Raw genomic sequence first — 56,450 nt, 5'->3', positions numbered from 1 at the left:
TGCCAGGGTCTTGAGCACTTCGGCGATGCCGCCGGGCGGGGTGCTGCCGCTGGCCGCCTCGCTGAGCACCAGGGTCGAGGGCCACAGGCTGCTGGCGAGCACCGCGACGATGGCGGCGGCCAGGGTGCCGACCAGGTACAGCAGCAGGATCGGGCGGATATGGGTGGGCTGGCCCGGCTTGTGGTTGGCGATGGCCGAGGCCACCAGGATGAACACCAGCACCGGCGCCACGGCCTTCAGGGCGGAGATGAACAGGGTGCCGAGGAAGCCGACTTCATCGGTGGCCTGCGGCAGGAGCAGGGCCAGCAGGATGCCGGCGACCAGGCCGATGGCGATCTGCAGGACCAGGCTGGTGCGATTGAGCAGTGCTAGGAGGGGGCGAAGGAGCATGGGTGGAGGTTCCTGTGATTCGACGGGCGGGCCTATGGGCGAGATCCCGTTGGGCGGCAGGCCGGGTTGGCGGCTACCGGTTTTCGTGGGCCGGTCGGGTCGCGACAGGCGCAGGAGAAAAACAAGGCGGCGATTCTAATGGCTCGTGGCGGTGGCTGTCCGCCTTCCGTCAGTTGGGCAAATGAAAACGGCCCGCGAGGGGCCGTTTTCATTCGAGCCACGAACATCAGCCGCCGAGGTAGGCGTCGCGCACCTTGGGGTCGACCAGCAGGTCGGCGCCGGTGCCCTGCATGACGATGCGCCCGTTTTCCAGCACATAGGCGCGATCGGCCAGCTTGAGCGCCTGGTTGGCGTTCTGCTCGACCAGGAACACGGTCACGCCATCCTTGCGCAGCTGTTCGATGATGTCGAAGATCTGCTGGATGATGATCGGCGCCAGGCCCAGGGACGGCTCGTCGAGCAGCAGCAGCTTGGGCTTGCTCATCAGCGCGCGGCCGATGGCGAGCATTTGCTGTTCGCCGCCGGACATGGTGCCGGCGCGCTGCTCGAAGCGCTCTTTCAGGCGTGGGAACAGGTGCAGGACCTTGTCCAGCTGCTCCTGGTTGTCTGCCTTGCTGCCGAAGAAGCCGCCCATGGCCAGGTTTTCCTCGACGGTCAGGCGGGCGAACACGCGACGGCCTTCCGGCACCACGGCGATGCTCTTGCGCATGATGTCGCAGGATTCCTGGCCGACCAGTTCCTCGCCCATGTAGCGGATGCTGCCGCTGGACGCGCGCGGGTTGCCGCACAGGGTCATCAGCAGGGTCGACTTGCCGGCGCCGTTGGCACCGATCAGGGTGACGATTTCACCTTTCTCGACTTCGATGCTTACGTCGTGCAGGGCCTGGATCTTGCCGTAGAAGGTGGAGACGTTGTTGAAACTCAGCATGCTTACGCCTCCCCCAGATAGGCTTTGATCACGTCCGGATTGTTGCGGATCTGCTCCGGCGTGCCGTCCGCCAGGGGGGTACCCTGGTTGATCACGTAGATGTGGTCGGAAATGCTCATGACCAGGTGCATGTCGTGTTCGATCAGCAGCACGGTGACGTCGTGGTCGTCGCGCAGCATGCCGATCAGTGCCTTGAGGTCCTCGGTTTCCTTGGGGTTGAGGCCGGCCGCCGGCTCGTCGAGCATCAGGATGCGCGGGCGCGTCATCATGCAGCGGGCGATCTCCAGGCGGCGCTGCTGGCCGTAGGCCAGGGTGCCGGCCGGGCGGTTGGCCACGTCGGTGAGGTTGACCTCTTCCAGCCAGTGCGCCGCATACTCCATGGCCGCCTTCTCGCTGCGGCGGAAGCTCGGGGTCTTGAGCAGGCCGGCGAGGAAGTTGGTGTTGAGGTGGCGGTGCTGGGCCACCAGCAGGTTCTCCACCGCGGTCATTTCCTTGAACAGGCGAACGTTCTGGAAAGTGCGCACCACGCCCTTGTGGGCGATCTTGTGGCCCGGCAGGTGCTGGATCGGCTCGTCGTCGAGCAGGATCACGCCGCCGGTGGGCTGGTAGAAGCCGGTCAGGCAGTTGAACACGGTGGTCTTGCCGGCGCCGTTCGGGCCGATCATCGACACCACCTGCTTGGGTTGCACGGTCAGGGCGACATTGTTGACGGCCAGCAGGCCGCCGAAGCGCATGGTCAGCCCGCTGACTTCGAGAATCGGGCGGCTCATGGTTTCAACTCCAGGTGCGGGCGTTGCATGGGCAGCAGGCCCTGCGGACGCCAGATCATCATCAGCACCATCAGGGCGCCGAACATCAGCATGCGGTACTCGTTGAACTCGCGGGCGAGTTCCGGCAGCAGGATCATCACCACGGCGGCGAGGATGATGCCGAGCTGCGAGCCCATGCCACCCAGTACGACGATGGCGAGGATGATCGCCGACTCGATGAAGGTGAAGGACTCGGGGGTGACCAGGCCCTGGCGCGCGGCGAAGAAGCTGCCGGCGAAACCGGCGAAGGTGGCACCCAGGGTGAAGGCGGACAGCTTGATCACGGTGGGGTTCATGCCCAGCGCGCGGCAGGCGATCTCGTCTTCGCGCAGCGCTTCCCAGGCGCGGCCGATCGGCATGCGCAGCAGGCGGTTGATCACGAACAGGGTCAGCAGCACCAGCAGCAGGGCGATCAGGTAGAGGAAGATCACCTTGTTGATCGAGTTGTAGGCGACGCCGAAGAACTCGTGGAAGGTCTGCATGCCCTCGGCGGCACGGCGTTCGAACGACAGGCCGAACAGGGTCGGCTTCTCGATGTTGCTGATGCCGTTGGGGCCACCGGTGACCTCGGTCATGTTGCGCAGCAGGATGCGGATGATCTCGCCGAAGCCGAGGGTGACGATGGCCAGGTAGTCGCCGCGCAGGCGCAGCACCGGGAAGCCGAGGATGAAGCCGAAGAAGGCGGCCATCAGGCCGGCGATCGGCAGGCATTCCCAGAAGCCCAGGCCGTAGTAGTGCGACAGCAGCGCATAGCTGTAGGCGCCCACGGCATAGAAGCCGACGTAACCCAGGTCGAGCAGGCCGGCCAGGCCGACCACGATGTTCAGGCCGAGGCCGAGCATCACGTAGATCAGGATCAGGGTGGCGATGTCCACGGCGCCGCGGCTGCCAAAGAACGGCCAGGCCAGGGCGACCACGATCAGGCCGAGGATGATCCAGCGCTGGGTCGAGGGCAGGGTGAGGAAGTTGCTCGTACTGGCCGGCACCTTCGGCATGCTGGGTACGCTGGCCCAGGCGCTGCCGATGCGGTCACGGAACAGTTGCCAGAAGAACATGGCCACGGCCGCCGCGGCGATGGTCCAGAGCACGGCCGGGCTGGCGCCGTGCACTTCCAGCTTGATGCCGACGGTGGTCAGCTTCAGGCCGAGCACCGGATAGGCCACGGCCAGCACCAGCAGGGCGCTGAAGAAGGCGGTCTTGAGGTTTTTGGTCATCATACTTTCTCGACCTCCGGACGGCCGAGGATGCCGGTCGGACGGAACAGCAGCACCAGCACCAGCAGGCTGAAGGCCACCACGTCCTTGTACTGGTCACCGAAGATGTCGGCACCGAAGGCCTCGGCCACGCCCAGCACCAGGCCGCCGAGCATGGCGCCCGGGATACTGCCGATGCCACCGAGCACGGCGGCGGTGAACGCCTTGATGCCGGCGAGGAAGCCGATGTGCGGGTTGATCACGCCGTACTGCATGCCCAGCAGCACCGCGGCCACGGCGGCCAGGGTGGCACCGATGACGAAGGTCAGGGCGATGATGTTGTTGGTGTTGATGCCCAGCAGGTTGGCCATCTTGATGTCCTCGGCGCAGGCGCGGCAGGCGCGACCGAGGCGGGACTTGGAGATGAACATGGTCAGGCCGTACATCACCAGGAAGGTGACGACGAAGATCAGGATCTGCATGTAGGAGATCACCACGCCATTCATGGTGCTCTCGCCGAACACGATGTTGCCGGGGATCAGGTTGGGAATGGCCTTGTCTTTCGAATCCTGCGCGAGGAGCACTTCGTTCTGCAGGAAGATCGACATACCGATGGCCGAGATCAACGGGATCAGGCGGTTGCTGCCGCGCAGCGGCCGGTAGGCCACCCGTTCGATGCTGTAGCCGTAGGCGCTGGCGACTATGATGCTGGCGGCGAAGGCGCCGATGATCAGCAGGGGGAGGCTGTCCAGCCCCATCATGGTCAGCCCGGCGATGACGATGAAGGCCACGTACGAGCCAATCATGTACACCTCGCCGTGGGCGAAGTTGATCATGCCGATGATGCCGTAGACCATGGTGTAGCCGATGGCGATCAGGGCATAGGTGCTGCCAACGGTCAGACCGTTAACCAGCTGTTGCAGGTAGTGATAGAGCTCAGGCATTACCTAACTCCTCGGCGCGGTCCGTAAAGCGGCGCTTGTGACGCGACGGATGGCCGGAAAACTCGATAAAACAAAGCCCACTGCTCGCGCAGTGGGCTTTGGGTTCAGGCGGGAAGCTTACTTGGCTTCGGTTTTGGTACCGTCCTGGTGCCACTCGTAGACCACGAAGCTGAAGTCCTTCAGGTCACCCTTCTCGTCGAAGGCCAGGGTGCCGGTCGGGGTCTCGAAGCTGTTGGCGCGCAGCGCGGCAGCGACCTTGTCGGTGTCGGTGCTGCCGGCCTTCTTCATGCCTTCGGCCATGACCTGCACGGCGGCGTAGGCCGGGAACACGAACGGACCGCTCGGGTCCTGGTTCTTGGCCTTGAAGGCCTCGACCAGTGCCTGGTTCTTCGGATCCTGGTCGAAGGACTTCGGCAGGGTCACCAGCAGGCCTTCGGAGGCCGGACCGGCGATGGCGGAGATTTCCTTGTTACCCACGCCTTCCGGACCCATGAACTTGGCTTTCAGGCCTTTCTCGGCGGCCTGGCGCAGCAGCAGGCCCAGCTCCGGGTGGTAGCCGCCGTAGTAGACGAAGTCGACGTTGGCCTGCTTGAGCTTGGAGATCAGCGAGGAGAAGTCCTTGTCGCCGGCGTTGATGCCTTCGAACACGGCAACCTTGGTGCCTTTGCCTTCCAAGGTCTGCTTGACCGCGGTGGCGATGCCTTCACCGTACTGCTGCTTGTCGTGCACGACGGCAACGGTCTGCGGCTTGACGTGGTCGGCAATGAAGTTGCCGGCGGTCGGGCCTTGCAGGCTGTCCAGGCCGATGGTGCGGAACACCAGCTGGTAGCCGCGGGCGGTGATGTCCGGGCTGGTGGAGGCCGCGGTGATCATCAGGATGCCTTCGTCTTCGTAGATGTCGGACGCCGGCTGAGTGGAGCTGGAGCACAGGTGGCCAACGACGTATTTCACTTCGTCGTTGACGATCTTGTTGGCCACGGCCACGGCCTGCTTCGGATCGCAGGCGTCGTCGTACTTGACGCCTTCGAGCATCGCGCCGTTCACCCCGCCGGCCTTGTTGATCTGCTCGATGGCCATTTCGGCACCGATGAACTGCATTTCGCCGTACTGGGCAACGGCACCGGTCACCGGACCGGCCAGAGCGATCTTGATGGTGTCAGCGGCCATCGAATAGCTGGCGGCGCCAGCCAGGGCCATGGCGGCGAACAGCTTGGTCACTTGCTTGGTAGCCTGTTTCATAGTGCTCCACTCTTATTTGTGTTGTTCGTTCTTGTAATCCATGCGGCCAAAGCTGCAGGACCGGCTAAAACTCCCCCGGCCACACGCCCGGCAACTGTACCGGCACAGTGTAGAACCCTGTTTTGCGGCTTGAAAAGCACACAGTTGGAGGCATGCGGGGGCGGTGTCGCTTAATTGAAATAAACGTACAGAATAACGGCGCGTTTTTTTGTGACTGGAAGGTCCTTCTGCCGGTGTGAGGTTAAGGGCTCGACTTGCCAGTCGTAGGGCGGGCGCTATCATGGCGCCCGCTGACCCATTCGGGTGATTTCTACACAGGGCAAGTCATGACAGATCAAGCAAGCACCCTTTATGCCAAGCTTCTTGGCGAAACGGCCAAGATTGCCTGGCAGGAGCTGCAGCCCTTCTTCGCCCGCGGCCAGTTGCTGTGGGTCAGTCCCGCGCTGGATCTGGTCGAGGTCGCGCAGGCCGTGGCCGAGGATCAGGGTGACAAGGTCGCCGCCTGGCTGCAGGCGGGGCAGGTGGCCAAGGTCGATGAACCCCAGGCGCAGGATTACCTGGAGCGGGACCCGGAGCTATGGGCCGTGGTGGTGGCGCCCTGGGTGCTGATCCAGGAGCGTGGTGCTGGTGCAGCGTTGCACTGATCGAGGTCATTTGCGCGCGGCAATGCTGGACTAGAATGAGCTTTCCGACCAGCAAGGAGAGCCGCCATGTTCGAACCGGGGCATTTGCACAGGGCCAGCCTGCCAGGCCAGATCGATTACGCCGTGGACCTCTTCTATGAAGTGCGCCACGATCCCCAAGAGGGGCAGATGGTCCACTTCCGCATGGAGGGGCAGATACTCGGCCGGGCGTTCAAGGACGAGTTCTCCCTGCATCGCGACACCGCCTTCAACTTTGCCAGCGTGGCCAGCCGGGTCGCCGCCAAGCACGGTCTGCCGACCAATCACTCGTTGATCATGCGCGGCCACGACGAGTTCGATCGGATGTTCGTGGACATTCGCAACAAGCTGGGTGCCAAGCCGGGTGAAGCGGTGAACTTCGATCATCTGGAAAAAGATGGGCTCTGACCCAGGCATCGCAACAGAACAAGCCCCGCACCTGCGGGGCTTGTTCTGTTGTGGGGGAAGCCGGGCCGGTAACACCGTGTGGAAACAAGGGGGGGCCGGTTTTCACCCGGGATTTTGGATTTGGCTCCGCGACCTGGACTCGACGGCGCCAGCCGAACGCGCTTCAGCGCGGCCCCGAAGGGGTGAGGCCCTTGGGCCGAATAACCGGGGACGCAGTCCCTGGTGAGAGTCCGGCAGGCAATAAAAAAGCCCCAGGCTTTCACCTGAGGCTTTTGAATTTGGCTCCGCGACCTGGACTCGAACCAGGGACCCAATGATTAACAGTCATTTGCTCTACCGACTGAGCTATCGCGGAACAGCGGTGCGTATCCTACTGATTAAAAAGGGGAAGTCAACACCCGGAGGGCGACTTCCCCGATTTGTCTCAGAGCACCTGGACGATGGCGCGGGTCACCGCATCCAGATTGTTGCGGTTCAGCGCGGCGACGCAGATGCGACCGGTGCCGACGGCGTAGATGCCGAACTCGGTCTTCAGGCGCTCGACTTGCTCGGCGGTCAGGCCGGAGTAGGAGAACATGCCGCGCTGGCGGGCAACGAAGCTGAAGTCGCGCTTGGCGCCGAGGGCGGCCAGTTGCTCGACCATGGCCAGGCGCATGTCGCGGATGCGCTGGCGCATCTCGCCCAGTTCCTGCTCCCACAGCGCGCGCAGCTCGGGGCTGTTGAGCACGCTGGCGACCACGGTGGCGCCGTGGGTCGGCGGGTTGGAGTAGTTGGTGCGGATCACGCGCTTGGCCTGCGACAGCACGCGGCCGGCTTCGTCCTTGTTGGCGGTGACGATGGACAGCGCGCCGACGCGCTCGCCATACAGCGAGAAGGACTTGGAGAACGAGCTGGACACGAAGAAGGGCAGGCCGGATTCGGCGAACAGGCGCACGGCGAAGGCGTCCTGGTCGATACCCTCGCCGAAGCCCTGGTAGGCGATGTCGAGGAAGGGCACGTGCTCGCGCTCGCGCAGCACTTCCAGCACGGCTTTCCAGTCGTCCAGGCTTAGGTCGACGCCGGTCGGGTTGTGGCAGCAGGCATGCAGCACGACGATGGAGCGTGCCGGCAGGTTCTGCAGGTCTTCCAGCAGGCCGGCGCGGTTCACGCCGTTGGTCGCGGCGTCGTAGTAGCGGTAGTTCTGTACCGGGAAGCCGGCGGACTCGAACAGCGCGCGGTGGTTTTCCCAGCTCGGGTCGCTGATGGCGACCACGGCGTTCGGCAGCAGGCGCTTGAGGAAGTCGGCGCCGGTCTTCAGTGCGCCGGTGCCGCCGACGGCCTGGGTGGTGACCACGCGGCCTTCGGCCAGCAGGGCGGAGTCGGCGCCGAACAGCAGCTTCTGCACGGCGCTGTCGTAGGCGGCGATGCCTTCGATCGGCAGGTAGCCGCGTGGCGCGTGGGCCTCGATGCGTGCCTTCTCGGCCTCGGCCACGGCGCGCAGCAACGGAATTCGCCCCTCCTCGGTGAAGTAAACGCCCACGCCCAGGTTGACCTTGTTCGGACGGGGGTCGGCGTTGAAGGCTTCATTCAGGCCCAGTATCGGGTCGCGCGGCGCCATTTCGACGGCGGAGAACAGACTCATGATTGCGGCGGTCTCGGAGAGGAGAAGGTTGGGATGCGGCAACGCCCGCTAGGGGTTGCATAAAGGGGCCGCTATTATAGCCACCCCGGTTGTGCGCGGCGACAGCGCCAGCGCGCAATTCCAAGCTTTGACGCTCGCCGCGGCGGCGCGTCACAGAGGATCGATCATGTCGCAGTTTCAGCTCGTCACCCGCTTCAAGCCTGCCGGCGATCAGCCCGAGGCGATCCGCCAGATGGTCGAGGGCCTGGAGGCCGGCCTGTCGCACCAGACCCTGCTGGGCGTGACCGGCTCGGGCAAGACCTTCAGCATCGCCAACGTGATCGCCCAGGTGCAGCGGCCGACCCTGGTGCTGGCGCCAAACAAGACCCTGGCGGCGCAGCTGTACGGCGAGTTCAAGAGCTTCTTCCCGAACAACTCGGTGGAGTATTTCGTCTCCTATTACGACTACTACCAGCCGGAGGCCTATGTACCGGCCTCGGACACCTTCATCGAGAAGGACGCCTCGATCAACGACCACATCGAGCAGATGCGCCTGTCGGCGACCAAGGCGCTGATCGAACGGCCGGACGCCATAGTCGTCGCCACCGTCTCCTCCATCTACGGCCTGGGCAGCCCGGAGGAGTACCTGAAGATGGTGCTGCACATCGACCGCGGCGACAAAATGGACCAGCGCGCGCTGCTGCGCCGCCTGGCCGAGCTGCAGTACACCCGCAACGACATGGACTTCGCCCGCGCCACCTTCCGTGTGCGCGGCGACGTGATCGATATCTTCCCGGCCGAATCGGACCTGGAGGCGATCCGTGTCGAGCTGTTCGACGACGAGGTGGAGAGCCTGGCGGCCTTCGATCCGCTGACCGGCGAGGTGATCCAGAAGCTGCCGCGCTTCACCTTCTACCCCAAGAGCCACTACGTGACCCCGCGCGAGACCCTGCTGGAGGCGGTGGAGCACATCAAGGTCGAGCTCAAGGAGCGCCTGGACTACCTGCGCACCAACAACAAGCTGGTGGAGGCGCAGCGCCTGGAGCAGCGTACCCGCTTCGACCTGGAGATGATCCTCGAACTGGGCTATTGCAACGGCATCGAGAACTACTCGCGCTACCTCTCCGGCCGCGCGCCGGGCGAGCCGCCGCCCACCTTGTACGACTATCTGCCGGCCGAGTCGCTGCTGGTGATCGACGAATCGCACGTCACCGTTCCGCAGATCGGCGCCATGTACAAGGGCGACCGCTCGCGCAAGGAAACCCTGGTCGAGTACGGCTTCCGCCTGCCGTCGGCGCTGGACAACCGGCCGATGCGCTTCGAGGAATGGGAGGCGGCCAGCCCGCAGACCATCTTCGTCTCCGCCACGCCCGGCCCCTACGAGGCCGAGCACGCCGGTCGGGTGATCGAGCAGGTGGTGCGCCCCACCGGCCTGGTCGACCCGCAGATCGAGGTGCGCCCGGCGCGTACCCAGGTCGACGACCTGCTGTCGGAAATCCGCAAGCGCGTGGCGGTCGAGGAGCGGGTGCTGGTCACCACCCTGACCAAGCGCATGGCCGAGGACCTCACCGACTACCTGGCCGACCACGACGTCAAGGTGCGCTACCTGCACTCGGACATCGACACGGTGGAGCGGGTGGAGATCATCCGCGACCTGCGTACCGGCGCATTCGACGTGCTGGTGGGTATCAACCTGCTGCGCGAAGGCCTGGACATGCCCGAGGTGTCGCTGGTGGCCATCCTCGACGCCGACAAGGAAGGCTTCCTGCGCAGCGAGCGCTCGCTGATCCAGACCATCGGCCGCGCCGCGCGCAACCTCAACGGCAAGGCCATCCTCTATGCCGACAACATGACCGGCTCGATGGAGCGCGCCATCGGCGAGACCGAGCGGCGGCGCAACAAGCAGCTGGCCTTCAACGAGGCCAACGGCATCGTGCCCAAGGGGGTCAAGAAGGATATCCGCGACATCCTCGAAGGCGCCGTGGTGCCGGGGGCGCGCAGCAACAAGCGCAAGGCCGCGGCCAAGGCGGCCGAGGAGAGCGCCCGTTATGAAGCCGAGTTGCGCTCGCCGAGCGAGATCAGCAAGCGCATCCGCCAGCTGGAAGAGAAGATGTACCAGTTGGCCCGCGACCTGGAATTCGAGGCCGCTGCACAGCTGCGCGACGAGATCCAGAAGCTGCGTGACCGCCTGCTGCAGGTCTGAGCTCCTGTAGCCCGGATGCAATCCGGGAAGCGTCCTCGGATTGCATCCGGGCTACAGGGAAGGCGTAGCGTAGCGGTCGAGGCTCGCGGGTTTTACCCGCCCTACGGGGGCTTAGCGCCGTCCGAAGATGATCATCGACACCCCGACCAGCACCGCCGCGCAGGCCATGCCGGCGGACAGGCTCAGGCGTTCGTCGAGGATCAGGTAGCCGAGCAGCAGCGCCACCACCGGGTTGACGAAGGCGAAGGTCGACACCAGGCTCGGCTTCACTTCGCGCAGCAGCCAGAAATAGGCCGGGTACACGCCGAGGCTGACCGGCAGCACCAGGTAGATCAGCCACAGCCAGCCCTGCATGGACAGCGCGCCGAGCTGCACGGCCTGCCAGTCGCCATGCCAGAGTCCCAGGCCGCCCAGCACCAGTGCGCCGATCAGCATCTGCAGGCCCAGCCCGGTGGCCGGCGAGGCAAAGGGCGCGCGCTGGCGCAGCCACCAGGCGCCGACGGCCCAGAGCAGGGTGGCCAGCAGCACCAGGGCGCCGGACAGCCATTGCATGGGGCCGGCCGCTGCGCTCAGGCCGCCGCCCATCAGCAGCACTATGCCGGCGCTGGCGATGGCCAGGCCAAGCACCGCCCAGAGTGGCGGGCGGTCCTGCAGCAGCCACTCCAGCAGCACGCTCCACAGCGGCAGCGAGGCATAGAGGATGGCCAGCATGCCGGTCGGCAGGTGCTGGTTGGCATAGATCAGCGCGCCCTGGCCGACTGCGATCAGCAGCAGGCCACCGATCAGCGCACCGCCCCAGTCGCTGACTTGCACCCGCAGCGCGCCACGCGCCGCCACCCAGAGCAGCGCCAACAGCCCCGCCAGGCAGAAGCGCAGGGTGCCGATGACGAAGGGCGGCAGCTCGCGCAGGAGGAAGTGGTTGGCCAGGTAGGTGGTGCCCCAGCCGATATAGATGACGAGAAAGGCGCCGATCAGCAGGAACGAGCGGTAACGCGAGGCAGGCATGGTGCAACCAGAAGCAGGGTGGCGGGCTCAGTGCGCCGCGCCACCGGTGGCGCCGGCGGGCAGCCTGCGGGTCAGCAGCACGGCGAGCATGCTGATGGCCAGGGCCAGGCCGACGAAATGGAAGGCGTCATTGTAGGCCATGATGCTGGCCTGCTGGTGGGTGATCTCGCTGAGCTTGCCCAGCGCCGCCTGCGGGCTGCCGAGCTGCTCGGTGAGCAGGGCCAGGCGCTCGTCGACCTGCGGGTTGCCCGGTACCAGGGCCTCGCGCAGGTAGTCGAAGTAGGTCTTGGCGCGGCTGTCGAGCAGGGTGGCGAGCAGGGCTATGCCGATGGCGCCACCGAGGTTGCGCAGGATGTTGAACAGGCTCGACGCGGAGCCGGCGTCCTGTGCCTGGATGTAGGCGGTGGCGATCAGCGAGATGGTCACCATGATTAGCGGCTGGCCGAGGGCGCGGATGATCTGGATATGGTTGAACTGCTCGCCGGCGAAGTCCGGGTTGAGTGTGCCGGAGAAGAAGCTGGAGGCGCCGAACAGGGCGAAGCCGGCGGCGCACAGCCACTTCGGCGAGATCACCTTCATCAGCTTGGGCACCAGCGGGATGATGAGCAGCTGCGGCAGGCCCATCCACATGATCACCTCGCCGATCTGCAGGGCGTTGTAGCCCTGGATCTGCGCCAGGTACAGCGGCAGCAGGTAGATCGAGCCGTACAGTCCCAGACCCATGCCCAGGCTGGCGATGCTGGTGAGGCCGAAGTTGCGCTCGCGCAGGATGCGCAGGTTGATCAGCGGGTTGTCGCGCGACAGCTGCAGGATCACGAACAGCACCAGGCTGACCAGCGCCACGCTGCCCAGGCCGACGATCAGCTGCGACTCCAGCCAGTCCTTGCGATGGCCCTCCTCGAGGAATACCTGCAGGCAGCCCAGCCCGAGGCCCAGGGTGACGATGCCGGCGTAGTCGGTGCTCTTCAGCAGCTGCCAGTCCGGCGCCTTCTTTTCCAGACCGTACATCAGGCCGGCGATCATCAGCAGGCCGGGCGGCACATTGATATAGAAGATGTATTCCCAGCCCCAGTTCTCGGTGAGCCAACCGCCCAGGGTGGGGCCGATGGAGGGCGCGAAGGTGGCGGTGATGGCAAACAGCGCCATGCCCTTGGCCCGGTGGTGCTCGGGCAGCTTGATCAGGGTCAGGGTGAAGGCCAGGGGAATCAGCGCGCCGCCGGTGAAGCCCTGCAGGGCACGGAAGACGATCATGCTTTCCAGGTTCCAGGCCAGCGAGCAGAGCAGCGAGGAGGCGAGGAAGCCCAGCGACACCCATACCGCCAGGCGCCGCGCCGAGAGCAGCTGCACCAGCCAGGCGGTGAGCGGGATCATGATGATCTCGGCCACCAGGTAGGAGGTGGAGATCCACGAGCCTTCCTCCAAGGTGGCCGACAGCGCGCCCTGGATGTCCTTGAGCGAGGAGTTGGTGATCTGGATGTCCAGCACCGCCATGAAGGCGCCGAGCATGGCGCTCATCACCGCGATCCAGTCGCGCCGGCTCGGCTCGCCGACCGGGCGGATCAGCGCATCAGCCGCCATGACGGGCGTCGCTGGCGATATCCACGCTCACTTCCACGGACATGCCGGGGCGGATCTTGCCGGCCAGCGGGTTGTCGGCGGCGAAGGTCAGCTTGACCGGGATGCGCTGCACCACCTTGGTGAAGTTGCCGGTGGCGTTGTCCGGTGGCAGCAGGCTGAACTGCGCGCCGGAGGCGGCGAACAGGCTGTCGATGCGGCCCTCGATGGGCGTGTCCGGGTAGGCGTCGAAGACCAGCGCGGCGCTCTGGCCGACCTGCATGCGGCCGATCTGGGTTTCCTTGAAATTGGCCTGCACCCAGATGGCGTCGCTCGGCACGATCGACAGCAGATAGGCGCCGGCTTGCACCACCTGGCCGGTGCGGGCGGAGCGCTGGCCGATGGTGCCGCTGATCGGCGCGCGGATCTCGGTGCGCGCCAGGTTCAGCTCGGCCTGGGCGATCTCCGCGCGGGCGTTGGCGATCTGCGCTTCGAGGCGCTTGACCTCGGCCTGCAGGGCATCCACCTGCTGGCGCTGGGCGGCCAGGTCGGCCTCGGCCTTGGACAGCTGCGAGCGGGCCACGCGGCTGTCGGCGGACAGGGTGGTGACCCTTTCTTCGGAGACGTAGCCCGGCTTGCTCAGGGTCTGGGCGCGGGACAGGTCGATCTGGGTGCGTGCGAGCGTGGCCTGCCCGGCGGCGACATCGGCCTGGCTGGCGGCGATCAGGCTGGCCTGCTGGTCCAGGCGGCTCTGCGCCTGCGCCAGCTCCGCCTCGCGGGTGGCCAGGGCGGCGCGGGCGCGCTCCAGGGCCAGCTGGAAGTCGGCGGCCTCCAGGGTCAGCAGCAGCTGGCCTTTCTCCACCTGCTGGTTGTCGGCCACCAGCACCTGCTCGATGCGCGCGCCCAGCTGGCTGGAGACGCGGGTGATCTCGCCCTGTACGTAGGCGTTGTCGGTGCTTTCGTGGAAGCGTCCGACCAGCAGCCAGTGGCCGAACAGGCCGGCGGCGATCAGGGCGAGGAGGGCGACGAAGACGGACAGACGGCGTTGCAACTGGGCGGGCATGGCGAACTCGAAAGACTGGCAGAGTGTAAGCAAATTTAACAGTGTTGCTGTTAAGTAAGTAGCCGGTAGAATTCGCAAACTTTGTTGCTTATGGGGAACAATAATGGGGCTGGATGATGCCTTGATCTTCACCCGCGTGGTGGAGTGCCACAGCTTCACCCAGGCCGCTCAGAGCCTGGGCATGCAGAAGTCCACGGTGAGCCGGCGCATCGCCCTGCTGGAGGAGCGCCTCGGCGTGCGCCTGCTCAACCGCACCACGCGCAAGCTGCGCCTGACCGAGGTGGGGCAGGCCTATTACGAGCGCTGCCGGCAGATCATGCTCGACTTCGCCGAGGCCGAGCAGGCGGTGATGCAGCTGCAGCAGGCGCCCTCCGGATTGCTGCGGATCACCGCGCCCATCGAGTTCGGCCAGCTGTTTCTGGGCCGGGTGCTGGGCGAGTTCATGCGCCAGTACCCGCAGATCAGTGCCGAGGTGGAGCTGACCTCCCGTGATGTCGATCCGCTGGAGGAGGGGGTCGACATCGCCATCCAGGTCGGCCAGCCGCGCGACTCGACGCTGATCGCGCGCAAGCTGTTCGAGAGTCGCCGCCGCCTGTGCGCCAGCCCGGCCTATCTGGCCCAGCACGGCACGCCGCGCACCGTTCAGGAGCTGGCCGGGCATCGCGCCCTCCACCTGCCGGTGGATTCCCCGCGGCACTGGCCGCTGCTGGGCGAAAACATCGCCTGCCAGCGCGTGCTGGCCTGCAACAACATCACCCTGGCGCGCGAGGCGGCGCTGGCCGGTGCCGGGATTGCCGCATTGCCGGTGATGATCTCCGAGGCGGCCGTGCAGGACGGGGAGCTGATCGAGCTGCTGCCCGAAGCGCGCCTGCCGACTGGCGAGCTTTATGCGGTGTACCCGTCGCGGCGTTTCCAGGCGATGAAGGTCAAGGCCTTTCTCGATTTCCTCATCGCCAGCCTGCCGCAGGCCGGCCTGCTGGAGCCGGCGGGCGCCGGCCTGCTAACATCGCGCCCTTGAACCACTCCTTCGTTTCCGAGACTTGTCATGACCAAAGTCCGCACCCGCATTGCGCCGTCGCCGACCGGTGACCCGCACGTCGGCACTGCCTACATCGCCCTGTTCAACCTGTGCTTCGCCCGCCAGCACGGCGGCGAGTTCATCCTGCGCATCGAGGACACCGACCAGCTGCGCTCGACCCGCGAGTCCGAGCAGCAGATCTTCGATGCCCTGCGCTGGCTGGGCATCGAGTGGAACGAAGGTCCGGATGTCGGTGGCCCGCACGGCCCGTACCGGCAGAGCGAGCGCGGCGCGATCTACAAGAAGTACTCGGACGAGCTGGTCGCCAAGGGCCACGCGTTCCCCTGCTTCTGCTCCGCCGAGCGCCTGGACCAGGTCCGCGCCGAGCAGATGGCGAAGAAGGAAACCCCGCGCTACGACGGCCACTGCATGCACATCTCCCCGGAAGAGGCGCAGAAGCGCATTGCCGCCGGCGAATCCCATGTGGTGCGCATGAAGGTGCCGAGCGAGGGTGTCTGCGTGGTGCCAGACATGCTGCGCGGCGACGTGGAGATCCCGTGGGATCGCATGGACATGCAGGTGCTGATGAAGGCCGACGGCCTGCCCACCTACTTCCTGGCCAACGTGGTCGACGACCACCTGATGGAGATCACCCACGTCCTGCGCGGCGAGGAGTGGCTGCCGTCGGCGCCCAAGCTGATCAAGCTGTACGAGTACTTCGGCTGGGCGCAGCCCAAACTCTGCTACATGCCGCTGCTGCGCAATCCGGACAAGTCCAAGCTGTCCAAGCGCAAGAACCCCACCTGCATCACCTTTTACGAGCGCATGGGCTTCATGCCCGAGGCGCTGCTCAACTACCTGGGGCGCATGGGCTGGTCGATGCCGGACGAGCGCGAGAAGTTCAGTCTGGCCGAGATGATCGAGCACTTCGACCTGTCGCGCGTCTCCCTCGGCGGGCCGATCTTCGACATCGAGAAGCTGTCCTGGCTCAACGGTCAGTGGCTGCGCGAGCTGCCGGTGGAGGAGTTCGCCCGGCGCGTGCAGCAGTGGGCGTTCAATCCACAGTACCTGATGCAGATTGCCCCGCACGTGCAGCAGCGCGTCGAGACCTTCAGCGACATCGCGCCGCTGTCCAGCTTCTTCTTCAGCGGCGGCGTGCAGCTGGATGCCAAGCTGCTGGAGCACAAGAAGCTGACTCCGGACCAGGTGCGCCAGGCACTGCAGCTGGTGCTCTGGGAGCTGGAGGCGCTGCGCCAGTGGGACAAGGAGAAGATCACCGGCTGCATCCAGTTCGTCTGCGAGGGCCTCGGCCTCAAGCTGCGCGACCTGATGCCGCTGATCTTCCCGGCCATCACCGGCAAGGCCAGCTCGGTCTCGGTGCTGGATGCCATGGAAATCCTCGGCGCCGACCTGTCGCGCTTCCGCCTGCGCCAGGCCGTCGAGCTGCTCGGCGGCGTGAGCAATGGCGAGACCAAGGAGTGGAAGAAGCTGCTGGAGGGCTTTCGCGGCTGAGGAGGTTAGGGGTAAGTGATTGTTCTGCCTTCAGAATTTTTTCAGGTTCGATGAAAAATTGTGTTGACAGGCAAATACCTCGCCCCTAATATGCGCCCCGTCCAAGCGACGGGGCTATAGCTCAGCTGGGAGAGCGCTTGCATGGCATGCAAGAGGTCGACGGTTCGATCCCGTCTAGCTCCACCAAATTGCCACCGAACGAATTCCAGCGCGTTCGAGTGAATGAAGGTTTCGTCCCCTTCGTCTAGTGGCCTAGGACACCGCCCTTTCACGGCGGTAACAGGGGTTCGAGTCCCCTAGGGGACGCCACTTCACGCAGTGCCTGCACTGCACGTCGAGAGACGCAAAATCCGGGGCTATAGCTCAGCTGGGAGAGCGCTTGCATGGCATGCAAGAGGTCGACGGTTCGATCCCGTCTAGCTCCACCAATCACTGACAAGGCCAGCCTAGTGCTGGCCTTGTTCTTCGAAGGTTCTGTCCCCTTCGTCTAGTGGCCTAGGACACCGCCCTTTCACGGCGGTAACAGGGGTTCGAGTCCCCTAGGGGACGCCACTTTCTTTCCGCGTTTTGCGGACTTCAAGGGTCATTCTTCGGAATGGCCCTTTTGTTTTTCCGGCATCTGCATTGACGCGACGAGCGGTCCGGGTCGCGGCTTGCGCATTCTTATTATGGTTGTAATATTAAATCCATCATTTGATGGAGGCTGCCATGAGCGACAAGAAGGCCAGAACCCGCCAGCGCATTCTCGGCGCCGCCAGTGCCGCACTGGTTCGGCGTGGTCCGCTGCAGCCGGGCGTGGCCGAGGTGATGGAGTCCGCCGGCCTCACCGTCGGTGGCTTCTATGCCCACTTCGAGAGCAAGGAGGCGCTGATGCTGGAGGCCTTCCGTGACCTGCTCGGGCGGCGTCGGCAGTTGCTCCGGCAGCTCGACGACAGCCAGACGGCCGAGGAGCGGCGGGTGCTGGCCGCGGCCTTCTACCTGTCGCGCAAGCATCGCGATGCCGGCAGCGATGCCTGCCCGCTGCCCAGTTCGCTGGGGGAGGTCAGTCACCTGCCCGAGCCTTTCCGTCTGGTGCTGGTCGAGCATGTCGAGCTGATGGTGGCCGAACTGGCCGGCAGCCCGGAGGAGGCCGACAAGGTGCTGGCCGATCTGGCCCTGATGGTGGGTGGTCTGGCACTGGCTCGCGCACTGGGTGCGGGCGAGCTGTCGGATCGGGTTCTGCGTGCCGCCAAGTCGGCGGTGCTGTGAAAGCGTGCCCGCCTGGCGGGCCTTTGTGAGGAGAAGCGAGATGAGCAGCATGAGCTGGATTCGTGGCTTCAATGCCACTGTTGGTCGCCTGGCCCCGGATCTGGTGGCCAGCAAGATGCACCGGGCCTTCCTCACGCCGCGCGACCTGCCGCCACGCGACTGGGAGCTGCCGCTGCTGGCCGAGTCCGAGCGCATTACCCTGCGCTTCGGCCTGTCCGCCCTGCGCTGGGGCCAGGGCCCCGCGGTACTCCTGCTGCACGGCTGGGAAGGTCGGCCGACCCAGTTCGCCGAGCTGATTCGTGCCCTGGTGCGGGCCGGCTACGGCGTGGTGGCCCTGGACGCCCCGACCCATGGTCGCTCGCCGGGGCACGAGGCCAACGTGGTGCTGTTCGCCCGCGCCTTGCTGGAGGCGGCGGGTGAGCTGCCGCCGCTGAAGGCGGTGATCGGCCATTCCCTGGGTGGCGCCAGCGCCTTGCTGGCCACCCAGCTCGGCCTGCGCACCGAGGCGCTGGTGACCATCGCCGCGCCGGCGCGCATCCTCGGCGCCCTGCGCCGTTTCGCCCACTTCGTCGGCCTGCCGAAGCAGGCCAGGGCACGCTTCGTGCGCATGGTCGAGCAGAGCGCCGGCATGCCCGCCGCGCAACTCGACGTGGCGCGCTATCAGCTGGATTTCCCCGGCCTGGTGGTGCATGCCGAGGACGACCCCATGGTGCCCTACGGCGAGGCGCAGAGCATCCACGCGGCCTGGCCCGGCAGCCGCCTGCTGCCCCTGGAACGGGGCGGCCACAGCAAGCCGCTGGGCGATCCGCGGGTGGTCGAGGCGGTGCTGGAGCTGCTCGGCAGCGCCGACCTGCACAGCGCCGTCAGCCGCCGGGTGCTGGCTGCCACGGTGCTGGCTTCCTGAGCGCCAGGCGCTACGCGGGCGCTAAAACGTTACACTCCCTGCCATGTGCCCACTGTGCCGAAGTTGTGCTTCGCGGCCAGTGGGCGCCGTCACAGCAGCCAATGCCGTTCGCTGAAGGGGAGGTGACATGGGCCTGACGATGGATGTGGTGCTGCAACGCGCCCGCCCGGTGCTGCCGGTGCTGGTGATCGAGGATTGCGCGTTGGCGGTGGACCTGGCACGTGCCCTGTACGCCGGTGGCGTCGAGGTGCTGGAAGTGACCCTGCGCACGCCGCGCGCGCTGGATGCCCTGGCGGCCATTCGCCAGGCCCTGCCGCAGCTGCTGGTGGGCGCCGGCACGGTGATCCATGCCGAGCAGTTCCAGGAAGCGCGCGACGCCGGCGCCCAGTTCGCCGTCAGCCCGGGCTGCACCGAGCGCCTGGCGGCGGCGGCCGACGACTCCGGGCTGCCCTACCTGCCGGCGGTGATGACGCCGTCCGAGGTGCTGCTGGCGCTGGAGTACGGCTATCGCTCGCTCAAGCTGTTCCCGGCCAATGGCGCCGCCAGCGTGAAGATGCTGAAAAGCTTCAAGGGGCCCTTCACCGGCATCCGCTTCTGTCCCACCGGCGGCATCACCGCCGACAATTTGCTGAGCTTCCTGCGCCTGCCCAACGTGGCCTGTGTCGGCGGCACCTGGATCGCCCCGGACAACCTGATCCGCGCCCGTGCCTGGGACCAGATCACCCAGCTGGCCAGCGAGGCCCGGGCCCTGGCCGCCGGCGTGGAGGCCAAGCCATGAGCTGGGATCTGCCCGAGCCCTTCGTCATCGACCTGGTGGTGAATGCCGACGACATCGACGGTCTCGGCCATGCCAACAACGCGGTCTACGTCAGCTGGCTGGAGCGCTGCGCCTGGCGCCACTCGCAGCACCTTGGCCTGGACCTGGCCGAGTACCGCCGTCTGGATCGCGCCATGGCGGTGCTGCGCCACGAGATCGACTACCTGGCCAGCGCCTACGAGGGCGAGGAGCTGCAGATGGCCACCTGGATCGTCGAGTCCGACCACCGGCTGAAGATGACCCGCCGCTTCCAGCTGTGGCGCCCGGCCGACACCACCACCCTGTTGCGTGCGCAGACCACCTTCGTCTGCATCGAGCTGTCCAGCGGCAAGCCCAAGCGCATGCCGACGGAGTTCGTCGAGGGCTATGGGCGCGCGCTGTTGCAGCCCTATCCCCTGGAACTCTAGGCCAGCCATCGCGGCTCACTACTCGGCAGGCCCGGTGCTGGCTACAATCGCCACCCCGTTTTTCGAGACCTCTGCCGTGCAAATCGCCCTGGCCCCCATGGAGGGGCTGGTCGACGAGATCCTGCGCGATGTGCTGACCCGTGTCGGCGGCATCGACTGGTGCGTCACCGAGTTCATCCGCGTCAGCGACCGCCTGCTGCCCGAGGCCGCCTACCGCAAGCTGGCGCCCGAGTTGGCCGAGGGGGCGCGCACCCGCGCCGGCACGCCGCTGCGCGTGCAGCTGCTCGGCTCCGACCCCGCCTGCCTGGCGGACAATGCGGCCTTCGCCTGCAGCCTCGGTGCGCCGGTGATCGACCTCAACTTCGGCTGCCCGGCCAAGACGGTGAACAAGTCGCGTGGCGGCGCCGTGCTGCTCAAGGAGCCGGAGCTGCTGCACGCCATCGTGCGCGAGGTACGCCGCGCCGTGCCGGCCGAGATTCCGGTCACCGCCAAGATGCGCCTGGGCTTCGACAGCCCGGACGGCGCCCTGGACTGTGCCCGCGCCCTGGCCGAGGGCGGGGCGGCCAAGCTGGTGGTGCACGCGCGGACCAAGGTCGACGGCTACAAGCCGCCGGCTCACTGGGAATGGGTGGCGCGGGTGCAGGAAGTGGTCGCCGTGCCGGTCTACGCCAATGGCGAAATCTGGACGGTGGACGACTGGCAACGTTGCCGCGCGGTCAGCGGCGCCGAGCACATCATGCTCGGCCGTGGCCTTGTCTCGCGCCCCGACCTGGCCCGGCAGATCGCCGCGGCGCGTGCCGGCGAGGACGTCGTGCCGATGAGCTGGGACGAGCTGCTGCCACTGCTCCGGGACTTCTGGCGGCAGGCCCGGCGCAAGCTGGCGCCGCGCTACGCGCCGGGGCGTCTCAAGCAGTGGCTGGCCATGCTCACCCGCAGCTACCCGCAGGCGGTGGCGCTGTTCGCCGAGGTGCGCCGGGAAAACGACTGCGCGCGTCTCGATGCACTGCTCGGTGTGGCGCCGGTCGCCAGCGACTAGACCTGTGCCGTGTCGCCGGCCGCCATGCGACCTATTGAAATCCTGCCGACTGTCCACATCTAGGAAATGCGGGATGCCGCAGTCGGGTCCCGCGGTCCACCTACTCGCTGAACTTCAGGAGATACGTCATGAGCACTGCATTTTCCATGGCCCCGCTGCTGCGCCAGTCCATCGGTTTCGACCGTTTCAACGACCTGTTCGAGTCTGCCCTGCGCAATGACGCCGGGACGTCCTACCCGCCCTACAACGTGGAGAAGCATGGCGAGGACGAATACCGCATCGTCATCGCGGTCGCCGGCTTCCAGGAGGAGGATCTCGAGCTGCAGGTCGAGCGCGGCGTACTGACCGTGACGGGGGGCAAGCGCGAGCGCAATGCGGCCGAAGTGACCTATCTGCACCAGGGCATCGCCCAGCGTGGCTTCAAGCTGTCGTTTCGCCTGGCCGATCACATCGAGGTCAAGGCCGCCGACCTGGCCAACGGCCTGCTCAATATCGACCTGGTGCGCATCGTGCCGGAGGAAGCCAAGGTCAAGCGCATCCCCATCGGCGGTCAGCAGTCCGTGCTGCAGGGCTGAGGTTGTCTGATGCGACATGCGAAGGGCACCTGCGGGTGCCCTTCGCGCTTGTTCAGGGCTGCCGCCGGGCGTGCAGCAGCCGGTGGAACTCCTCGAGCGGCAGCGGCTTGCTGAACAGGTAGCCCTGGTACTGGTGGCAGCCCTGTTGCTGGAGGAATTCCAGCTGCTCGGGCTGCTCGACGCCCTCGGCGACCATCTCCAGATTGAGGCTGCGCGCCATGGCGACGATGGCGCGGATGATCTCGGCGTCATTGGGGTCGCTGGTGGCATCGCGGACGAAGGACTGGTCGATCTTCAGCACATCCACCGGCAGGCGCTTGAGGTAGGTCAGCGAGCTGTAGCCGGTGCCGAAGTCGTCCATCGCGAAGCTCAGGCCGAGGCGCTTGAGACGCAGCATCTTGGCGATGGTGTCGTCCAGGTTCTGGATCACGATGCTCTCGGTGATCTCCAGCTTGAGCATCCGGGCCGGCAGCTCGCTGAGCTGCAGGCAGCGCTCGACCCGCTCGACGAAGTCGCCCTGGCGGAACTGCCGGGGGCTGATGTTGACGCACAGCTGGAAGTTGTCGCGGCGCACCAGCTTCTGCTGCAGCAGGCTGGCCACCGCATGGCAGGCCTCGTCGAGGACCCAGGCGCCCACTTCGAGGATCAGCCCGCTTTCTTCCAGCACCTGGATGAACTGCCCCGGCGACTGCTGGCCGAGGGTCGGATGGCTCCAGCGCAGCAGGGCCTCGGCGCCGATCACACGGTCGTCGCGGGCATCCACCTGGGGCTGGAAGTACAGTTCGAACTCGCCGCGGGCCAGGGCCAGGCGCAGGTCGTTCTCCAGGCGCAGGCGCTCGCTGGCCGCTTCCTGCATGGATTTGCGGAACAGCTGGATGGTGTTGCGCCCGGAGTCCTTGGCCCGGTACAGGGCAATGTCGGCGCGCTTGAGCAGATCGGTCGGGTTGTCGCCGTGGTCCGGCAGCAGGGCGATGCCGATGCTCGGCGTCACCTGCAGGCGATGGCCGTCCAGCAGCATCGGCTCGGCCAGCAGGCGGCGCAGCTTTTCCGCCACCAGGCGGACCTGGCGGGTGACCTCGGAACGCTTGCCTTCCAGGCCGGAAATCAGCACCACGAACTCGTCGCCGCCCAGGCGCGCCACCGTGTCCTCCTGGCGCACGCTGGCCTCCAGGCGGGCGGTGACCATCTTCAGCACGGCATCGCCGACCGGGTGGCCGAGGCTGTCGTTGATGTGCTTGAAGTGGTCGAGGTCGAGGAACATCAGGGCGCCGTGCAGGTCGTGGCGCTTGAGCAGGGCGATCTGCTGAATCAGGCGGTCCATCAGCAGGGCGCGGTTGGGCAGGTTGGTCAGCGGGTCGTGGTAGGCCAGGTGCTGCACCTGGGCCTGGGCAGCCTTCAGTTCGCTGATGTCGCGGGCGGTCAGCAACAGGCAGGGCGTGCCATTCAGCTCGATGGGCTCGACCGAGACCTCCACCAGCTGCAGCGCGCCGTTGCGGTGCTGGCCGTGCATTTCCAGGTGATAGACGCGGCCATCGCGGATGATGGCCTCGACCATGCTCGCGCGCTCTTCCGGGTAGGCCCAGACGTTGAGCTCCAGGGCGCTGCGCCCGATCACTTCTTCCGGGCGGTAGCCGGTGAGGCGGCAGAAGCCTTCGTTGACCTCGATGAAGCGCCCGCTGTCACGCTCGGTGATGGTGATGGCGTCGGGGCTGGAATGGAAGGCCTTGGCGAACTTCTCCTGGCTGGCCTTGAGCGCGGCTTCGGCGGCCTGGCGCTCGGTGATGTCGCGGAAGGTGGTGGTGATGCACAGCTGGCGGTCGACGCGGATGAAGCGGCTGGACACCACGCAGGTCAGCTGGTGGCCGCCCTTGGTGCGGAAGCGCGCCACCTCGTTGTTGAGGCCCTGTTGCTGGTTCAGCTTGGCGAACAGTTGGTCACGTTGTCGCTCGTCGACCCAGAAACGCAGCTCCGGGGCGCTACGCCCGACTATCTGCTCGGGCTGCCAGCCGAACACCTGGCAGAAACTGGGGTTGACCTCGACGAACACGCCATCGCGGATGCGCGTCACGCAGATGGGCTCGGGGCTGGCCTGGAACAGGGTGACGAACTTCTCCTCGGAGGAGGCCAGGCGCTGCTCGCGCAGCACTCGCTCGGTGATGTCCATGAGGATTCCGGCCATGCGCAGCGGCTGCTCCTGGCTGTCGCGGTAGAGCTTGGCGGTGCTCTCCAGGTAGCGGGTGTCGCCGTTCTTCAGGCGGGTGCGGTAGGTCACCTGATATTCGCGCTGGATGCCGGCGCAGGCGTCGCGGTAGGCCTGGCGCATGAGCTTCTGGTCCGTCGTCGGGACGCGCTCGAAGAAGTCGGCGAAGGGGCCGTGGTAGGGCTCGGCGGGCAGGCCATGCAGGCTGGCGGCGCGTTCCGAGGCATAGAGCAGGCCGCTGGGAATGTGCCAGTCCCAGGTGCCCAGGTTGGCCGAGTCCAGGGCCAGGGTCAGGCGCTCCTGGCTGTCGCGCAGGGCCAGTTCCTGTTCCTGCTGCTGGGTGATGTCGCGGATCACCCCGAAAACCTGCTTGCGCCCGCTGGCGTCCAGCTGCGGTCGGCCGCTGATCTCCAGCCAGTGCAGGCTGCCGTCGGGCCAGCGGATGCGGTGGCGCAGGGGTTCGACAATCGGCTGGCCTTCCAGCACCTGCCGGAACAGCTGCTGCACCTTGGCGCGGTCCTCCTCGGGGATCAGCTCGATGTAGTCGACGCGCTGTTCCAGCGGATTCTTCGGGTCCAGGCCGAACAGTGCCTGGGCGCCGCGCGACCAGTTGACCTTGCCGCTCTCGATGTCCCAGTACCAGGCGCCCAGGTGCGCGCCGTTGAGGGCGGCGAGCAGGCGCGGCGCATCCTGCCAGGTCTTCTCGAACTCGGCGGGATCGAGGGCGGGGATGTAGGGGAAGGGCGGCTGCTTGGGCGGTCTGGACATCGCGTTCTCGTCCGGCGCTCGGCACGGCCTCGCCACCTGGTGGGAAGGGGCGCTGGAGCGGCATGCAGGCGTCTTTTTTATCGTTATGTCCTCACGTTAGCCGCAGTTTTGCCGTCAAGGCAAGCGGCGTTGCTGGTCGAGCAGGGCCATGAAGGCTTTGGCCGCGTTGGACAGGGTTCGTTCCCTATGCAGGATGTAGCCGAGGCGCCGCTGCAGCTGGATGCCCGGCAGCGGCAGGCGCACCACCTGGTCGTCGAGCATGGTGCGCGGCAGCACGCTCCAGGCCAGGCCGATGGAGACCATCATCTTGATCGTCTCCAGGTAGTTGGTGCTCATGCCGATGTTGGGCGCCAGCCCCTGGGCGGCGAACAGGTTGTTGACGATGTGATGGGTGAAGGTGTTGCCGCCGGGGAACACCGCCGGGTGCAGCGCCACGTCGGCCAGGGTCACCGCGCCGTTGCGCGCCAGCGGGTGCTCGGGGGCGGCGACGAAGTCCAGCGGGTCGTCCCACACCGGCACCGCGTGCACCGGCTCGCGGGTCTCCGGGGCCAGGGTGATCACCGCCAGCTCGGCGCGGCCGTGGAGAATCTCCTCGTAGGCCACCTCGGAGTCGAGGAACTGGATATCCAGGGCTACCTGCGGATGCTGGCGGGTGAAGGCCCGCAGCAGCGGCGGCAGGCGGTGCAGGCCGATATGGTGGCTGGTGGCCAGGGTCAGGCGGCCGCTGACTTCGCCATTGAGATTGGTCAGGGCGCGGCGGGTGTCGTCCAGCACATTGAGGATCTGGTAGGCCCGCGGCAGCAGGGCGCGTCCGGCCTCGGTCAGGTTCACCTCGCGGCCCAGGCGGTCGAACAGGCGCACGTCGAGCTGCTGCTCCAGGCCGGCGATGCGCTTGCTCACCGCTGGTTGGGTCAGGTGCAGGCGCTCGGCCGCCTCGGAGAAGCTGCCGGCTTCGGCGATGGCGATGAAGGCGTTGAGGTTGGCCAGGTCCATGGGTGTCTGCGCTCGGCTCGGTGATTGTCGGTCTTATAGCGCATTGCATTCCGATCAGGAATGCTTGGAATAAAAAATATGAATTGGAGTTATTCGAGCCGAATCCCTAGGATCGCCCCATCAGCAGAAGGGTTATCAGCCCTCGCTCCGCACATGACCTGATCGAGGACATAAGCAAATGGCCGGCAAGACGCTCTACGACAAGCTCTGGGACATGCACGAGGTGAAGCGCCGCGACGACGGTTCGTCGCTGATCTACATCGACCGGCAGATCCTCCACGAAGTGACCTCGCCGCAGGCCTTCGAGGGCCTGCGTCTGGCCGGGCGCAAGCCGTGGCGCGTGGACGCCAATATCGCCACTCCGGATCACAACGTGCCGACCACCAAGGCCGAGCGCCAGGGCGGCCTGGAGGCCATCGTCGACGAAGTCTCGCGTATCCAGGTGCAGACCCTGGACGAGAACTGCGACGACTTCGGCATCCTCGAGTTCAAGATGAACGACAGCCGCCAGGGCATCGTCCACGTGGTCGGCCCGGAGCAGGGCGCCACCCTGCCGGGCATGACCGTGGTCTGCGGCGACTCGCACACCTCCACCCACGGCGCCTTCGGTGCGCTGGCCCATGGCATCGGTACTTCCGAGGTGGAGCACGTGCTCGCCACCCAGTGCCTGGTGGCCAAGAAGATGAAGAATATGCAGGTGCGTGTCGAAGGCCGGCTGCCCTTCGGTGTCACTGCCAAGGACATCGTCCTCGCCGTGATCGGCAAGATCGGCACCGCCGGTGGCAATGGCCACGCCCTGGAATTCGCCGGCAGCGCCATCCGCGAGCTGTCCATGGAAGGTCGCATGACCATTTGCAACATGGCCATCGAGGCCGGTGCCCGCGTCGGCCTGGTGGCGGTGGACGAGAAGACCATCGCCTATGTCGAGGGTCGCCCCTTCGCACCCAAGGGCTCCGACTGGGACAAGGCCGTGGCCCAGTGGAAGACCCTGGTGTCCGACGCCGATGCGCAGTTTGACACCGTGGTCGAGCTGAAGGCCGAAGACATCAAGCCGCAGGTGTCCTGGGGCACTTCGCCGGAAATGGTCCTGGCCGTGGATGAGAAAGTGCCGGACCCGGCGGCCGAGGCCGACCCGGTCAAACGCGATTCGATCGTCCGCGCCCTCAAGTACATGGGCCTGACCGCCAACCAGCCGATCACCGAGATCAAGCTGGATCGCGTGTTCATTGGCTCCTGCACCAACTCGCGCATCGAGGACCTGCGCGCCGCCGCCCAGGTGGCCAAGGGCCGCAAGGTGGCTGCCAACGTCAAGCAGGCGCTGGTGGTTCCGGGCTCCGGCCTGGTCAAGGCGCAGGCTGAACAGGAAGGTCTGGACAAGATCTTCATCGAGGCCGGCTTCGAGTGGCGTGAGCCGGGCTGCTCCATGTGTCTGGCGATGAACCCGGACAAGCTGGGCAGCGGCGAGCATTGCGCCTCGACCTCCAACCGCAACTTCGAAGGCCGTCAGGGCGCCGGTGGCCGTACCCACCTGGTCAGCCCGGCCATGGCCGCGGCCGCCGCCGTGACCGGCCACTTCATCGACGTGCGCGAACTGATCCAGGCCTGAGGAATACTGAGATGAAAGCCTTTACCCAACACACCGGCCTGGTCTGCCCGCTGGATCGCGCCAACGTCGACACCGACCAGATCATCCCCAAGCAGTTCCTCAAATCGATCAAGCGCACCGGCTTCGGTCCCAACCTGTTCGACGAGTGGCGCTACCTGGATGTCGGCCAGCCCAACCAGGACTGCTCCCAGCGCCCGGTGAATCAGGACTTCGTGCTCAATTTCCCGCGCTACCAGGGCGCCAGCGTACTGCTGGCCCGCGAGAACTTCGGCTGCGGCTCGAGCCGTGAGCACGCGCCCTGGGCGCTGGACGAGTACGGCTTCCGTACCGTGATCGCGCCGAGCTTCGCCGACATCTTCTTCAACAACAGCTTCAAGAACGGTCTGCTGCCGATCATCCTCAAGGATGCAGAAGTCGACGAGCTGTTCGCCCAGTGCGAGGCCACCGAGGGCTACCAGCTGACCGTCGACCTGGCGGCGCAGACCGTGACCCGCCCGGACGGCAAGCAGTACCGCTTCGAGGTCGATGCCTTCCGCAAGCACTGCCTGCTCAACGGCCTGGACGACATCGGCCTGACCCTGCAGGACCAGGAGGCGATCAGGGCCTTCGAAGCCAAACACCAGCAGAGCAGCCCCTGGCTGTTCGGCGCGATCAAGTGATTAAGGATTGAGCATGAGCAAGCAGATTCTGGTTCTCCCCGGCGACGGCATCGGCCCGGAAATCATGGCCGAGGCGGTCAAGGTGCTGAACCTGGCCAATGACAAGTACAGCCTCGGTTTCGAGCTGTCCTTCGATGACCTGGGTGGCGCCGCCATCGATCGCTACGGCGTGCCGCTGGCCGACGAGACCCTGGCCAAGGCGCGTGCCGCTGATGCCGTGCTGCTTGGCGCCGTTGGCGGGCCGAAGTGGGACACCATCGACCCGGCCATCCGCCCGGAGCGCGGCCTGCTGAAGATCCGCTCGCAGCTGGGCCTGTTCGGCAACCTGCGTCCGGCCATCCTCTACCCGCAACTGGCCGAGGCCTCCAGCCTCAAGCCGGAAGTGGTGGCTGGCCTGGACATCCTCATCGTCCGCGAGCTGACCGGTGGCATCTACTTCGGTCAGCCGCGCGAGAGCAAGGTGCTGGAAAACGGCGAGCGCATGGCCTACGACACCCTGCCGTACAGCGAAAGCGAGATCCGCCGCATCGCTAAGGTCGGCTTCGACATGGCCATGGTGCGGGGCAAGAAGCTGTGCTCGGTGGACAAGGCCAACGTGCTGGCCTCCAGCCAGCTGTGGCGCGCCGTGGTCGAGGAAGTGGCCAAGGACTACCCGCAGGTCGAGTTGAGCCACATGTACGTGGACAACGCCGCCATGCAGCTGGTGCGCGCGCCCAAGCAGTTCGATGTGATCGTCACCGACAACATGTTCGGCGACATCCTCTCGGACGAGGCCTCCATGCTCACCGGCTCCATCGGCATGCTGCCGTCGGCCTCTCTGGACGCCAACAACAAGGGCATGTACGAGCCCTGCCACGGTTCGGCGCCGGACATCGCCGGCAAAGGCATCGCCAACCCGCTGGCGACCATTCTCTCGGTGTCGATGATGCTGCGTTACAGCTTCAACCAGTCCGCCGCCGCCGATGCGATCGAGCTGGCCGTGAGCAAGGTGCTGGATCAGGGCCTGCGCACCGGCGACATCTGGTCGGAAGGCAAGACCAAGGTCGGTACCGCCGCCATGGGTGATGCCGTAGTCGAGGCGCTGCGCAGCCTGTAATCTTTCCAGCCCCGCCACGCTAGGGCGGGGCTGCTTATCGAGGTACGAGTGTTATGAAACGTGTAGGTCTGATCGGTTGGCGCGGTATGGTCGGTTCCGTGCTCATGCAGCGCATGCTGGAAGAGCGTGACTTCGACCTGATCGAGCCGGTGTTCTTCACCACCTCCAATGTCGGCGGCCAGGGCCCGGCGATTGGCAAGGACGTCGCTGCGCTGAAGGATGCCTACAGCATCGACGAGCTGAAGAGCCTCGACGTGATCCTGACCTGCCAGGGCGGCGACTACACCAACGAAGTCTTCCCCAAGCTGCGCGAAGCCGGCTGGAACGGCTACTGGATCGACGCGGCCTCCAGCCTGCGCATGGCCGATGACTCGGTCATCGTGCTGGACCCGGTCAACCGCAAGGTGATCGACCAGTCGCTGGACGCCGGCACCAAAAACTACATCGGCGGCAACTGCACCGTCAGCCTGATGCTGATGGCCCTGGGCGGCCTGTACGAAGCCGGTCTGGTCGAGTGGATGAGTGCCATGACCTACCAGGCTGCGAGCGGAGCAGGGGCGCAGAATATGCGCGAGCTGATCAAGCAGATGGGCGCCATCCACGGCGCGGTGGCCGATGACCTGGCCAACCCGGCTAGCGCCATCCTCGACATCGACCGCAAGGTCGCCGAGACCATGCGTGGCGAAGGCTTCCCGGTGGACAACTTCGGCGTGCCGCTGGCCGGCAGCCTGATCCCCTACATCGACAAGGAGCTGCCCAACGGCCAGAGCCGCGAGGAGTGGAAGGGCCAGGCCGAGACCAACAAGATCCTCGGCCGGATCAAGAGCCCGATTCCGGTGGACGGCCTGTGCGTGCGCATCGGCGCCATGCGTTGCCACAGCCAGGCGCTGACCATCAAGCTGAACAAGGACGTGCCGATGGCCGACATCGAGGGCCTGATCAGCCAGCACAACCCCTGGGTCAAGCTGGTGCCGAACACCCGCGAGGCGAGCATCCGCGACCTCGGCCCGACCGCCGTCACCGGCACCCTGAGCGTACCGGTCGGCCGCCTGCGCAAGCTCAACATGGGCTCGCAGTACCTCGGCGCCTTCACCGTCGGCGACCAGCTGTTGTGGGGTGCGGCTGAGCCGCTGCGGCGCATGCTGCGCATCCTGCTGGAGCGCTGATCGCGCGTGTTGCGCCAGAGGGCCGGTCCATGACCGGCCCTTTTTATTTTCTGCGCCGTGCGGGTAGAGTGCCGGCCATTCGCTATTCCCAGAAGGCTTTCCGATGTCCAAGACCCTCGATATCGCCGTGATCGGCGCCACCGGCACCGTCGGCGAAACCCTGGTGCAGTTGCTGGAGGAGCGCGAGTTCCCGCTCGGCAGCCTGCATCTGTTGGCGGGCGGCGATTCCGCGGGGCAGTCCGTGCCTTTCCGCGGCAAGAACCTGCGGGTGCGCGAGCTGGACGGGTTCGACTTCAGCCAGGTGCGCCTGGCGTTCTTCGCCGCCGGCGAGGAGGTCAGCCGCCAGTACGCCGCCAAGGCCCAGGCGGCCGGCTGTTCGGTGATCGACCTGAGTGGCACCCTGGAGCAGGCATTGCCGGTCGTTCCCGAAGCCAACGCCGAGGCGCTGGCTGGTGCCAGTGCGCCCTATCTGCTGTCCAGTCCGGCGCCGGCCGCCACCGCCCTGGCTGCCGTGCTGGCACCGCTGCGCGACCGGCCCGGCTTGCGCAAGATCACCCTGAATGCGGTCCTGGCCGTTTCCACCCTGGGGCGCGCCGGGGTCAGCGAGCTGGCGCGGCAGACCACCGAGCTGCTCAACATGCGCCCGCTGGAGCCGCAGCTGTTCGATCGCCAGGTGGCGTTCAACCTGCTGGCTCGGGTTGGCGAGTCGGGGGAGGGTGGTCATGCCCGGCTGGAGCGGCGGATGGCTGATGAGCTGAAGCGGGTGCTGGGCGTCTCGGGGCTGAAAGTGGCGGTCACCTGTTGTGTGGCGCCGGTGTTCTTCGGCGACAGCCTGGCCGTCTCCCTGGAAACCGCAGAGGCGGTGGATATAAAGGAAGTTGCCGCACTGCTGGGGCGGCAGGCGGGTATCGAGCTGGTGGAGGAGGGGGATTATCCGACTGTCGTCGGGGATGCGGTGGGCCAGGATGAACTGTATGTTGGGCGCTTGCGTGCTGGCCTGGACGACCCTGCCGAGCTTAATTTGTGGATTGCGTCAGATAACGTGCGAAAAGGCTCTGCGCTCAATGCTGTGCAAATTGGCGAGTTGTTGATAAAACACTATCTGTAAAAGATACTTAGCCCCAAATTTGAAGATTTATTCTAGCTTGGCAATACTGGTTTGGTAGTTCGCTGGCGGGGAGTCGCCTCTGGGCGGGTGCAGGCAGCGCGCTTCAAAATCCTCTCGTGCAACGAGAAAAAAAGATAAAACAAGGGATTACACTATGGTTCGGGTTCGCAAACTGGTGCTGGCAATTGCGGCTGCTTCCGCGCTGACTTCCGGTACGGCACATGCGCTGGGGCTGGGGGAGATCGACCTGCAGTCCTCGCTGAGCCAGCCGCTGGTGGCGGAGATCGAGCTGCTCGAAGTGCGCGATCTGGCACCCGGTGAGGTGATCCCGGCGCTTGCCTCGGCCGAGGAGTTCAACAAGGCCGGTGTCGATCGCCAGTACTTCCTGACCGATCTCAAGTTCACGCCGATCATCAAGCCCAACGGCAAGAGCGTGATTCGCATCACCTCTACCAAGCCGGTGCGCGAGCCCTACGTCAACTTCCTCGTCGAAGTGCTGTGGCCGAATGGCCGGCTGCTGCGCGAGTACACCCTGCTGCTCGATCCGCCGCTGTATTCCCCCACTCCGGCGCTGACCACTGCGCCGAGCCTGCCGGTAGCCGCTGCACCGGCACCCCGCCCGCAGGCTGCGGCGCCCACTCCGCGCCCGGTTACCCCCAGCGCCAGTGCCCCGGCTCGCCCGGCCGCGCCAGTCGCTCCGGCTGCTCCGGCCCCGGCGGCTCCGGTGAAGGCTGCAGCCGATCAGTACAAGACCACTTCCAGCGACACCCTGTGGGAAATCGCCCAGAGCAGTCGCCAGGGCGGTAGCGTGCACCAGGCCATGCTGGCCATTCAGGAGCTCAACCCTAATGCCTTCATCGGCGGCAATATCAACCGTCTGAAGAGTGGCCAGGTGCTGCGCCTGCCTACCGATGCGCAGATCAAGAGCCGCAGCCAGGCCGAAGCCCTGGCCCAGGTCGCCGAGCAGAATGCCGCCTGGCGTGAGGGGCGCAGCGTCGCCGCCAGTTCTTCCCGCCAGCTGGATGCCACCAAGCGTGACAGCGCCGGTGCGGCGCCGGCCAAGGCCGAGGCCAAGGACAGCCTGAAGCTGGTTTCCGCCGACAGTGGTAAGTCAACTGCCGGTACCGAGAAGGGCAAGGGCGATAGCAAGGCGCTCAATGACCAGCTGGCCGTCACCAAGGAAAGCCTGGACTCCACGCGTCGCGAAAACGAAGAGCTGAAAAGCCGCCTGGGCGACCTGCAGAGCCAGCTCGACAAGGCGCAGCGCCTGCTCGAACTCAAGGATAGCCAGCTGGCCAAGCTGCAGGCCGACCTGGCCAAGCAGGGCCAGGCTGCGGCCGCGCCTTCCGCTGAGGCCAAGCCGCAGGAGGTCAAGCCGGCTGCTCCGGTTGCCGAGGCCAAGCCCGCCGAGGTGAAGCCGGTCGAGAAGCCCGCTGCCACCGATTTCAACTACGAAGAGCCGGCGCCCAAGGTCGAGCCAGCCAAGCCTGCCGCGCAGGCGCCGGCTCCCCAGCCGGCCAAGCCGGCCGCTGCCAAGCCCGAGCAGCCTGCCAAGCCGGTTACCAAGCCTGTGGTCAAGGAGTCGGAGCCGCAGGGCATGCTTGATCAGCTGCTGGCCAATCCCATGCTGCTCGGTGCTGCTGGCGGCGGTGTGCTGCTGGCGCTGCTGATTGGTCTGATGGTGCTGTCGCGCCGTAACGCGATGAAAGAGGCCGAGCTACAGAACAGTCTTTCTGCCGAGCAGGGCGATGACGCCTTTGCCTCCGACATGGACCTGCCGGACGACAGCTTTGCCGGGCTCGATGATGCTGCCGACCAGTCTGCAATCCGTGGTCAGGCTGAAGAGCGCGTCGCGCCGCAGACCGCCGATGCGCTGGGCGAGGCCGATATCTACATCGCCTACGGCAAGTTCAGTCAGGCTGCCGAGCTGCTGCACAATGCGATCAATGACGAGCCGCAGCGCGGCGACCTGCGCCTGAAGCTGATGGAGGTCTACGCCGAGCTGGGTGACCGTGACGGTTTTGCCCGCCAGGAGCAGGAACTGCGCGAGATCGGTGGCTCCGCCGGTGCCGTCGACCAGCTCAAGGCCAAGTATCCGGCGATGGCTGCAGCGGCCCTGGCTGGCGGTGCCGCAGTCGCTGCTGCCGATGAGCTGGACAGCTTCAGCCTGGATGACCTGACGCTTGACGAGCCGGCGTCGCCGCAGCCTGCTGCCGCTGATCTGGATGATGCCTTCGATCTGAGCCTGGACGAGCTGGACGTCAATCTGGACGAGCCGACTGCGCAGAGCACTCCGGCTGCCGAGGCAACGTTGGACGATCTGGAGCTGGATGCCGGCCTCGACTTCGACGCCCCGGCAGCTCCGGCCAGCACTGTTGCCAGCGACATGGATTTCGATCTGGACCTGGGCGGAGATGCTGCCGCTGAGAGCCTGTCCCTGGGCGACGATCTGGCCGACTTCAGTCTGGACCTGGAGGCCGAGAGCAAGCCGGCTGCTTTTGCCGAAGATGATTTCATGCTCAGCCTGGATGACGAGCCGATCGCGCCGGCTGCCGAGGTCGAGCTGGAGATGCCGGCCGACTTCGATTTGTCGCTGGCCGACGAGGCGCCCGCTGCTCCGGTGGCGGACAGCTTCGCCGCCCAGCTGGACGAGGTTTCCGCCGAGCTGAATGAGCTCAGTGGCGGTCTGGCCGACGAGCTGCCGGCTGCTCGGCCGGAGGCTTCCTCTAGCGCAGCGGGGCTGGATGTGGACGACGATTTCGACTTCCTCTCGGGTACCGACGAGACCGCCACCAAGCTGGATCTGGCACGTGCCTACATCGACATGGGCGACAGTGAGGGCGCCCGCGATATTCTCGACGAAGTGATCGCCGAGGGTAACGAGGGGCAGCAGCAGGAAGCACGTGAGCTGATCGCCAAGCTGAGCTGATCCATGTCCGACGCAATACCACCAGCGGCGGCCGAAATGGCCGCCGCTGGCGTTTCCAGAATCGCCCTCGGCATCGAGTACAAGGGGGCCCGCTACCGTGGCTGGCAGCGCCAGGAGGCCGGCGTGCCCTCGATCCAGGAGGTGCTGGAGAGGGCGCTATCGCAGGTCGCCGCCGAGCCGGTCAGTGTCATCTGTGCCGGACGCACCGATGCCGGCGTGCATGCCAGTGGCCAGGTGGTGCATTTCGATACCCGCGTCGAGCGCCCGCTCAAGGCCTGGGTCATGGGCGGCAATGCCAACCTGCCGGCCGATGTCAGCGTGACCTGGGCCAAGGTCATGCCGGCAGACTTCCATGCTCGCTTCAAGGCTTTCGCCCGGCGCTATCGCTACGTGATCTACAACGATCCGATCCGTCCTGCACATCTGGCCGAGGAAGTCACCTGGAATCACCGCCCTCTGGACGTGGCGCGCATGCGCGAGGCAGCGGCCCATCTGGTCGGTACCCATGACTTCACTTCCTTCCGTGCGGTGCAGTGCCAGGCCAAGTCGCCGGTGAAGACGGTGCACCATCTGGAAGTGATCGAGCATGGTCGCTTCATCGTCATCGACGTGCGCGCCAATGCCTTCCTGCATCACATGGTGCGCAACTTCGCCGGGGTGCTGATGACCATAGGCGCCGGCGAGCGTGAGCCGGGCTGGGTCGGCGAGGTGCTCGCGGCACGCGATCGGCGCAGCGGCGGCGTCACCGCCCATCCCTATGGCCTGTACCTGGTGCAGGTGGAGTACCCGCAGGAATTCGAGCTGCCACAGCGCTACCTGGGGCCGCATTTCCTCTCCGCACTGCCGCAAAGCTTCGGCTGAAACTGCGGCCTGGCTTTGCTACCATCATTTTTTCTTTTGCAGAAGGTGCCGGCACGTTGACAGCCGTTCGCGTCAAAATCTGTGGAATCACTCGGGTCGAGGATGCCCTTGCCGCCGCCGCAGCCGGGGCCGACGCCATCGGCATGGTGTTCTATGCCGGGAGCCCGCGGGCCGTCGGTGTCGAGCAGGCGCGGGCGATCATCGCGGCGCTGCCGCCTTTCGTGACCACGGTCGGCCTGTTCGTCGATGCAGCTCGTGACGAGCTGGCGCATATCCTCGCCAGCGTGCCGCTGGATCTGCTGCAGTTTCACGGTGACGAGTCGGCCGAGCAGTGCGAGGGCCTCGGGCGTCCCTATATCAAGGCGCTGCGCGTCAGGGCCGGCGATGACATCGTCGCCCGGGTGGCTGACTATCCGGGCGCCCAGGGCATCCTGCTGGATGCCTATGTCGAGGGGGTGCCCGGTGGAACCGGCGAGGCTTTCGACTGGTCATTGATACCGCAGGGGTTGAGCAAGCCGCTGATCCTGGCCGGTGGTCTGCGCCCGGACAATGTCGCGGCTGCCGTCGCCCGGGTGCGTCCTTATGCCGTGGACGTGAGTGGGGGCGTCGAGGCGAGCAAGGGGATCAAGGATGCGCAGAAGGTCGGGGCATTCATTCGCGCGGCGTGCGGTGGCTGATGTGACGACGGACGGATGCCTGCCGTCCATAAGCCATCGTTCCCCGGCCGGGGCATGGCGGTCGCCGTCCACGGTCCGAATCAGCATTTGCCCGGGTCGCCCAAGACCCCGAAACAGCTACGGAGAGTAAGCATGAGCAACTGGTTGAGAGAAAAGCTGATCCCCTCGATCATGCGTTCCGAGGTCAAGAAGAGCTCGGTGCCCGAGGGGCTCTGGCACAAGTGCCCGTCCTGCGATGCCGTGCTCTATCGTCCCGAGCTGGAAAAGACCCTCGATGTCTGCCCCAAGTGCAACCACCACATGCGCATCGATGCGCGTACTCGCCTGGACCTGTTCCTCGATGCCGACGGCCGTGAGGAACTGGGCGCCGAGCTGGAGCCGGTGGATCGCCTGAAATTCCGTGACAGCAAGAAATACAAGGACCGTCTGGCCGCCGCGCAGAAGGAAACCGGCGAGAAGGACGCCCTCATCTCCATGAGCGGCAAGCTGCAGGGTATGCCCGTGGTGGCCTGCGCCTTCGAGTTCAGCTTCATGGGCGGGTCCATGGGCGCCATCGTCGGCGAGCGCTTCGTGCGTGCCGCCAACGTGGCCCTGGAGAAGCGCTGCCCGCTGGTGTGCTTCGCCGCCTCGGGCGGTGCGCGCATGCAGGAGGCACTGATCTCGCTGATGCAGATGGCCAAGACCAGCGCCGTGCTGGCGCGTCTGCGCGAGGAGGGCATTCCCTTCGTCTCCGTACTGACCGACCCGGTCTACGGCGGCGTGTCCGCCAGCCTGGCCATGCTCGGCGACGTGATAGTCGCCGAGCCGCGCGCGCTGATCGGTTTCGCCGGTCCGCGGGTGATCGAGCAGACCGTGCGCGAGAAGCTGCCGGAAGGCTTCCAGCGCAGCGAGTTTCTGCTGGAGCATGGCGCCATCGACATGATCATTCACCGCAACGACCTGCGGCCGCGCCTGGCCCGCCTGCTGGCGCAGCTGCAGCACCTGCCGACCCCCGCGGCCACTGCATGAGCCGATCCCTCGCCGACTGGCTGAGCTACCTGGAGCAACTGCACCCCAGTGCCATCGACATGGGCCTGGAGCGCTCGCGCGAGGTCGCTCGCCGGCTCGGCCTGGGCAAGCCGGCGCCGTTGGTGATCACCGTCACCGGCACCAACGGCAAGGGCTCCACCTGTGCCTTCCTGGCGGCTCTGCTGCGTGAGCAGGGGCTCAAGGTCGGCGTCTACAGCTCGCCACACCTGCTGCATTACAACGAGCGGGTCCAGCTCGAAGGGCGCGATGCCAGCGACGAGGAGCTGTGTGCAGCCTTCGCCGCTGTCGAGGCCGGGCGTGGCGAGATTTCCCTGACCTATTTCGAAATGGGCACCCTGGCGGCCTTCTGGCTGTTCGAGCGAGCCGGCCTGGACGCCGTGGTGCTGGAGGTCGGTCTCGGCGGCCGGCTGGATGCGGTCAACCTGGTCGATGCCGACCTGGCGCTGGTCACCAGCATCGGCCTGGACCACGCCGAGTGGTTGGGCGACACCCGCGAGTCGGTGGCCTTCGAGAAGGCCGGCATCCTGCGCCAGGGCAAGCCGGCGTTCTGTGGCGATCTCGACCCGCCACTGCCGCTGCTGCAGAGGGTCGCCGAGCTGGATTGCCCCCTGTTTCTGCGCGGGCGCGACTACGACCTGGCCATCGGCGAGCGGAACTGGCACTGGCGCGGTCTCACCGCGGACGGCCAGGTGCTCGAACTGCACGATCTGCCGCTGCTGGATCTGCCGATGGAAAACGCCGCCCTGGCCCTGCAGGCCTATGCCGTACTGGGGCTGGCCTGGCAGCCCGAGCGCCTGGCCAATGCGCTGCGCGCCACCCGGGTGGCGGGGCGCCTGGAGCGTCGTCAATCGCGCTGGCAGGGTAAGCAGCTGAGCCTGCTGCTGGATGTCGGGCACAACCCGCATGCCGCCGAATACCTGGCCGCGCGCCTGGCCGCGCGCCCGCCCAAGGGGCGGCGGCTGGCGGTATTCGGCTTGCTGGCCGACAAGGATCTGGCCGGCGTGCTGGCGCCGTTGCAGCTGGAGGTGCAGGGCTGGGCGGTAGCGCCGCTGGACAGTCCGCGTTCGCGCCCGGCGGGCGAGCTGGAAGCGGCCCTGCGCAACCTGGGTGCCGATGTGCGTGCCTGCTCCAGCGTCGCCGAAGCATTGCTGGTACAGTGTGGCCAGGCGCACGAGGATGACGAGATCCTCGTGTTCGGATCTTTCTATTGCGTGGCCGAGGCCCTGGAGTGGCTCGGCCAACAGGCGGAGGCGGGCGATGGCAGTGCTGGATAAGGGGCTCAAGCAGCGGATAGTCGGCGCATTGGTGCTGGTGGCGCTGGCGGTGATCTTCCTGCCCATGCTGTTTTCCCGCGAGGACGAGCTGCGCCAGGTGGTGGTCGATGCCCCGGCCATGCCGGCAAAGCCGACCATGCCCGAAGTGGCGCTGGAACCGGTGAGCGTGCCCGAACCGGTGGCCGAGGACGAAGTGCCGCCGGTGGAGCCGGTGCCGCAATCGCCCAGTGAGCCGATTGCCACCCCGGTGCAACCGGTCGTCGAGCCGCAGGCGCCGGTGCAGGCCAGCACGCCCGAGGAGAAGCCGGCCAGCGGCCTGGACGCCAACAGCCTGCCGGTCAGCTGGTCGGTACAGCTGGCCAGCCTGTCCAGCCGCGCCGGTGCCGAGAAACTGCAGCAGACCCTGCGCAGCAGTGGCTACAACGCCTATATCCGCAGTTTCGATGGCATGAACCGGGTATTCGTCGGACCGGTCATCGAGCGTGCCGAGGCCGATCGCCTGCGCGACCAGCTCAACCGCCAGCAGAAGCTCAACGGTTTCGTGGTGCGTTTCCAGCCGGAGAACGGCTGACGCTATCTCGCCCATAGTGAGGACCCGGCTTACCCGCACGGGTCCGCTCTGTTAAAATCCGCCGCCTTTCCCGTCTGTAGGCAGCAACGTGGCATTCACTTGGGTCGATTGGGCGATCATCGCCGTCATCGCCATCTCCAGTCTGATCAGCCTGCGCCGTGGCTTCTTCAAGGAGGCCCTGTCGCTGCTGACCTGGATCATCGCCGGTGTGGTCGCCTGGATGTTCGGCGGCGCCCTGTCGCAGCACCTGACGGATTTCATCGAGACGCCGTCGATGCGGGTCATCGCCGCCTGCGCCATTCTCTTCGTGGTGACCCTGCTGGTCGGGGCGCTGATCAATTTCCTCATCGGTGAGCTGATCCGGGTAACCGGCCTGTCGGGCACCGATCGTTTTCTCGGCATGGTCTTCGGCGCGGCGCGCGGGGCCCTGCTGGTGGTCGTGCTGGTGGGGCTGGTGAGCCTGGCGCCGGTGCAACAGGATCAGTGGTGGCAGCAGTCGACCCTGCTGCCGCATTTTCTGATGGTGGCGGACTGGTCGAAGAACCTCATCCTGAGCCTGACCAGCCAGTGGCTCGCCAGCGGCATCACCGATACGCCCGAGCTTCCGTCCTACGAGGGTCTCTTGCAGCCTAAACTGCCGTAAGAGCCCGGAACTAGCCTGATTCACTACACAGAGGTTGCGTCACATGTGCGGCATCGTCGGTATCGTCGGTAAGTCCAACGTCAATCAGTCCCTGTATGACGCCCTTACCGTGCTCCAGCATCGCGGCCAGGACGCTGCCGGCATCGTCACCAGCCATGGCGGGCGTCTGTTCCTGCGCAAGGACAACGGCCTGGTGCGCGATGTGTTCCAGCAACGCCACATGCAGCGCCTGGTGGGCAACGTCGGCATCGGCCACGTGCGCTACCCCACCGCCGGCAGCTCCAGCTCCGCCGAGGCGCAGCCGTTCTATGTCAACTCGCCGTACGGCATCACCCTGGCGCACAACGGCAACCTGACCAACGTCGAGCAGCTGTCGCGCGAGATCTACGAGTCCGACCTGCGCCACGTCAACACCAACTCCGACTCGGAAGTGCTGCTCAACGTATTCGCCCACGAGCTGGCGGTGCGCGGCAAGCTGCAGCCGACCGAAGAGGACGTGTTTGCCGCCGTCGCCGGCGTGCATGCCCGCTGCCGCGGTGGTTACGCCGTGGTGGCGATGATCACCGGCTACGGTGTGGTCGGCTTCCGCGACCCCCATGCGATCCGCCCGATCGTCTTCGGTCAGCGCCACACCGACGAGGGCGTGGAGTACATGATCGCCTCCGAAAGCGTCGCCCTCGACGTGCTCGGCTTCAGCCTGATCCGCGACCTGGCGCCGGGCGAGGCGGTATACATCACCGAGGACGGCAAGCTGCACACTCGCCAGTGCGCCTCCAACCCGCAGTACTCGCCGTGCATCTTCGAACACGTCTACCTGGCCCGTCCCGATTCGCTGATGGACGGCGTGTCGGTGTACAAGGCGCGCCTGCGCATGGGCGAGAAGCTGGCCGAGAAGATCCAGCGCGAGCGCCCGGATCACGACATCGACGTGGTCATCCCGATCCCGGACACCAGCCGCACTTCCGCCCTGGAACTGGCCAACCAGCTGGGTGTGAAGTTCCGCGAGGGCTTCGTCAAGAACCGCTACATCGGCCGCACCTTCATCATGCCCGGCCAGGCCGCGCGCAAGAAGTCGGTCCGCCAGAAGCTCAACGCCATCGACCTGGAGTTCCGCGGCAAGAACGTGATGCTGGTTGACGACTCCATCGTGCGTGGCACCACCTGCAAGCAGATCATCCAGATGGCCCGCGAGGCCGGTGCCAAGAAGGTGTATTTCTGCTCCGCGGCCCCGGCGGTGCGTTATCCCAACGTGTATGGCATCGATATGCCGAGCGCCCACGAGCTGATCGCCCACGGCCGTACCACCGAGGAAGTGGCCGAGCTGATCGGCGCGGACTGGCTGGTGTACCAGGATCTGGACGATCTCAAGGAAGCGGTTGGCGGCGGCAAGATCAAGATCGAGCACTTTGACTGCGCGGTGTTCGACGGCCAGTACGTCACCGGTGACGTCAACGAGGCCTATCTGAACAAGATCGAGCAGGCGCGCAACGACGCGGCCAAGGTCAAGGTGCACAGCGCCAGCGCTATCATCGATCTGCACAACGACTGAAGGAGCGGGCCATGAGTCTGGAGTGGGAAGCAGGGCGCCTGGACAGCGACCTCGAAGGCGTCGGCTTCGACACCCTGGCGGTGCGCGCCGGTCAGCACCGTACGCCGGAGGGCGAGCATGGCGAGGCCATGTTCCTCACCTCCAGCTACGTGTTCCGCAGCGCCGCCGACGCCGCTGCGCGCTTCGCCGGCGAGCAGCCGGGCAACGTCTACTCGCGCTACACCAACCCGACCGTGCGCGCCTTCGAGGAGCGCATCGCCGCGCTGGAAGGTGCCGAGCAGGCGGTGGCCACCGCCTCCGGCATGGCCGCCATCCTGGCCATCGTCATGAGTCTGTGCAGCGCCGGCGATCATGTACTGGTGTCGCGCAGCGTATTCGGCTCGACCATCAGCCTGTTCGAGAAGTACCTCAAGCGCTTCGGCATCGAGGTCGACTACCCGCCGCTGTCCGACCTGGACGCCTGGCAGGCGGCTTTCAAGCCCAACACCAAGCTGCTGTTCGTCGAGTCGCCGTCCAACCCGCTGGCCGAGCTGGTGGACATCGCCGCCCTGGCCGAGATCGCCCATGCCCGTGGCGCGCTGCTGGCGGTGGACAACTGCTTCTGTACTCCGGCCCTGCAGCAGCCGCTGGCGCTGGGTGCCGACCTGGTCATGCACTCGGCGACCAAGTTCATCGATGGTCAGGGTCGCGGCCTGGGTGGCGTGGTGGCCGGGCGCCGCGCGCAGATGGAGCTGCTGGTCGGCTTCCTGCGTACCGCCGGGCCGACCCTGAGCCCGTTCAACGCCTGGATGTTCCTCAAGGGCCTGGAGACTTTGCGCATCCGCATGCAGGCGCAGAGCGCCAGCGCGCTGGAGCTGGCCCGCTGGCTGGAGACCCAGCCGGGCATCGACAGGGTCTACTACGCCGGCCTGTCCAGCCACCCGCAGCACGAGCTGGCCAAGCGTCAGCAGAGTGCCTTCGGCGCGGTGCTGAGCTTCGAGGTCAAGGGCGGCAAGGAGGCGGCCTGGCGCTTTATCGACGCGACGAAAGTCATTTCGATCACCACCAACCTCGGCGACACCAAGACCACCATCGCCCATCCGGCCACCACCTCCCATGGGCGTCTGTCGCCGCAGGAGCGGGCCAATGCCGGTATCCGCGACAACCTGGTGCGCGTCGCCGTGGGCCTGGAAGACGTGGCCGACCTCAAGACCGACCTGGCCCGCGGCCTGGCCGCGCTCTGAGGACGGGGGCCCCCGTTCCTGCCGCGAAAGGCAGGGGCGGGGGCTTGCGGCGGGCCTTTCCGCAATCAGCAGCTAGTCTTGGGGAAACGTCCTAGCCCAGGAGCTGCCCCATGAACCTCATCCTTTTCCTGATCATCGGCGCCGTTGCCGGCTGGATCGCCGGTAAGTTGCTGCGTGGTGGCGGCTTCGGGCTGATCGGCAACCTGGTGGTGGGCATAGTCGGCGCGGTGATCGGCGGCCACCTGTTCAGCTACCTGGGCGTGTCCGCCGGTGGTGGGCTGATCGGCTCGCTGGTGACCGCGGTGATCGGTGCCCTGGTCCTGCTGTTCATCGTCGGCCTGATCAAGAAGGCCCAGTAGCGCTGGCGGGACGCCGTCCCGCCGCCCATTACTGGTCGCGCAGGTCCACGGCACCGGCGCCGGGTTTGTCGAACAGGCGCTCGGCGCTGCCCGGTAGGCTGCTGTGGCCATCCTCGTCGGCACCCAGCACGCTGATATCGCTGTACTTCTTGCCCGACAGCGCGGCCATGCCGGCGCGGTCGCGGACGATGGTCGGGCGCAGGAACACCATCAGGTTGCGCTTGACGTGGGTGTCCTTGGTCGAGCGGAACAGCCGGCCGATCAGCGGGATGTCACCCAGCAGCGGCACCTTGGAGTCGGTGCTGGTGACGTCGTCCTGGATCAGTCCGCCCAGCACTATGACCTGGCCATCGTCGGCCAGGATCACGCTCTTGATCGAGCGCTTGTTGGTCACCAGGTCCACCGCCTGGGCGTTGACCCCGGCGCTGGGGGCGATGGAGGAGATCTCCTGTTCCACTTCCAGGCGCAGGGTGGCGCCGTCGTTGATGTGCGGGGTGACCTTGAGGGTCACGCCGATGTCCTCGCGCTCGATGGTGGTGAAGGGGTTGTTCGCCCCCGAGGCGTCGGTGGTGTAGGAGCCGGTCTGGAAAGGCACGTTCTGCCCGACCAGGATTTCCGCCTCCTGGTTGTCCAGGGTCAGCAGGCTGGGCGTGGACAGCAGGTTGCTCTTGCTGTTGGCGGAGAGGGCGGTGATCAGCGCGCCGAAGTTCTCGGTGCCGATGCCGATGATGGCGCCGTCCGGCAGGGTCAGGTCATCGGGGATTTCCTCGTTCTGGATGGCCTTGAGCACGGTGCCCACCGACAGCCCGGTATTGCCGAAGTTGACCCCGCCGAGACCGCCGGTGCCGCCGCGGGCATCCACCGCCCACTGCACGCCGAGAGCGTCGCTGATGTCCCCGGAGATTTCCACGATGGCCGCCTCGACCATCACCTGGGCGCGCGGTACGTCGAGATTGCGCACGATTTCCTCTAGGGTCGCCACGGTGTCCGGATCGGCCAGCAGGACCAGGGCATTGAGGCTCTCGTCGGCGCGGATCAGGATGTTCTGCGGCTTGCTGCTGGCGGCTTCGCCACCACCCTCCGCGGTCTTCAATCCCTCGGAGATGTCGCCCAGGGTCTCGGCCAGGCTCTTGGCGTCGCTGTGGCGCAGGCGAATCACCCGCGCATTGGCCGAACGGGTGCTGGGAATGTCCAGCGAGCGGGCCAGGTTGGCCAGGCGCTGGCGGGCGGCCGGCGGGCCGAGGAGGATCAGGCGGTTGGTGCGGGCGTCGGCGATCACCCGGGTGCCGGCGCTGTTCTTCTCGTTGCGCATCACCGCGTTGTTCAGTGCCTCGGCGGCGTCCAGTACCCAGGCATGTTGCAGGTTGATCACGTTGTAGTCGCCGCCGCCCTGGGCGTCGAGCTCGGCGATCAGTTCGCGGATGCGTTCGATATTGGCCCGGCGGTCGCTGATGATCAGCGCGTTGGAGGCGGCCACAGCAGCCAGGTGGCCGTTCTGCGGCACCAGCGGGCGGATCAGCGGGATCAGTTCGTTGACCGAGGTGTGCTGCACCTGGATCAGCTCGGTCTGCACATCGTCCGGCGCGCTGCGGCTGCTGTTGGCGCCGCTGCGCGCCTCGGTGACCGGCACGATGCGCGCCTGGTCGCCCTGGGCCAGCACGCTGAAGCCATGGGTGCTCATCACCGAGAGGAACAGCTGGTAGACCTCCTCCAGGCCCAGCGGGGTCTTGGAGATCACCGTGACCTGACCCTTGACCCGCGGATCGACGACGAAGGTCTCGCCGGAGATCTGCGCCACCTGATCGATGAAGTCGCGGATATCGGCGTCCTTCATGTTGATGGTCCAGGTCTCGGCGCCCTGGCTCACCGCCACCGGCTCGGCGGCATGGACGAGCGGCAGCGGGGCGGCGAGGCAGCTCGCGGCCAGCAGCAGGGCGAGGGGCAGGCGTTTGTGCGGCGGGATTCTGGAGTCGATCATGGGCTGTCTTCGGCTTCCGGTATTTCGGGCTGCGGGATGTCGCCGCCTTCCATGCGTTGTTGAAGGTTCTGGATGCGCTCCTGCAGGGCCTGGACGTCCTCGTCCTGCAGCTGTTCCAGTTGACTGGCGGTGGGCTCCAGCGCCGAGTAGGCCGGCGTCAGCGAGGGCTGGCGCACGGCGGGGAAGCGCAGGCTCTCCTCGACGCCGCCGCGGTCGAGCACCACGTGGTCCTGATAGACGGCCTGCAGGCGGGTACTGGCGTTGACCTGCTCGCCCACGGCGATGCGCTTGGGCTTGTCGCCGGCGACCTGGATGATCGCCGCGGAGCGTGCTGCATCCGGGTTGACGAAGCTGGCCAGCAGGGTCATCTGCTGTCGGGTAGCGGGGGCGGCCTGGTCGCCGCGCGGCCTGGCCGCGGGCGTACCGAACAGATACTGCAGGCGCTGGATGGACAGCGGTTGGCGCTCGGCGATGCTTGCCGGAGCCGCTGGCGGCGCAGCCTCGCTGCGCAGCAGGCGAAGGAAATCGACGCTCTGCTTGCTCAGGCTGAGGGTGATGAGCAGCACCACGAGCAGGCAGAGGCCGGTCACGCCGTGGCGCTGCAGCCAGGCGGGCAGGCGGGTGCGGGTGCTACTCAAGGCATGGATCCCCCGGTGTTCTTCTTATTCTGTGCGGACGCTCTGCTCGGCGTCTCGCAATCCGGCCCGTACTCTGCGGGCGCAGGCAACCTTAACGCAAGTCCTTCGTCCATGGCGTATTCGCGTCGCCTATCTGCGCGCTGGTGCACTCTCCGCTGCGCCGGAAGCGTGAAACATTTCGAAACTTCCGGCGAACGAGTCGCTATCATCGGCCCCACGTGCTTCCCGTTCAACAATAACAATAAGCCAGACGGATCACCGCCATGGAAGATCGCAAGCCGCCCGTCGCGGCTCCCGTGGGGTTTGCACGCGCGGAGCTGCTGGAACTGCTCTGCCGTAGCGAGCAGTTTCCCCTGACGTTATTGCTGGCGCCCGCAGGCTCCGGCAAGTCGACCCTGCTGGCCCAGTGGCAGGCCGACCGCCCCTTCGGGAGTGTGGTGCACTATTCACTGCAGGCGCGTGACAACGAGCCGGTACGCTTCTTTCGCCACCTGGCCGAAAACATCCGCGCCCAGGTCGAGGACTTCGACCTGTCCTGGTTCAACCCCTTCGCCGCCGAGATGCACCAGTCACCCGAGGTGCTCGGCGAGTACCTGGCCGACGCGCTGAATCGTATCGAGAGGCGCCTTTACCTGGTCCTCGACGACTTCCAGTGCATCGGCCAGCCGATCATCCTCGACGTGCTCTCGGCCATGCTCGAACGCCTGGCGGGCAACACCCGGGTCATACTGTCCGGGCGCAACCATCCGGGGTTCTCCCTCAGCCGCCTGAAGCTGGACAACAAGCTGCTGTGCATCGACCAGCACGACATGCGCCTGTCGCCAGTGCAGATCCAGCACCTCAATGCCTACCTGGGTGGTCCTGATCTCAGCCCGGCCTATGTCGGCAGCCTGATGGCCATGACCGAGGGCTGGATGGTCGGGGTGAAGATGGCCCTGATGGCCTATGCGCGCTTCGGTACCGAGGCCCTGCAGCGTTTCGGTGGCGGCCATCCGGAGATAGTCGACTACTTCGGCCACGTGGTGCTGAAGAAGCTGTCGCCACAGCTGCATGACTTCCTGCTGTGCAGCGCGATCTTCGAGCGCTTCGACGGCGAGCTGTGCGACCGGGTGCTCGATCGCAGCGGTTCGGCCCTGCTGCTGGAGGATCTGGCGGCGCGCGAACTGTTCATGCTGCCGGTGGACGAGTACCCCGGCTGCTACCGCTACCATGCCCTGTTGCACGATTTCCTCGCCCGGCGCCTGGCCATGTACAAACCGCAGGAAGTGGCGCAACTGCATCGGCGGGCAGCCCTGGTGCTGCAGCAGCGTGGTGACCTGGAACTGGCCCTGCAGCATGCCCAGCGCAGTGGCGATCGCGCGTTGTTCCACGGCCTGCTGGGCGAGGCCTGCGAGCAATGGGTGCGCAGCGGTCACTTCGCCGAGGTGCTGAAGTGGCTGGAACCGCTGAGCGAGGCAGAACTCTGCGCACAGTCGCGCCTGCTGGTGCCGATGACCTATGCCCTGACCCTGTCGCGGCGTTTCCACCGGGCGCGCTACTGCCTGGACGAACTGGTGGCGCGCTGCGCCGGCCAGCCGGGCCTGGAGGAGCCGACCCGCCAGCTGCTGGCGCTCAACCTGGAGCTGTTCCAGCACGACCTGGCCTTCGACCCCGGCCAGCGCTGGTCCGACCTGCTGGCCGCGGGCGTCGCCTCGGACATCCGTGCCCTGGCGCTGAGCATCCTCGCCTATCACCACCTGATGCACGGCCGCCTGGAGCAGTCGATCCAGCTGGCGCTGGAGGCCAAGGCGTTGCTGGCCAGCACCGGCCAGCTGTTCCTGGAGAGCTACGCCGACCTGATCATCGCCCTGTGCAACCGCAACGCCGGGCGCGCTACCAGCGCGCGCAAGGATGTCTGCCTGGATTACCAGCGCACCGAGCGCTCCTCGCCGGCCTGGGTCAACCGTGCCACCGCCATGGTGGTGGCGCTGTACGAGCAGAACCAGCTGGTCGCCGCCCAGCAGCTGTGCGAGGACCTGATGGCCATGGTCACGTCGTCCTCGGCCACCGAGACCATCGCCACCGTGCACATCACCCTGTCGCGCCTGCTTCACCGGCGCCAGTCCCAGGGCCGCGCTACGCGCCTGCTGGAGCAGCTGTCACGCATCCTGCAACTGGGTAACTACGCGCGCTTCGCCAGCCAGGCGGCGCAGGAGAGCATGCGTCAGGCCTATCTCGACGGGCGCCCGGCGGCGCTAGACGCCCTGGCCCAGCGCCTGGGTATCGAGGAGCGCCTGGCCGCCGGCGAGTGGGAGAGGGTGCGCCCCTATGAAGAGTGCTGGGAGCGCTACGGTCTGGCCGCTGTGTACTGGCTGGTGATGCGCGGCGCCCAGCCGCGCGCCTGCCGCATCCTCAAGGTGCTGGCGCAGGCGCTGCAGAACAGCGAGATGAAGGCCCGTGCGCTGGTGGTGGAGGCCAACCTGCTGGTGCTGAACGCCCCGCAGCTGGGGGCGGACGAGCAGGACAGGGCCCTGCTGGCGCTGGTCGAGCGCTTCGGCATCGTCAACATCAACCGCTCGGTATTCGACGAGGCGCCCGGCTTCGCCGAGGCGGTGTTCGGCCTGCTGCGCTCGGGCCGGCTGCAGGCGCCGGAGGCCTATCGCGAGGCCTACGCCGACTTCCTCCAGGGCACAGGCCAGGCGCCGCCGGCGCTCCTGTCCGAGTCGCTGAAACAGCTCACCGACAAGGAGGCGGCGATCTTCGCCTGCCTGCTCAAGGGGCTGTCCAACAGCGAGATCAGCGTCAGCACCGGCATTGCCCTGTCCACCACCAAGTGGCACCTGAAGAACATCTACTCGAAGCTGAGCCTCTCCGGGCGTACCGAAGCCATCCTCGCCATGCAGGCCCGCAACGGCTAATGCGCCATGCCCCTCCCCGGGGAGGGGGGAGGGGCGCGCGCAACTGCCTAATCTCCCGCCTGCCGGAAAAGCCGGCAAGCAACCCCATTAGTACAAGAAGAAATCGGGAGATATCGCCATGTCTGTTTGGGTCACGTGGCCGGGCTTGGTCAAGTTCGGCACCCTGGGCATCTATGCCGGCCTGATCACGCTCGCGCTCGAGCGCGACGTGCTGTTCAAGAACAACCTGTTCGACGTCGACAACCTGCCCGCGGCCAACGCCAGCATCACCTGTGATGCCCGCAGCCAGGTGGCGCGTACCGAGGACGGCACCTGTAACATCCTCGCCAACCCGGCCGAGGGCTCGGTGTACCGCCGCTTCGGGCGCAACGTCGACCCCAGCGTGACCCATGGCGAGACCGAGGCCGACACCCTGCTCAGTCCCAATCCGCGGGAAGTGAGTAACGTGCTGATGGCGCGTGGCGAGTTCAAGCCGGCGCCCAGCCTCAACTTCATCGCCGCCTCCTGGATCCAGTTCATGGTGCATGACTGGGTCGAACACGGCCCCAACGCCGAAGCCAACCCGATCCAGGTGCCGCTGCCGGCTGGCGACGTGCTCGGCTCCGGCAGCCTGTCCGTGCGCCGCACCCAGCCCGACCCGACCCGTACCCCGGCCGAGGCCGGCAAGCCGGCCACCTACCGCAACCACAACACCCACTGGTGGGATGGTTCGCAGCTGTATGGCAGCAGCAAGGCCACCAACGACAAGGTGCGCGCCTTCGAGGGCGGCAAGCTGAAGATCAACCCCGACGGCACCCTGCCGACCGAGTTCCTCAGCGGCAAGCCGATCACCGGCTTCAACGAGAACTGGTGGGTCGGCCTGAGCATGCTGCACCAGCTGTTCACCAAGGAGCACAACGCCATCGCGGCGATGCTCCAGCAGAAGTACCCGGACAAGGACGACCAGTGGCTGTACGACCGTGCGCGCCTGGTCAACTCCGCGCTGATGGCCAAGATCCACACCGTGGAATGGACCCCGGCGGTGATCGCCAACCCGGTCACCGAACGCGCCATGTACGCCAACTGGTGGGGCCTGCTGGGTTCCGGTCCGGAGCGTGACAAGTATCAGGAAGAGGCGCGCATGCTGCAGGAGGACCTGGCCAGCTCCAACTCCTTCGTCCTGCGCATTCTCGGCATCGACGGCAGCCAGGCCGGCAGTTCGGCCATCGACCATGCCCTGGCCGGCATCGTCGGCTCGACCAACCCGAACAACTACGGCGTGCCCTACACCCTGACCGAGGAGTTCGTCGCGGTCTACCGCATGCACCCGCTGATGCGCGACAAGGTCGATGTCTACGACATCGGCTCGAACATCATCGCGCGCACCGTGCCGCTGCAGGAGACCCGCGACGCCGACGCCGAGGAGCTGCTGGCTTACGAGAATCCCGATCGCCTGTGGTACTCCTTCGGCATCACCAACCCGGGCTCGCTGACCCTCAACAACTACCCGAACTTCCTGCGCAACCTGTCCATGCCGCTGGTCGGCAACATCGACCTGGCGACCATCGACGTGCTGCGTGACCGCGAGCGCGGGGTGCCGCGCTACAACGAGTTCCGCCGCGAGATCGGCCTCAACCCGATCACCAAGTTCGAGGACCTGACCACCGACCCGGCCACCCTGGCCAACCTAAAGCGCATCTACGGCAACGACATCGAGAAGATCGACACCCTGGTCGGCATGCTGGCCGAGACCGTGCGTCCGGACGGCTTCGCCTTCGGCGAGACGGCCTTCCAGATCTTCATCATGAACGCCTCGCGGCGCCTGATGACCGACCGTTTCTACACCAAGGACTACCGCCCGGAGATCTACACCGCCGAGGGCCTGGCCTGGGTCGAGAACACCACCATGGTCGACGTGCTCAAACGCCACAATCCGCAGCTGGTCAACAGCCTGGCTGGCGTGGAAAACGCCTTCAAGCCCTGGGGTCTGAACATCCCGGCCGACTACGAGAGCTGGCCGGGCAAGGCCAAGCAGGACAACCTGTGGGTCAACGGCGCCCTGCGCAGCCAGTACGTCGAAGGCCAGCTGCCGGTCATTCCGCCGGTGGATGTCGGTGGCCTGATCAGTTCGGTGCTGTGGAAGAAGGTGCAGACCAAGTCCGACGTGGCACCGGCCGGCTACGAGAAGGCCATGCACCCGCATGGCGTGATGGCCAAGGTCAAGTTCACCGCCGTGCCGGGGCATCCCTACACCGGCCTGTTCCAGGGCGCCGACAGCGGCCTGTTGCGCCTGTCGGTGGCCGGCGACCCGGCAACCAACGGCTTCCAGCCGGGCCTGGCGTGGAAGGCCTTCGTCGACGGCAAGCCGTCGCAGAACGTCTCCGCGCTCTACACCCTGAGCGGGCAGGGCAGCAACCACAACTTCTTCGCCAACGAGCTGTCGCAGTTCGTCCTGCCGGAGACCAACGATACCCTGGGCACCACGCTGCTGTTCTCGCTGGTCAGCCTCAAGCCGACCCTGCTGCGCGTGGACGACATGGCCGAAGTGACCCAGACCGGCCAGGCCGTGACTTCGGTCAAGGCGCCGACGCAGATCTACTTCGTGCCCAAGCCGGAGCTGCGCAGCCTGTTCTCCAGTGCGGCGCATGACTTCCGCAGCGACCTGACGAGCCTCACCGCCGGCACCAAGCTGTACGACGTCTACGCCACCTCGATGGAGATCAAGACCTCGATCCTGCCGTCGACCAATCGCAGCTACGCCCAGCAACGGCGCAACAGCGCGGTGAAGATAGGCGAGATGGAGCTGACCTCGCCGTTCATCGCTTCGGCCTTCGGCGACAACGGGGTGTTCTTCAAGCACCAGCGTCACGAAGACAAATAAGGGTCATCCCTTGCTGAACAGCCCCGGCCCGTGCCGGGGCTGTTTTTTGGCGCGCGCCTTACGTCCATCACACTTCTACTCCAGGCTGTGCTGCCGCCTGCGAAATCGGCACTGCAGTTTTTGCGCAAATCCGTTAACTTGGCGCCTCGGCCATGCCATAAAAACAACAAGAACAACAGCAAGATGGATCTTCTGTTCGGGGAACGCATCCGCCCATGTCCACCGATACCCACGCCGCCCTGACGGCTCCCGCAAGTCCCACCTTGCGCTCGCTGCCCTTCGCCTTCGCCAAACGCCACGGCGTGCTGCTGCGCGAGCCTTTCGGCCAGGCCCAGCTGCAGGTGCGTCGTGGCGCCAGCCTGACCGCCGTGCAGGAGGCCCAGCGCTTCGCCGGTCGCGTGCTGCCGCTGCACTGGCTGGAGCCCGAGGCCTTCGAGCAGGAACTGGCCCTGGCCTACCAGCGCGACTCCTCCGAAGTGCGGCAGATGGCCGAGGGCCTGGGTGCCGAGCTCGACCTGGCCAGCCTGGCCGAGCTCACCCCCGAATCCGGCGACCTGCTGGAGCAGGAGGACGACGCACCGATCATCCGCCTGATCAACGCCATCCTCAGCGAGGCGATCAAGGCTGGCGCCTCCGACATCCACCTGGAAACCTTCGAGAAACGTCTGGTGGTGCGCTTTCGCGTCGACGGCATCCTTCGCGAAGTGATCGAGCCGCGCCGCGAACTGGCGGCGCTGCTGGTCTCGCGGGTCAAGGTCATGGCACGCCTGGACATCGCCGAGAAGCGCGTACCGCAGGACGGGCGCATCTCGCTCAAGGTCGGCGGCCGCGAGGTCGACATCCGTGTTTCCACCCTGCCGTCGGCCAATGGCGAGCGGGTGGTGCTGCGTCTGCTCGACAAGCAGGCCGGGCGCCTGTCGCTTACACACCTGGGCATGAGCGAGCGCGACCGCCGTCTGCTCGACGAGAACCTGCGCAAGCCCCACGGCATCATCCTGGTCACCGGCCCCACCGGCTCGGGCAAGACCACCACCCTGTACGCCGGCCTGGTCACCCTCAACGACCGCTCGCGCAACATCCTCACGGTGGAAGACCCGATCGAGTACTACCTGGAAGGCATCGGCCAGACCCAGGTCAATCCGCGGGTGGACATGACCTTCGCCCGCGGCCTGCGCGCCATCCTGCGCCAGGACCCGGACGTAGTGATGGTCGGCGAGATCCGCGACCAGGAAACCGCCGACATCGCCGTGCAGGCCTCGCTGACCGGCCACCTGGTGCTCTCCACCCTGCACACCAACAGCGCCGTCGGCGCCGTCACCCGCCTGGTCGACATGGGCGTCGAGCCCTTTCTGCTGTCTTCTTCCCTGCTCGGCGTGCTGGCCCAGCGCCTGGTGCGCGTGCTCTGCGTGCACTGCCGCGAGGCGCGTCCGGCCGACGCGGCCGAGTGCGGCCTGCTTGGCCTCGACCCGCACAGCCAGCCGCTGATCTACCACGCTAAGGGCTGCCCGGAGTGCCACCAGCAGGGCTACCGCGGCCGTACCGGCATCTACGAGCTGGTGATCTTTGACGACCAGATGCGCACCCTGGTGCACAACGGCGTCGGCGAGCAGGAGCTGCTGCGCCACGCCCGCAGCCTCGGCCCAAGCATCCGTGACGACGGCCGGCGCAAGGTGCTGGAAGGGGTGACCACCCTGGAAGAAGTGCTGCGCGTGACCCGGGAAGACTGATGGCCGCCTTCGAATACATCGCCCTGGATGCCAGGGGTCGCCAGCAGAAAGGGGTGCTGGAGGGCGACAGCGCCCGCCAGGTGCGCCAGCTGCTGCGCGACAAACAGCTGTCGCCGCTGCAGGTCGAGCCGGTACAGCGCAGGGAGCAGGCCGAGGGTGTTGGCTTCAGCCTGCGCCGTGGCCTGTCGGCCCGCGACCTGGCGCTGGTCACCCGCCAGCTGGCGACCCTGATCGGCGCCGCGCTGCCCATCGAGGAGGCGCTGCGCGCCGCCGCCGCGCAGTCGCGCCAGCCGCGCATCCAGTCGATGCTGTTGGCGGTGCGCGGCAAGGTGCTCGAGGGCCACAGCCTGGCCAAGGCCCTGGCCTCCTACCCGGCGGCCTTCCCCGAGCTGTACCGCGCCACGGTGGCGGCCGGCGAGCATGCGGGGCACCTGGCGCCGGTGCTGGAGCAGCTGGCCGACTACACCGAGCAGCGCCAGCAGTCGCGGCAGAAGATCCAGATGGCGCTGCTCTACCCGGTGATCCTGATGCTCGCTTCGCTGGGCATCGTCGGTTTTCTGCTCGGCTACGTGGTGCCGGATGTGGTGCGGGTGTTCGTCGACTCCGGGCAGACCCTGCCGGCGCTGACCCGCGGGCTGATTTTCCTCAGCGAGCTGGTCAAGTCCTGGGGCGCCCTGGCCATCGTCCTGGCGGTGCTCGGCGTGCTCGCCTTTCGCCGCGCCCTGCGCAGCGAGGATCTGCGCCGGCGCTGGCATGCCTTCCTGCTGCGCGTGCCGCTGGTCGGTGGGCTGATCGCCGCCACCGAGACGGCACGCTTCGCCTCGACCCTGGCCATCCTGGTGCGCAGCGGCGTGCCACTGGTGGAGGCGCTGGCCATCGGCGCCGAGGTGGTGTCCAACCTGATCATCCGCAGCGACGTGGCCAACGCCACCCAGCGCGTGCGCGAGGGCGGCAGCCTGTCGCGCGCGCTGGAAGCCAGCCGGCAGTTTCCGCCGATGATGCTGCACATGATCGCCAGCGGCGAGCGTTCCGGCGAGCTGGACCAGATGCTGGCGCGCACGGCGCGCAACCAGGAAAACGACCTGGCGGCCACCATCGGCCTGCTGGTGGGGCTGTTCGAGCCGTTCATGCTGGTATTCATGGGCGCGGTGGTGCTGGTGATCGTGCTGGCCATCCTGCTGCCGATTCTTTCTCTGAACCAACTGGTGGGTTGATAGCGATGTACAAACAGAAAGGCTTCACGCTGATCGAGATCATGGTGGTGGTGGTCATCCTCGGCATTCTCGCTGCCCTGGTGGTGCCGCAGGTGATGGGCCGCCCGGACCAGGCCAAGGTCACCGCGGCGCAGAACGACATCCGCGCCATCGGCGCCGCGCTGGACATGTACAAGCTGGACAACCAGAACTACCCGAGCACCCAGCAGGGCCTGGAGGCCCTGGTGAAGAAACCCACCGGCACGCCGGCGGCGAAGAACTGGAACGCCGAGGGCTACCTGAAGAAGCTGCCTGTCGACCCCTGGGGCAACCAGTACCTGTACCTGTCGCCGGGCACCCGTGGCAAGATCGACCTGTATTCGCTGGGCGCCGACGGCCAGGAAGGCGGCGAGGGGACCGACGCCGACATCGGCAACTGGGATCTCTGACTCGCGATGCAGCGGGGGCGCGGTTTCACCCTGATCGAGCTGCTGGTGGTGCTGGTGCTGCTCGGCGTGCTCACCGGCCTCGCCGTACTCGGCAGCGGGATCGCCAGCAGCCCCGCGCGCAAGCTGGCGGACGAGGCCGAGCGCCTGCAGTCGCTGCTGCGGGTGCTGCTCGACGAGGCGGTGCTAGACAACCGCGAGTATGGCGTACGCTTCGACGCCCGGAGCTACCGGGTGCTGCGCTTCGAGCCGCGCACGGCGCGCTGGGAGCCGCTCGACGAGCGCGTGCACGAGCTGCCGGAGTGGCTCGAGCTGGAGATCGAGGTCGACGAGCAGAGTGTCGGGCTGCCCGCCGCCCGTGGTGACCAGGACAAAGCCGCGGCCAAGGCGCCACAGCTGCTGCTGCTCTCCAGTGGCGAGCTGACCCCCTTCACCCTGCGCCTGTCTGCCGGCCGCGAGCGCGGCGCGCCGGTACTGACGCTGGCCAGCGACGGCTTCGCCGAGCCCGAGCTGCAGCAGGAAAAGTCCCGATGAAGCGTAGCCGCGGCTTCACCCTGCTGGAAGTGCTGGTGGCCCTGGCGATCTTCGCCGTGGTCGCCGCCAGCGTGCTCAGCGCCAGCGCCCGCTCGCTGAAGACCGCCGCACGACTGGAGGACAAGACCTTCGCCACCTGGCTGGCGGACAACCGTCTGCAGGAGCTGCAGCTGGCCGACGTGCCGCCGGGCGAGGGCCGCGAGCAGGGCGAGGAGAGCTACGCTGGGCGGCGCTGGCTCTGGCAGAGCGAGGTGCAGGCCACCAGCGAGCCAGAGATGCTGCGGGTTACCGTACGGGTGGCGCTGAGGCCGGAGCGCGGGCTGCAGGGCAAGATCGAAGACCATGCTCTGGTGACCCTGAGTGGCTTCGTCGGGGTCGAGCCATGAAGCAGCGCGGCTTCACCCTGCTGGAAGTGCTGATCGCCATCGCCATCTTCGCCCTGCTGGCCATGGCCACCTACCGCATGCTCGATAGCGTGCTGCAGACCGATCGCGGCCAGCGCCAGCAGGAGCAGCGCCTGCGCGAGCTGACGCGGGCCATGGCGGCCTTCGAACGCGACCTGCTGCAGGTGCGCCTGCGCCCGGTGCGCGACCCGCTGAGCGACCTGCTGCCGGCCCTGCGCGGCAGCAGTGGCCGCGATACCCAGCTGGAGTTCACCCGCAGCGGCTGGCGCAACCCGCTCGGCCAGCCGCGCGCCACCCTGCAGCGGGTGCGCTGGCAGCTCGAAGGCGAGCGCTGGCAGCGCGCCTACTGGACGGTGCTGGACCAGGCCCAGGACAGCCAGCCGCGGGTGCAGCAGGCGCTGGATGGCGTGCGCCGCTTCGACTTGCGCTTTCTCGACCAGGAGGGGCGCTGGCTGCAGGACTGGCCGCCGGCCAACAGTGCTGCCGACGAGGCCCTGACCCAGCTGCCGCGTGCCGTCGAGCTGGTCGTCGAGCACCGCCATTACGGTGAACTGCGCCGTCTCTGGCGCTTGCCCGAGATGCCGCAGCAGGAACAGATCACGCCGCCCGGGGGCGAGCAGGGCGGTGAGCTGCTGCCGGAAGAGCCGGAGCCCGAGGCATGAGCCGGCAGCGCGGCGTGGCACTGATCACCGTGCTGCTGGTGGTGGCGCTGGTGACCGTGGTCTGCGCGGCCCTGCTGCTGCGCCAGCAGCTGGCCATCCGCAGCACCGGCAACCAGCTGCTGGTGCGCCAGGCCCAGTACTACGCCGAAGGCGGCGAGCTGCTGGCCAAGGCCCTGCTGCGTCGCGACCTGGCCGCCGACCAGGTCGATCATCCCGGCGAGCCCTGGGCCAACCCCGGCCTGCGCTTCCCCCTGGATGAGGGCGGCGAGCTGCGCCTGCGCATCGAGGACCTGGCCGGACGTTTCAACCTCAACAGCCTGGCCGCCGGTGGTGAGGCCGGTGAGTTGGCGCTGCTGCGCCTGCGGCGCCTGCTGCAGCTGCTGCAGCTGACCCCGGCCTATGCCGAGCGCCTGCAGGACTGGCTCGACGGCGATCAGGAGGCCAGCGGCATGGCCGGCGCCGAGGATGACCAGTACCTGCTGCAGAAACCACCCTACCGTACAGGCCCCGGGCGCATTGCCGAGGTGTCCGAGCTGCGCCTGCTGCTGGGCATGAGCGAGGCCGACTACCGCCGCCTGGCCCCCTTCGTCAGCGCCCTGCCGAGCCAGGTCGAGCTGAACATCAACACCGCCAGCGCCCAGGTGCTGGCCTGCCTGGGCGAGGGCATTCCCGAGGCGGCGCTCGAGGCCGCCATCGAGGGTCGCGGCCGCAGTGGCTATCGCGAGCCCGCCGCCTTCGTCCAGCAGCTTGCCAGCTACGGCGTCAGCCCGCAGGGGCTGGGCATCGCCAGTCAGTATTTCCGTGTCACCACCGAGGTGCTGGTGGGTGAGCGGCGCCAGGTGCTGGCCAGTTATCTGCAACGTGGTAATGATGGGCGCGTCCGCC

At 66.6% G+C, this 56,450-nt stretch carries 49 protein-coding genes and 5 tRNA genes (2 of these 54 running past the window's edge); 39 read left to right on the top strand and 15 right to left on the bottom strand.

The genetic code is table 11. The annotated features are described in order from the left end of the window. The 6 genes from sstT to DMO17_RS08695 form a co-directional block, all read right to left on the bottom strand. Positions 1-390: the beginning of a serine/threonine transporter SstT gene (sstT, locus tag DMO17_RS08720; RefSeq protein WP_110682100.1), read on the bottom strand. 822 nt of this gene lie to the left of the window's left edge; 390 of the gene's 1,212 nt are visible here — the first part of the coding sequence; it begins with the start codon at positions 388-390; the stop codon falls past the left edge of the window. A 226-nt stretch (positions 391-616) separates the two neighbouring features. Continuing rightward, a complete protein-coding gene (locus DMO17_RS08715; protein WP_110682099.1) occupies positions 617-1,318 on the bottom strand; it encodes an ABC transporter ATP-binding protein in 702 nt (233 codons plus the stop codon). A gap of 2 nt (positions 1,319-1,320) precedes the next feature. After that, a complete protein-coding gene (gene livG / locus DMO17_RS08710) occupies positions 1,321-2,088 on the bottom strand; it encodes a high-affinity branched-chain amino acid ABC transporter ATP-binding protein LivG (RefSeq protein WP_110682098.1) in 768 nt (255 codons plus the stop codon). Then, positions 2,085-3,341 carry a high-affinity branched-chain amino acid ABC transporter permease LivM gene (locus DMO17_RS08705; RefSeq protein WP_110682097.1) on the bottom strand — a complete coding sequence of 419 codons (1,257 nt, stop codon included), beginning with the start codon at positions 3,339-3,341 and terminating at the stop codon, positions 2,085-2,087. The genes livG and DMO17_RS08705 overlap by 4 nt, the downstream gene beginning before the upstream one ends. Then, the gene (livH, locus tag DMO17_RS08700; RefSeq protein ID WP_110682096.1) at positions 3,341-4,264 is read right to left on the bottom strand and encodes a high-affinity branched-chain amino acid ABC transporter permease LivH; all 924 of its coding nucleotides are present in this window, start codon (positions 4,262-4,264) and stop codon (positions 3,341-3,343) included. The genes DMO17_RS08705 and livH overlap by 1 nt, the downstream gene beginning before the upstream one ends. A gap of 117 nt (positions 4,265-4,381) precedes the next feature. Then, on the bottom strand, positions 4,382-5,503 hold the full coding sequence (locus tag DMO17_RS08695; RefSeq protein WP_110682095.1) for a branched-chain amino acid ABC transporter substrate-binding protein: 1,122 nt from the start codon (positions 5,501-5,503) through the stop codon (positions 4,382-4,384). 326 nt (positions 5,504-5,829) lie between these two features. Between DMO17_RS08695 and DMO17_RS08690 the strand changes: the two genes are divergently transcribed. Next, positions 5,830-6,147, top strand: coding sequence for a DUF2288 domain-containing protein (locus tag DMO17_RS08690; RefSeq protein ID WP_110682094.1), 318 nt, complete (start codon positions 5,830-5,832; stop codon positions 6,145-6,147). 66 nt (positions 6,148-6,213) lie between these two features. Continuing rightward, positions 6,214-6,573: a DUF5064 family protein gene (locus DMO17_RS08685; protein ID WP_110682093.1), complete on the top strand. Its 360-nt coding sequence runs from the start codon at positions 6,214-6,216 to the stop codon at positions 6,571-6,573. 279 nt (positions 6,574-6,852) lie between these two features. Here the strand turns inward: DMO17_RS08685 and DMO17_RS08680 are convergent. After that, a tRNA-Asn gene (locus DMO17_RS08680) sits at positions 6,853-6,928 on the bottom strand. Between the two features lie 69 nt (positions 6,929-6,997). Next, entirely contained in the window at positions 6,998-8,194 is a 1,197-nt protein-coding gene (locus DMO17_RS08675) for an amino acid aminotransferase (RefSeq protein ID WP_110682092.1), read from the bottom strand. Between the two features lie 166 nt (positions 8,195-8,360). Here DMO17_RS08675 and uvrB point away from each other — a divergent pair, with 166 nt between their 5' ends. Continuing rightward, positions 8,361-10,376, top strand: coding sequence for an excinuclease ABC subunit UvrB (gene uvrB, locus DMO17_RS08670; protein ID WP_110682091.1), 2,016 nt, complete (start codon positions 8,361-8,363; stop codon positions 10,374-10,376). A gap of 111 nt (positions 10,377-10,487) precedes the next feature. Here uvrB and DMO17_RS08665 read toward each other — a convergent pair whose 3' ends face one another. The 3 genes from DMO17_RS08665 to DMO17_RS08655 are packed head-to-tail and all read right to left on the bottom strand — an operon-like array spanning position 10,488 to position 13,998. Beyond that, positions 10,488-11,381, bottom strand: a complete 894-nt coding sequence (locus DMO17_RS08665) for an EamA family transporter (protein ID WP_110682090.1) — start codon at positions 11,379-11,381, stop codon at positions 10,488-10,490. 27 nt (positions 11,382-11,408) lie between these two features. Beyond that, positions 11,409-12,959 (bottom strand): MDR family MFS transporter, encoded by a 1,551-nt coding sequence (locus DMO17_RS08660; RefSeq protein WP_110682089.1) that lies wholly within the window; start codon positions 12,957-12,959, stop codon positions 11,409-11,411. Beyond that, positions 12,949-13,998 (bottom strand): HlyD family secretion protein, encoded by a 1,050-nt coding sequence (locus DMO17_RS08655; protein WP_110682088.1) that lies wholly within the window; start codon positions 13,996-13,998, stop codon positions 12,949-12,951. Before DMO17_RS08655 ends, DMO17_RS08660 begins: the two co-directional genes overlap by 11 nt. Positions 13,999-14,101: 103 nt before the next feature. Between DMO17_RS08655 and DMO17_RS08650 the strand changes: the two genes are divergently transcribed. The 12 genes from DMO17_RS08650 (at position 14,102) to DMO17_RS08595 (ending at position 21,515) form a co-directional block, all read left to right on the top strand. Next, a complete protein-coding gene (locus DMO17_RS08650; protein WP_110682087.1) occupies positions 14,102-15,016 on the top strand; it encodes a LysR family transcriptional regulator in 915 nt (304 codons plus the stop codon). A gap of 27 nt (positions 15,017-15,043) precedes the next feature. After that, complete coding sequence (gene gltX / locus DMO17_RS08645) at positions 15,044-16,528, top strand: glutamate--tRNA ligase (RefSeq protein WP_110682086.1); 1,485 nt, start codon at positions 15,044-15,046, stop codon at positions 16,526-16,528. A 110-nt stretch (positions 16,529-16,638) separates the two neighbouring features. Continuing rightward, positions 16,639-16,714, top strand: a tRNA-Ala gene (locus DMO17_RS08640). A gap of 47 nt (positions 16,715-16,761) precedes the next feature. Next, positions 16,762-16,837: transfer RNA gene (locus tag DMO17_RS08635), tRNA-Glu, on the top strand. A 43-nt stretch (positions 16,838-16,880) separates the two neighbouring features. Next, positions 16,881-16,956 (top strand) — tRNA-Ala (locus tag DMO17_RS08630). Between the two features lie 48 nt (positions 16,957-17,004). Further along, a tRNA-Glu gene (locus DMO17_RS08625) sits at positions 17,005-17,080 on the top strand. A 156-nt stretch (positions 17,081-17,236) separates the two neighbouring features. Further along, entirely contained in the window at positions 17,237-17,776 is a 540-nt protein-coding gene (locus tag DMO17_RS08620; RefSeq protein ID WP_110682085.1) for a TetR/AcrR family transcriptional regulator, read from the top strand. Between the two features lie 40 nt (positions 17,777-17,816). Then, positions 17,817-18,680: an alpha/beta fold hydrolase gene (locus DMO17_RS08615; RefSeq protein WP_110682084.1), complete on the top strand. Its 864-nt coding sequence runs from the start codon at positions 17,817-17,819 to the stop codon at positions 18,678-18,680. Positions 18,681-18,807: 127 nt separating this feature from the next. Continuing rightward, complete coding sequence (locus DMO17_RS08610; RefSeq protein WP_110682083.1) at positions 18,808-19,458, top strand: bifunctional 4-hydroxy-2-oxoglutarate aldolase/2-dehydro-3-deoxy-phosphogluconate aldolase; 651 nt, start codon at positions 18,808-18,810, stop codon at positions 19,456-19,458. Next, positions 19,455-19,904 carry an acyl-CoA thioesterase gene (locus tag DMO17_RS08605; RefSeq protein WP_110682082.1) on the top strand — a complete coding sequence of 150 codons (450 nt, stop codon included), beginning with the start codon at positions 19,455-19,457 and terminating at the stop codon, positions 19,902-19,904. The genes DMO17_RS08610 and DMO17_RS08605 overlap by 4 nt, the downstream gene beginning before the upstream one ends. 76 nt (positions 19,905-19,980) lie before the next feature. Beyond that, entirely contained in the window at positions 19,981-20,940 is a 960-nt protein-coding gene (locus tag DMO17_RS08600; RefSeq protein ID WP_110682359.1) for a tRNA dihydrouridine synthase, read from the top strand. A gap of 128 nt (positions 20,941-21,068) precedes the next feature. Further along, entirely contained in the window at positions 21,069-21,515 is a 447-nt protein-coding gene (locus DMO17_RS08595) for an Hsp20 family protein (RefSeq protein WP_110682081.1), read from the top strand. A gap of 52 nt (positions 21,516-21,567) precedes the next feature. Here DMO17_RS08595 and DMO17_RS08590 read toward each other — a convergent pair whose 3' ends face one another. Both DMO17_RS08590 and DMO17_RS08585 read right to left on the bottom strand, forming a co-directional pair. Then, a complete protein-coding gene (locus DMO17_RS08590; protein WP_110682080.1) occupies positions 21,568-24,483 on the bottom strand; it encodes a sensor domain-containing protein in 2,916 nt (971 codons plus the stop codon). Between the two features lie 114 nt (positions 24,484-24,597). Further along, positions 24,598-25,476 (bottom strand): LysR family transcriptional regulator, encoded by an 879-nt coding sequence (locus tag DMO17_RS08585; protein ID WP_110682079.1) that lies wholly within the window; start codon positions 25,474-25,476, stop codon positions 24,598-24,600. Between the two features lie 178 nt (positions 25,477-25,654). Here DMO17_RS08585 and leuC point away from each other — a divergent pair, with 178 nt between their 5' ends. The 15 genes from leuC to DMO17_RS08510 all read left to right on the top strand — a co-directional run bounded on the left by leuC (position 25,655) and on the right by DMO17_RS08510 (position 42,226). Then, complete coding sequence (leuC, locus tag DMO17_RS08580) at positions 25,655-27,082, top strand: 3-isopropylmalate dehydratase large subunit (RefSeq protein ID WP_110682078.1); 1,428 nt, start codon at positions 25,655-25,657, stop codon at positions 27,080-27,082. An 11-nt stretch (positions 27,083-27,093) separates the two neighbouring features. Then, a complete protein-coding gene (leuD, locus tag DMO17_RS08575) occupies positions 27,094-27,741 on the top strand; it encodes a 3-isopropylmalate dehydratase small subunit (RefSeq protein ID WP_110682077.1) in 648 nt (215 codons plus the stop codon). 13 nt (positions 27,742-27,754) lie between these two features. Then, positions 27,755-28,837, top strand: coding sequence for a 3-isopropylmalate dehydrogenase (gene leuB / locus DMO17_RS08570; protein ID WP_110682076.1), 1,083 nt, complete (start codon positions 27,755-27,757; stop codon positions 28,835-28,837). 53 nt (positions 28,838-28,890) lie between these two features. Further along, positions 28,891-30,003: an aspartate-semialdehyde dehydrogenase gene (gene asd / locus DMO17_RS08565; RefSeq protein ID WP_110682075.1), complete on the top strand. Its 1,113-nt coding sequence runs from the start codon at positions 28,891-28,893 to the stop codon at positions 30,001-30,003. 103 nt (positions 30,004-30,106) lie between these two features. Beyond that, complete coding sequence (locus DMO17_RS08560; RefSeq protein WP_110682074.1) at positions 30,107-31,111, top strand: aspartate-semialdehyde dehydrogenase; 1,005 nt, start codon at positions 30,107-30,109, stop codon at positions 31,109-31,111. 154 nt (positions 31,112-31,265) lie between these two features. After that, a complete protein-coding gene (locus DMO17_RS08555; RefSeq protein WP_110682073.1) occupies positions 31,266-34,040 on the top strand; it encodes a motility hub landmark protein FimV in 2,775 nt (924 codons plus the stop codon). A 3-nt stretch (positions 34,041-34,043) separates the two neighbouring features. Further along, positions 34,044-34,901 carry a tRNA pseudouridine(38-40) synthase TruA gene (gene truA, locus DMO17_RS08550; RefSeq protein ID WP_110682072.1) on the top strand — a complete coding sequence of 286 codons (858 nt, stop codon included), beginning with the start codon at positions 34,044-34,046 and terminating at the stop codon, positions 34,899-34,901. 56 nt (positions 34,902-34,957) lie between these two features. Further along, entirely contained in the window at positions 34,958-35,578 is a 621-nt protein-coding gene (locus DMO17_RS08545; protein WP_110682071.1) for a phosphoribosylanthranilate isomerase, read from the top strand. Between the two features lie 132 nt (positions 35,579-35,710). Beyond that, complete coding sequence (gene accD, locus DMO17_RS08540; RefSeq protein ID WP_110682070.1) at positions 35,711-36,586, top strand: acetyl-CoA carboxylase, carboxyltransferase subunit beta; 876 nt, start codon at positions 35,711-35,713, stop codon at positions 36,584-36,586. After that, on the top strand, positions 36,583-37,881 hold the full coding sequence (gene folC / locus DMO17_RS08535) for a bifunctional tetrahydrofolate synthase/dihydrofolate synthase (protein WP_110682069.1): 1,299 nt from the start codon (positions 36,583-36,585) through the stop codon (positions 37,879-37,881). Before accD ends, folC begins: the two co-directional genes overlap by 4 nt. Continuing rightward, positions 37,865-38,452, top strand: coding sequence for an SPOR domain-containing protein (locus tag DMO17_RS08530; RefSeq protein ID WP_110682068.1), 588 nt, complete (start codon positions 37,865-37,867; stop codon positions 38,450-38,452). Before folC ends, DMO17_RS08530 begins: the two co-directional genes overlap by 17 nt. An 88-nt stretch (positions 38,453-38,540) precedes the next feature. Further along, positions 38,541-39,095, top strand: coding sequence for a CvpA family protein (locus DMO17_RS08525; RefSeq protein ID WP_110682067.1), 555 nt, complete (start codon positions 38,541-38,543; stop codon positions 39,093-39,095). Positions 39,096-39,138: 43 nt separating this feature from the next. Then, positions 39,139-40,644, top strand: coding sequence for an amidophosphoribosyltransferase (gene purF / locus DMO17_RS08520; RefSeq protein ID WP_110682066.1), 1,506 nt, complete (start codon positions 39,139-39,141; stop codon positions 40,642-40,644). Positions 40,645-40,655: 11 nt separating this feature from the next. Then, entirely contained in the window at positions 40,656-41,867 is a 1,212-nt protein-coding gene (locus DMO17_RS08515; protein WP_110682065.1) for an O-succinylhomoserine sulfhydrylase, read from the top strand. Between the two features lie 110 nt (positions 41,868-41,977). Then, positions 41,978-42,226, top strand: coding sequence for a GlsB/YeaQ/YmgE family stress response membrane protein (locus DMO17_RS08510; RefSeq protein WP_110682064.1), 249 nt, complete (start codon positions 41,978-41,980; stop codon positions 42,224-42,226). 28 nt (positions 42,227-42,254) lie between these two features. On the opposite strand, the gene gspD is transcribed toward DMO17_RS08510, so the two are convergent. Together gspD and DMO17_RS08500 are read right to left on the bottom strand one after the other, a co-directional pair. Continuing rightward, on the bottom strand, positions 42,255-44,204 hold the full coding sequence (gene gspD, locus DMO17_RS08505) for a type II secretion system secretin GspD (RefSeq protein WP_110682063.1): 1,950 nt from the start codon (positions 44,202-44,204) through the stop codon (positions 42,255-42,257). Continuing rightward, positions 44,201-44,842 carry a type II secretion system protein N gene (locus DMO17_RS08500; protein ID WP_181418755.1) on the bottom strand — a complete coding sequence of 214 codons (642 nt, stop codon included), beginning with the start codon at positions 44,840-44,842 and terminating at the stop codon, positions 44,201-44,203. Before DMO17_RS08500 ends, gspD begins: the two co-directional genes overlap by 4 nt. A gap of 263 nt (positions 44,843-45,105) precedes the next feature. Between DMO17_RS08500 and DMO17_RS08495 the strand changes: the two genes are divergently transcribed. From DMO17_RS08495 to gspK, 9 genes are all read left to right on the top strand, one after another. After that, on the top strand, positions 45,106-47,739 hold the full coding sequence (locus DMO17_RS08495; RefSeq protein ID WP_110682061.1) for a LuxR C-terminal-related transcriptional regulator: 2,634 nt from the start codon (positions 45,106-45,108) through the stop codon (positions 47,737-47,739). Positions 47,740-47,857: 118 nt separating this feature from the next. Next, positions 47,858-50,599 (top strand): peroxidase family protein, encoded by a 2,742-nt coding sequence (locus DMO17_RS08490; protein ID WP_110682060.1) that lies wholly within the window; start codon positions 47,858-47,860, stop codon positions 50,597-50,599. 215 nt (positions 50,600-50,814) lie between these two features. Beyond that, positions 50,815-52,326 (top strand): type II secretion system ATPase GspE, encoded by a 1,512-nt coding sequence (gene gspE / locus DMO17_RS08485; protein WP_110682059.1) that lies wholly within the window; start codon positions 50,815-50,817, stop codon positions 52,324-52,326. Continuing rightward, positions 52,326-53,540 (top strand): GspF family T2SS innner membrane protein variant XcpS, encoded by a 1,215-nt coding sequence (gene xcpS / locus DMO17_RS08480; RefSeq protein ID WP_110682058.1) that lies wholly within the window; start codon positions 52,326-52,328, stop codon positions 53,538-53,540. The genes gspE and xcpS overlap by 1 nt, the downstream gene beginning before the upstream one ends. A 5-nt stretch (positions 53,541-53,545) precedes the next feature. After that, complete coding sequence (gspG, locus tag DMO17_RS08475) at positions 53,546-53,968, top strand: type II secretion system major pseudopilin GspG (RefSeq protein WP_110682057.1); 423 nt, start codon at positions 53,546-53,548, stop codon at positions 53,966-53,968. 6 nt (positions 53,969-53,974) lie between these two features. Then, complete coding sequence (gspH, locus tag DMO17_RS08470) at positions 53,975-54,499, top strand: type II secretion system minor pseudopilin GspH (RefSeq protein WP_110682056.1); 525 nt, start codon at positions 53,975-53,977, stop codon at positions 54,497-54,499. Next, positions 54,496-54,885, top strand: a complete 390-nt coding sequence (gspI, locus tag DMO17_RS08465; protein ID WP_110682055.1) for a type II secretion system minor pseudopilin GspI — start codon at positions 54,496-54,498, stop codon at positions 54,883-54,885. Before gspH ends, gspI begins: the two co-directional genes overlap by 4 nt. Next, positions 54,882-55,565, top strand: coding sequence for a type II secretion system minor pseudopilin GspJ (gene gspJ / locus DMO17_RS08460; RefSeq protein ID WP_110682054.1), 684 nt, complete (start codon positions 54,882-54,884; stop codon positions 55,563-55,565). Before gspI ends, gspJ begins: the two co-directional genes overlap by 4 nt. Beyond that, on the top strand, positions 55,562-56,450 hold the 5' portion of the coding sequence (gspK, locus tag DMO17_RS08455; protein WP_110682053.1) for a type II secretion system minor pseudopilin GspK. 65 nt of this gene lie beyond the right edge of the window; the window shows 889 of its 954 coding nt (coding positions 1-889); its start codon is at positions 55,562-55,564; the stop codon falls past the right edge of the window. The genes gspJ and gspK overlap by 4 nt, the downstream gene beginning before the upstream one ends.

It is taken from the genome of Aquipseudomonas alcaligenes (genome assembly GCF_003205495.1).
GTDB classification, from domain to species: domain Bacteria; phylum Pseudomonadota; class Gammaproteobacteria; order Pseudomonadales; family Pseudomonadaceae; genus Aquipseudomonas; species Aquipseudomonas alcaligenes_B.
This window is presented reverse-complemented; position numbering and strand designations above follow the sequence as displayed.

Bases quoted from the DNA above. Each gene is read 5' to 3' on its own strand.
- DMO17_RS08585 (WP_110682079.1), bottom strand. From the start codon at position 25,476: ATGGACCTGGCCAACCTCAACGCCTTCATCGCCATCGCCGAAGCCGGC.
- livG (WP_110682098.1), bottom strand. From the start codon at position 2,088: ATGAGCCGCCCGATTCTCGAAGTCAGCGGGCTGACCATGCGCTTCGGC.
- gspE (WP_110682059.1), top strand. From the start codon at position 50,815: ATGTCCACCGATACCCACGCCGCCCTGACGGCTCCCGCAAGTCCCACC.
- gspJ (WP_110682054.1), top strand. From the start codon at position 54,882: ATGAAGCAGCGCGGCTTCACCCTGCTGGAAGTGCTGATCGCCATCGCC.
- DMO17_RS08675 (WP_110682092.1), bottom strand. From the start codon at position 8,194: ATGAGTCTGTTCTCCGCCGTCGAAATGGCGCCGCGCGACCCGATACTG.
- DMO17_RS08615 (WP_110682084.1), top strand. From the start codon at position 17,817: ATGAGCAGCATGAGCTGGATTCGTGGCTTCAATGCCACTGTTGGTCGC.
- asd (WP_110682075.1), top strand. From the start codon at position 28,891: ATGAAACGTGTAGGTCTGATCGGTTGGCGCGGTATGGTCGGTTCCGTG.
- DMO17_RS08715 (WP_110682099.1), bottom strand. From the start codon at position 1,318: ATGCTGAGTTTCAACAACGTCTCCACCTTCTACGGCAAGATCCAGGCC.
- DMO17_RS08560 (WP_110682074.1), top strand. From the start codon at position 30,107: ATGTCCAAGACCCTCGATATCGCCGTGATCGGCGCCACCGGCACCGTC.
- DMO17_RS08590 (WP_110682080.1), bottom strand. From the start codon at position 24,483: ATGTCCAGACCGCCCAAGCAGCCGCCCTTCCCCTACATCCCCGCCCTC.
- DMO17_RS08595 (WP_110682081.1), top strand. From the start codon at position 21,069: ATGAGCACTGCATTTTCCATGGCCCCGCTGCTGCGCCAGTCCATCGGT.
- DMO17_RS08605 (WP_110682082.1), top strand. From the start codon at position 19,455: ATGAGCTGGGATCTGCCCGAGCCCTTCGTCATCGACCTGGTGGTGAAT.
- purF (WP_110682066.1), top strand. From the start codon at position 39,139: ATGTGCGGCATCGTCGGTATCGTCGGTAAGTCCAACGTCAATCAGTCC.
- uvrB (WP_110682091.1), top strand. From the start codon at position 8,361: ATGTCGCAGTTTCAGCTCGTCACCCGCTTCAAGCCTGCCGGCGATCAG.
- DMO17_RS08655 (WP_110682088.1), bottom strand. From the start codon at position 13,998: ATGCCCGCCCAGTTGCAACGCCGTCTGTCCGTCTTCGTCGCCCTCCTC.
- DMO17_RS08490 (WP_110682060.1), top strand. From the start codon at position 47,858: ATGTCTGTTTGGGTCACGTGGCCGGGCTTGGTCAAGTTCGGCACCCTG.
- leuC (WP_110682078.1), top strand. From the start codon at position 25,655: ATGGCCGGCAAGACGCTCTACGACAAGCTCTGGGACATGCACGAGGTG.
- DMO17_RS08650 (WP_110682087.1), top strand. From the start codon at position 14,102: ATGGGGCTGGATGATGCCTTGATCTTCACCCGCGTGGTGGAGTGCCAC.
- livH (WP_110682096.1), bottom strand. From the start codon at position 4,264: ATGCCTGAGCTCTATCACTACCTGCAACAGCTGGTTAACGGTCTGACC.
- truA (WP_110682072.1), top strand. From the start codon at position 34,044: ATGTCCGACGCAATACCACCAGCGGCGGCCGAAATGGCCGCCGCTGGC.
- leuD (WP_110682077.1), top strand. From the start codon at position 27,094: ATGAAAGCCTTTACCCAACACACCGGCCTGGTCTGCCCGCTGGATCGC.
- DMO17_RS08665 (WP_110682090.1), bottom strand. From the start codon at position 11,381: ATGCCTGCCTCGCGTTACCGCTCGTTCCTGCTGATCGGCGCCTTTCTC.
- gspG (WP_110682057.1), top strand. From the start codon at position 53,546: ATGTACAAACAGAAAGGCTTCACGCTGATCGAGATCATGGTGGTGGTG.
- DMO17_RS08530 (WP_110682068.1), top strand. From the start codon at position 37,865: ATGGCAGTGCTGGATAAGGGGCTCAAGCAGCGGATAGTCGGCGCATTG.
- gspD (WP_110682063.1), bottom strand. From the start codon at position 44,204: ATGATCGACTCCAGAATCCCGCCGCACAAACGCCTGCCCCTCGCCCTG.
- DMO17_RS08495 (WP_110682061.1), top strand. From the start codon at position 45,106: ATGGAAGATCGCAAGCCGCCCGTCGCGGCTCCCGTGGGGTTTGCACGC.
- DMO17_RS08690 (WP_110682094.1), top strand. From the start codon at position 5,830: ATGACAGATCAAGCAAGCACCCTTTATGCCAAGCTTCTTGGCGAAACG.
- DMO17_RS08555 (WP_110682073.1), top strand. From the start codon at position 31,266: ATGGTTCGGGTTCGCAAACTGGTGCTGGCAATTGCGGCTGCTTCCGCG.
- DMO17_RS08685 (WP_110682093.1), top strand. From the start codon at position 6,214: ATGTTCGAACCGGGGCATTTGCACAGGGCCAGCCTGCCAGGCCAGATC.
- gspI (WP_110682055.1), top strand. From the start codon at position 54,496: ATGAAGCGTAGCCGCGGCTTCACCCTGCTGGAAGTGCTGGTGGCCCTG.
- DMO17_RS08515 (WP_110682065.1), top strand. From the start codon at position 40,656: ATGAGTCTGGAGTGGGAAGCAGGGCGCCTGGACAGCGACCTCGAAGGC.
- gltX (WP_110682086.1), top strand. From the start codon at position 15,044: ATGACCAAAGTCCGCACCCGCATTGCGCCGTCGCCGACCGGTGACCCG.
- leuB (WP_110682076.1), top strand. From the start codon at position 27,755: ATGAGCAAGCAGATTCTGGTTCTCCCCGGCGACGGCATCGGCCCGGAA.
- DMO17_RS08660 (WP_110682089.1), bottom strand. From the start codon at position 12,959: ATGGCGGCTGATGCGCTGATCCGCCCGGTCGGCGAGCCGAGCCGGCGC.
- DMO17_RS08695 (WP_110682095.1), bottom strand. From the start codon at position 5,503: ATGAAACAGGCTACCAAGCAAGTGACCAAGCTGTTCGCCGCCATGGCC.
- xcpS (WP_110682058.1), top strand. From the start codon at position 52,326: ATGGCCGCCTTCGAATACATCGCCCTGGATGCCAGGGGTCGCCAGCAG.
- accD (WP_110682070.1), top strand. From the start codon at position 35,711: ATGAGCAACTGGTTGAGAGAAAAGCTGATCCCCTCGATCATGCGTTCC.
- DMO17_RS08620 (WP_110682085.1), top strand. From the start codon at position 17,237: ATGAGCGACAAGAAGGCCAGAACCCGCCAGCGCATTCTCGGCGCCGCC.
- gspH (WP_110682056.1), top strand. From the start codon at position 53,975: ATGCAGCGGGGGCGCGGTTTCACCCTGATCGAGCTGCTGGTGGTGCTG.
- folC (WP_110682069.1), top strand. From the start codon at position 36,583: ATGAGCCGATCCCTCGCCGACTGGCTGAGCTACCTGGAGCAACTGCAC.
- DMO17_RS08610 (WP_110682083.1), top strand. From the start codon at position 18,808: ATGGGCCTGACGATGGATGTGGTGCTGCAACGCGCCCGCCCGGTGCTG.
- DMO17_RS08510 (WP_110682064.1), top strand. From the start codon at position 41,978: ATGAACCTCATCCTTTTCCTGATCATCGGCGCCGTTGCCGGCTGGATC.
- DMO17_RS08705 (WP_110682097.1), bottom strand. From the start codon at position 3,341: ATGACCAAAAACCTCAAGACCGCCTTCTTCAGCGCCCTGCTGGTGCTG.